The organism is Streptomyces sp. BA2, from assembly GCF_009769735.1.
Lineage (GTDB): Bacteria > Actinomycetota > Actinomycetes > Streptomycetales > Streptomycetaceae > Streptomyces.
The window spans coordinates 2,484,832-2,541,651 of the sequence record NZ_WSRO01000002.1 but is presented as its reverse complement, the minus strand read 5'-3'; the positions used below and the strand labels follow the sequence as shown (position 1 = coordinate 2,541,651).

51 protein-coding genes, 1 pseudogene and 1 riboswitch (1 of these 53 only partly in view) are annotated in these 56,820 nt (G+C 71.7%); of the genes and pseudogenes, 21 read left to right on the top strand and 31 right to left on the bottom strand.

Annotation, left to right across the window (positions count from 1 at the left end):
- Positions 1-56: 56 nt before the first annotated feature.
- Positions 57-1,400, top strand: coding sequence for a S28 family serine protease (locus E5671_RS14115; protein WP_160504314.1), 1,344 nt, complete (start codon positions 57-59; stop codon positions 1,398-1,400).
- Between the two features lie 15 nt (positions 1,401-1,415).
- Positions 1,416-1,871 carry a hypothetical protein gene (locus E5671_RS14110; protein ID WP_160510179.1) on the top strand — a complete coding sequence of 152 codons (456 nt, stop codon included), beginning with the start codon at positions 1,416-1,418 and terminating at the stop codon, positions 1,869-1,871.
- Here the strand turns inward: E5671_RS14110 and E5671_RS14105 are convergent.
- The gene (locus E5671_RS14105; RefSeq protein WP_160504313.1) at positions 1,846-3,078 is read right to left on the bottom strand and encodes an MFS transporter; all 1,233 of its coding nucleotides are present in this window, start codon (positions 3,076-3,078) and stop codon (positions 1,846-1,848) included. The genes E5671_RS14110 and E5671_RS14105 overlap by 26 nt on opposite strands.
- A gap of 156 nt (positions 3,079-3,234) precedes the next feature.
- Here E5671_RS14105 and E5671_RS14100 point away from each other — a divergent pair, with 156 nt between their 5' ends.
- Both E5671_RS14100 and E5671_RS14095 read left to right on the top strand, forming a co-directional pair.
- Complete coding sequence (locus E5671_RS14100; RefSeq protein ID WP_160504312.1) at positions 3,235-3,825, top strand: TIGR03086 family metal-binding protein; 591 nt, start codon at positions 3,235-3,237, stop codon at positions 3,823-3,825.
- A gap of 141 nt (positions 3,826-3,966) precedes the next feature.
- A complete protein-coding gene (locus tag E5671_RS14095; protein ID WP_160504311.1) occupies positions 3,967-4,785 on the top strand; it encodes an HAD family acid phosphatase in 819 nt (272 codons plus the stop codon).
- 64 nt (positions 4,786-4,849) lie between these two features.
- On the opposite strand, the gene E5671_RS14090 is transcribed toward E5671_RS14095, so the two are convergent.
- The 6 genes from E5671_RS14090 to E5671_RS14065 all read right to left on the bottom strand — a co-directional run bounded on the left by E5671_RS14090 (position 4,850) and on the right by E5671_RS14065 (position 10,886).
- Complete coding sequence (locus E5671_RS14090) at positions 4,850-6,298, bottom strand: peptidoglycan D,D-transpeptidase FtsI family protein (RefSeq protein WP_160504310.1); 1,449 nt, start codon at positions 6,296-6,298, stop codon at positions 4,850-4,852.
- A gap of 103 nt (positions 6,299-6,401) precedes the next feature.
- A complete protein-coding gene (locus tag E5671_RS14085) occupies positions 6,402-7,070 on the bottom strand; it encodes a response regulator transcription factor (RefSeq protein ID WP_160510178.1) in 669 nt (222 codons plus the stop codon).
- Positions 7,071-7,102: 32 nt separating this feature from the next.
- Positions 7,103-8,392 carry a sensor histidine kinase gene (locus E5671_RS14080; RefSeq protein ID WP_336605751.1) on the bottom strand — a complete coding sequence of 430 codons (1,290 nt, stop codon included), beginning with the start codon at positions 8,390-8,392 and terminating at the stop codon, positions 7,103-7,105.
- Positions 8,389-9,378, bottom strand: a complete 990-nt coding sequence (locus E5671_RS14075) for a hypothetical protein (protein WP_160504309.1) — start codon at positions 9,376-9,378, stop codon at positions 8,389-8,391. Before E5671_RS14075 ends, E5671_RS14080 begins: the two co-directional genes overlap by 4 nt.
- Positions 9,379-9,630: 252 nt before the next feature.
- The gene (locus E5671_RS14070; protein WP_160510176.1) at positions 9,631-10,104 is read right to left on the bottom strand and encodes a GNAT family N-acetyltransferase; all 474 of its coding nucleotides are present in this window, start codon (positions 10,102-10,104) and stop codon (positions 9,631-9,633) included.
- A gap of 11 nt (positions 10,105-10,115) precedes the next feature.
- Complete coding sequence (locus tag E5671_RS14065) at positions 10,116-10,886, bottom strand: IclR family transcriptional regulator (RefSeq protein ID WP_160504308.1); 771 nt, start codon at positions 10,884-10,886, stop codon at positions 10,116-10,118.
- Between the two features lie 136 nt (positions 10,887-11,022).
- Between E5671_RS14065 and E5671_RS14060 the strand changes: the two genes are divergently transcribed.
- The gene (locus E5671_RS14060; RefSeq protein WP_160504307.1) at positions 11,023-12,552 is read left to right on the top strand and encodes an aldehyde dehydrogenase family protein; all 1,530 of its coding nucleotides are present in this window, start codon (positions 11,023-11,025) and stop codon (positions 12,550-12,552) included.
- 5 nt (positions 12,553-12,557) lie between these two features.
- A complete protein-coding gene (locus E5671_RS14055; protein ID WP_160504306.1) occupies positions 12,558-13,166 on the top strand; it encodes a DUF1349 domain-containing protein in 609 nt (202 codons plus the stop codon).
- Between the two features lie 117 nt (positions 13,167-13,283).
- On the opposite strand, the gene E5671_RS14050 is transcribed toward E5671_RS14055, so the two are convergent.
- Positions 13,284-14,696 (bottom strand): MFS transporter, encoded by a 1,413-nt coding sequence (locus E5671_RS14050; protein ID WP_160504305.1) that lies wholly within the window; start codon positions 14,694-14,696, stop codon positions 13,284-13,286.
- 71 nt (positions 14,697-14,767) lie between these two features.
- Here E5671_RS14050 and E5671_RS14045 point away from each other — a divergent pair, with 71 nt between their 5' ends.
- From E5671_RS14045 to E5671_RS14020, 6 genes are all read left to right on the top strand, one after another.
- Positions 14,768-15,793, top strand: coding sequence for a GlxA family transcriptional regulator (locus E5671_RS14045; protein WP_160504304.1), 1,026 nt, complete (start codon positions 14,768-14,770; stop codon positions 15,791-15,793).
- Positions 15,794-15,828: 35 nt separating this feature from the next.
- On the top strand, positions 15,829-16,317 hold the full coding sequence (locus E5671_RS14040; RefSeq protein WP_237330577.1) for a GNAT family N-acetyltransferase: 489 nt from the start codon (positions 15,829-15,831) through the stop codon (positions 16,315-16,317).
- A 77-nt stretch (positions 16,318-16,394) separates the two neighbouring features.
- On the top strand, positions 16,395-17,102 hold the full coding sequence (locus E5671_RS14035; protein WP_160504303.1) for a DsbA family oxidoreductase: 708 nt from the start codon (positions 16,395-16,397) through the stop codon (positions 17,100-17,102).
- Positions 17,103-17,187: 85 nt separating this feature from the next.
- On the top strand, positions 17,188-18,234 hold the full coding sequence (locus tag E5671_RS14030; protein ID WP_160504302.1) for an aminotransferase class V-fold PLP-dependent enzyme: 1,047 nt from the start codon (positions 17,188-17,190) through the stop codon (positions 18,232-18,234).
- 36 nt (positions 18,235-18,270) lie between these two features.
- Positions 18,271-18,915: a sigma-70 family RNA polymerase sigma factor gene (locus tag E5671_RS14025; protein WP_160504301.1), complete on the top strand. Its 645-nt coding sequence runs from the start codon at positions 18,271-18,273 to the stop codon at positions 18,913-18,915.
- Complete coding sequence (locus E5671_RS14020; RefSeq protein WP_160504300.1) at positions 18,915-19,934, top strand: maleylpyruvate isomerase family mycothiol-dependent enzyme; 1,020 nt, start codon at positions 18,915-18,917, stop codon at positions 19,932-19,934. Before E5671_RS14025 ends, E5671_RS14020 begins: the two co-directional genes overlap by 1 nt.
- 244 nt (positions 19,935-20,178) lie before the next feature.
- On the opposite strand, the gene E5671_RS14015 is transcribed toward E5671_RS14020, so the two are convergent.
- Complete coding sequence (locus E5671_RS14015; RefSeq protein ID WP_160504299.1) at positions 20,179-20,691, bottom strand: MarR family winged helix-turn-helix transcriptional regulator; 513 nt, start codon at positions 20,689-20,691, stop codon at positions 20,179-20,181.
- A gap of 123 nt (positions 20,692-20,814) precedes the next feature.
- On the opposite strand from E5671_RS14015, the gene E5671_RS14010 reads away from it, so the two are divergent.
- Positions 20,815-21,882 carry an alkene reductase gene (locus E5671_RS14010; protein ID WP_160504298.1) on the top strand — a complete coding sequence of 356 codons (1,068 nt, stop codon included), beginning with the start codon at positions 20,815-20,817 and terminating at the stop codon, positions 21,880-21,882.
- A 118-nt stretch (positions 21,883-22,000) separates the two neighbouring features.
- Here the strand turns inward: E5671_RS14010 and thpD are convergent, their stop codons facing one another.
- From thpD to E5671_RS13980, 6 genes and pseudogenes are all read right to left on the bottom strand, one after another.
- Entirely contained in the window at positions 22,001-22,900 is a 900-nt protein-coding gene (gene thpD, locus E5671_RS14005) for an ectoine hydroxylase (protein WP_160504297.1), read from the bottom strand.
- Between the two features lie 101 nt (positions 22,901-23,001).
- Positions 23,002-23,406, bottom strand: a complete 405-nt coding sequence (locus tag E5671_RS14000; protein ID WP_160504296.1) for an ectoine synthase — start codon at positions 23,404-23,406, stop codon at positions 23,002-23,004.
- A gap of 84 nt (positions 23,407-23,490) precedes the next feature.
- On the bottom strand, positions 23,491-24,762 hold the full coding sequence (ectB, locus tag E5671_RS13995; RefSeq protein WP_160504295.1) for a diaminobutyrate--2-oxoglutarate transaminase: 1,272 nt from the start codon (positions 24,760-24,762) through the stop codon (positions 23,491-23,493).
- 78 nt (positions 24,763-24,840) lie between these two features.
- Positions 24,841-25,434, bottom strand: coding sequence for a diaminobutyrate acetyltransferase (gene ectA / locus E5671_RS13990; RefSeq protein ID WP_202121116.1), 594 nt, complete (start codon positions 25,432-25,434; stop codon positions 24,841-24,843).
- Positions 25,435-25,766: 332 nt separating this feature from the next.
- Positions 25,767-26,047, bottom strand: a pseudogene (locus E5671_RS13985) (mycothiol transferase); the annotation flags it as partial.
- A gap of 56 nt (positions 26,048-26,103) precedes the next feature.
- Complete coding sequence (locus E5671_RS13980; RefSeq protein ID WP_160504294.1) at positions 26,104-27,207, bottom strand: aminotransferase class V-fold PLP-dependent enzyme; 1,104 nt, start codon at positions 27,205-27,207, stop codon at positions 26,104-26,106.
- A gap of 100 nt (positions 27,208-27,307) precedes the next feature.
- Between E5671_RS13980 and E5671_RS13975 the strand changes: the two genes are divergently transcribed.
- Positions 27,308-28,399 (top strand): amidohydrolase family protein, encoded by a 1,092-nt coding sequence (locus tag E5671_RS13975; RefSeq protein ID WP_160504293.1) that lies wholly within the window; start codon positions 27,308-27,310, stop codon positions 28,397-28,399.
- A 511-nt stretch (positions 28,400-28,910) separates the two neighbouring features.
- Positions 28,911-29,810 (top strand): SCO1860 family LAETG-anchored protein, encoded by a 900-nt coding sequence (locus tag E5671_RS13970; RefSeq protein ID WP_160504292.1) that lies wholly within the window; start codon positions 28,911-28,913, stop codon positions 29,808-29,810.
- Between the two features lie 265 nt (positions 29,811-30,075).
- On the opposite strand, the gene cobC is transcribed toward E5671_RS13970, so the two are convergent.
- The 6 genes from cobC to cobM are packed head-to-tail and all read right to left on the bottom strand — an operon-like array spanning position 30,076 to position 36,525.
- The gene (cobC, locus tag E5671_RS13965; protein WP_160510173.1) at positions 30,076-31,167 is read right to left on the bottom strand and encodes an Rv2231c family pyridoxal phosphate-dependent protein CobC; all 1,092 of its coding nucleotides are present in this window, start codon (positions 31,165-31,167) and stop codon (positions 30,076-30,078) included.
- A complete protein-coding gene (locus tag E5671_RS13960; protein WP_160504291.1) occupies positions 31,142-32,080 on the bottom strand; it encodes a CbiX/SirB N-terminal domain-containing protein in 939 nt (312 codons plus the stop codon). Before E5671_RS13960 ends, cobC begins: the two co-directional genes overlap by 26 nt.
- Positions 32,077-32,703: a precorrin-8X methylmutase gene (locus E5671_RS13955; protein WP_160504290.1), complete on the bottom strand. Its 627-nt coding sequence runs from the start codon at positions 32,701-32,703 to the stop codon at positions 32,077-32,079. Before E5671_RS13955 ends, E5671_RS13960 begins: the two co-directional genes overlap by 4 nt.
- Positions 32,700-34,436 carry a precorrin-3B C(17)-methyltransferase gene (cobJ, locus tag E5671_RS13950; protein ID WP_160504289.1) on the bottom strand — a complete coding sequence of 579 codons (1,737 nt, stop codon included), beginning with the start codon at positions 34,434-34,436 and terminating at the stop codon, positions 32,700-32,702. Before cobJ ends, E5671_RS13955 begins: the two co-directional genes overlap by 4 nt.
- On the bottom strand, positions 34,433-35,704 hold the full coding sequence (cbiE, locus tag E5671_RS13945) for a precorrin-6y C5,15-methyltransferase (decarboxylating) subunit CbiE (RefSeq protein ID WP_160504288.1): 1,272 nt from the start codon (positions 35,702-35,704) through the stop codon (positions 34,433-34,435). The genes cobJ and cbiE overlap by 4 nt, the downstream gene beginning before the upstream one ends.
- Positions 35,701-36,525: a precorrin-4 C(11)-methyltransferase gene (gene cobM, locus E5671_RS13940; RefSeq protein WP_160504287.1), complete on the bottom strand. Its 825-nt coding sequence runs from the start codon at positions 36,523-36,525 to the stop codon at positions 35,701-35,703. The genes cbiE and cobM overlap by 4 nt, the downstream gene beginning before the upstream one ends.
- A 92-nt stretch (positions 36,526-36,617) precedes the next feature.
- On the opposite strand from cobM, the gene E5671_RS13935 reads away from it, so the two are divergent.
- Complete coding sequence (locus E5671_RS13935) at positions 36,618-37,349, top strand: ZIP family metal transporter (RefSeq protein WP_160504286.1); 732 nt, start codon at positions 36,618-36,620, stop codon at positions 37,347-37,349.
- Positions 37,350-37,366: 17 nt separating this feature from the next.
- Here E5671_RS13935 and cobI read toward each other — a convergent pair whose 3' ends face one another.
- The 9 genes from cobI to E5671_RS13890 all read right to left on the bottom strand — a co-directional run bounded on the left by cobI (position 37,367) and on the right by E5671_RS13890 (position 50,166).
- The gene (gene cobI / locus E5671_RS13930) at positions 37,367-38,116 is read right to left on the bottom strand and encodes a precorrin-2 C(20)-methyltransferase (RefSeq protein ID WP_160504285.1); all 750 of its coding nucleotides are present in this window, start codon (positions 38,114-38,116) and stop codon (positions 37,367-37,369) included.
- Complete coding sequence (locus tag E5671_RS13925; RefSeq protein ID WP_160504284.1) at positions 38,113-39,486, bottom strand: cobyrinate a,c-diamide synthase; 1,374 nt, start codon at positions 39,484-39,486, stop codon at positions 38,113-38,115. The genes cobI and E5671_RS13925 overlap by 4 nt, the downstream gene beginning before the upstream one ends.
- Entirely contained in the window at positions 39,480-40,088 is a 609-nt protein-coding gene (gene cobO / locus E5671_RS13920; protein WP_160504283.1) for a cob(I)yrinic acid a,c-diamide adenosyltransferase, read from the bottom strand. The genes E5671_RS13925 and cobO overlap by 7 nt, the downstream gene beginning before the upstream one ends.
- The gene (locus E5671_RS13915; protein WP_160504282.1) at positions 40,088-42,106 is read right to left on the bottom strand and encodes a putative cobaltochelatase; all 2,019 of its coding nucleotides are present in this window, start codon (positions 42,104-42,106) and stop codon (positions 40,088-40,090) included. The genes cobO and E5671_RS13915 overlap by 1 nt, the downstream gene beginning before the upstream one ends.
- 46 nt (positions 42,107-42,152) lie before the next feature.
- A complete protein-coding gene (gene cobN, locus E5671_RS13910) occupies positions 42,153-45,827 on the bottom strand; it encodes a cobaltochelatase subunit CobN (RefSeq protein WP_160504281.1) in 3,675 nt (1,224 codons plus the stop codon).
- Positions 45,824-47,332 carry a cobyric acid synthase gene (locus tag E5671_RS13905; RefSeq protein ID WP_160504280.1) on the bottom strand — a complete coding sequence of 503 codons (1,509 nt, stop codon included), beginning with the start codon at positions 47,330-47,332 and terminating at the stop codon, positions 45,824-45,826. The genes cobN and E5671_RS13905 overlap by 4 nt, the downstream gene beginning before the upstream one ends.
- Complete coding sequence (locus E5671_RS13900) at positions 47,329-48,270, bottom strand: cobalamin biosynthesis protein (protein WP_160504279.1); 942 nt, start codon at positions 48,268-48,270, stop codon at positions 47,329-47,331. The genes E5671_RS13905 and E5671_RS13900 overlap by 4 nt, the downstream gene beginning before the upstream one ends.
- A gap of 107 nt (positions 48,271-48,377) precedes the next feature.
- A riboswitch (cobalamin riboswitch) is annotated at positions 48,378-48,523 on the bottom strand.
- Positions 48,524-48,627: 104 nt separating this feature from the next.
- A complete protein-coding gene (locus E5671_RS13895) occupies positions 48,628-48,879 on the bottom strand; it encodes a hypothetical protein (protein ID WP_160504278.1) in 252 nt (83 codons plus the stop codon).
- Positions 48,880-48,891: 12 nt separating this feature from the next.
- Positions 48,892-50,166 (bottom strand): inorganic phosphate transporter, encoded by a 1,275-nt coding sequence (locus E5671_RS13890; protein ID WP_160504277.1) that lies wholly within the window; start codon positions 50,164-50,166, stop codon positions 48,892-48,894.
- Positions 50,167-50,520: 354 nt separating this feature from the next.
- Between E5671_RS13890 and E5671_RS13885 the strand changes: the two genes are divergently transcribed.
- The 3 genes from E5671_RS13885 (at position 50,521) to E5671_RS13875 (ending at position 53,981) form a co-directional block, all read left to right on the top strand.
- Positions 50,521-51,195: a class II aldolase/adducin family protein gene (locus tag E5671_RS13885; protein WP_160504276.1), complete on the top strand. Its 675-nt coding sequence runs from the start codon at positions 50,521-50,523 to the stop codon at positions 51,193-51,195.
- 85 nt (positions 51,196-51,280) lie between these two features.
- Complete coding sequence (locus E5671_RS13880; protein ID WP_160504275.1) at positions 51,281-52,417, top strand: hypothetical protein; 1,137 nt, start codon at positions 51,281-51,283, stop codon at positions 52,415-52,417.
- A gap of 88 nt (positions 52,418-52,505) precedes the next feature.
- Positions 52,506-53,981, top strand: coding sequence for a hypothetical protein (locus tag E5671_RS13875; protein ID WP_160504274.1), 1,476 nt, complete (start codon positions 52,506-52,508; stop codon positions 53,979-53,981).
- 4 nt (positions 53,982-53,985) lie between these two features.
- Here E5671_RS13875 and ypfJ read toward each other — a convergent pair whose 3' ends face one another.
- The gene (ypfJ, locus tag E5671_RS13870; protein ID WP_160504273.1) at positions 53,986-54,876 is read right to left on the bottom strand and encodes a KPN_02809 family neutral zinc metallopeptidase; all 891 of its coding nucleotides are present in this window, start codon (positions 54,874-54,876) and stop codon (positions 53,986-53,988) included.
- A gap of 261 nt (positions 54,877-55,137) precedes the next feature.
- On the opposite strand from ypfJ, the gene E5671_RS13865 reads away from it, so the two are divergent.
- Positions 55,138-55,926 carry a hypothetical protein gene (locus tag E5671_RS13865; RefSeq protein WP_336605750.1) on the top strand — a complete coding sequence of 263 codons (789 nt, stop codon included), beginning with the start codon at positions 55,138-55,140 and terminating at the stop codon, positions 55,924-55,926.
- A gap of 95 nt (positions 55,927-56,021) precedes the next feature.
- On the top strand, positions 56,022-56,820 hold the 5' end (the start) of the coding sequence (gene abc-f / locus E5671_RS13860) for a ribosomal protection-like ABC-F family protein (protein ID WP_160504272.1). 800 nt of this gene lie beyond the right edge of the window; 799 of the gene's 1,599 nt are visible here — the first part of the coding sequence; its start codon is at positions 56,022-56,024; its stop codon lies beyond the right edge, outside the window.

Here is a 56,820-nt window from a genome sequence, read left to right as displayed (position 1 = left end):
CGAAGTGAAGACGGTTACCATCCGCGCAACCATTCGCTCCAGTACGAGGAGACAAGGTGCGCAACAAGGGGATATCGGCGCTGGTCTGTGCCGGGTTCATGGCAGGCGCGGCGGTACTGGGCGGGGCCGTGCCCGCCGCCGCGCAGACGGATGGGAGACAGGCTGCCGCGCCCGACATCAGGGAGCGCTTGGAGAAGATCCCCGGCATGAAGGTCGTCTCCGTGGCCGACAGGGAGGGCTACCCCTTCTACACGCTCACGTACGCCCAGCCCGTCGACCACGGCAACCCGCGCGCCGGCACGTTCACGCAGCGCGCCACCCTCTGGCACAAGGCCACGGACAAGCCGACCGTGCTCTACACCGGCGGCTACACCCTGGCGTCCAACACCACAGCCCTCACCAAGCTGATCGACGCCAACCAAGTCAGCGTCGAGCACCGCTACTTCGAGCGGTCCCGCCCCTCGGGCGCGGCCGGCTCCGACTGGTCCAAGCTCACCGTCCAGCAGGAGGCCGCCGACGAGCACCGCCTCACGCAGGCGCTGCGCGGCATCGAGAAGGGCAAGTGGCTCGGCACGGGCGCCAGCAAGGGCGGCATGACGGCGACGTACCACGAGCGCTTCTACCCCGAAGACCTTGACGCGGTCGTCGCCTTCGTAGCACCGAACGACGCCAACAACAGGGACGACAGCGGCTACGAGCGGTTCTTCAGGACGGTCGGCACGGCCGAATGCCGGACCGCGCTCAACGCCGTGCAGCGGGAGATGCTCGTACGCCGCGAGGCGCTGCTCCCCAAGTTCGAGGCGGACGCCAAGGCGAACGGCGACACCTTCGAGGAGACGCTCGGTACCACCGACCGCGCCTACGAGTTCGCGGTCCTCGACCAGGTGTGGAACTTCTGGCAGAGCGGCACCGTCGACAACTGCCCGACCGTGCCCGACGCCAAGAAGGCAGGCGACGACGAGCTCTACGACTGGTCGAAGAAGCACGGCCTCAGCGTCTACCAGGACGAGACCCTCGGCACGAACGGCACGGGCCCCTACTACCGCCAGGCCGCCACCCAACTCGGCTGGGCCGACCTGAAGTTCAGCCACCTCAAGGACGTCCGCCACTACCCGGACATCTACCAGCCCAACTCCGTGCTGCCCGAGGCCATGCGCGGCTCGTACAACAACAGGACCATCGCCGACGTCGACCGCTGGGTGAAGACCCGCGGTCAGCGGATGATGTTCATCTACGGCGAGAACGACCCGTGGAGCGCGGAAAAATTTACCCCGAGCCACCGCGACTCCTACCGCTACGAGGCCCCTGCCTCCAACCACGGCGCTTCCATCGCCAAGCTCCCGGCAGCCGAACAGGCCGAGGCCATCGCGACGATCAAGCGCTGGGCGGATGTGAAGTGACGCACATTTAGGGGCATTTGGGGCTCTTGTGCTTGTCGCGACAGTAGTGATCAAGGTTACGATCCGTACACCGGTGATCATCAAGCTGGGGTGCGAGGCGGCCCCCATGATCGGCAGGCGGCCACGCAACTCGGGTGGGCCAACCTGGAGTTCGACCACCTCGACGGCCTCCGCCGTTACCCGGGCCTGCGGCACCCCGACTCCTTGCTCCCCCCTGCCATGCGCGGCGGCACCTACGATGGCGGGACCGTCGCCGACGTCGATCGCTGGGTGAGGACCAAGGGCGAGCGGATGCTCTTCATCTACGCGGAGAACGACCCCTGGAGCGCCGAGAAGTTCATGCCCAGCAAGCGAGACTCGTACCGGTACCTCGCACCCGGCGCCAACCACGTGAACGCCATCGAGAAGCTGCCGCCCGCCGAGCTGGCGCAGGCCGTCGCGCACGTCAAGCGCTGGGCCGATGTGAAGTAGTGCGCGTTGAACGGGACTTGAGGAGGGGCGCGGCGATCAGTAGTCGCGCTCCCGCGAGTGCCGGCAGCAGGATGCTGTAGTCGATGGTCTCGACCAGGGCCGCGCCCAGAGCTATGCCCAGTGCCGTCGGTGCGAACATCAGGGTGTTCGCGGTTGCCGCCGCCCGGCCGATGAGCGCCTGCGGTGTCTCGCGCTGCACCGCCGTCATGCCCGCGATCAGTACGCAGGGCAGCCCGAGGCCGTTGGCGAGGCTGCCCGCCAGGGCCGTCGCGTTGTACGGCAGCGCCTGCAGGGCCGCGGCGAGTGCGGTGAGCGCGATGCCGGCCCCGCCGAAACGGCGCCCTCCGAAGCGCCGCATCAGCGCCCCCGAAGCGACGCCGATCGCGACCGAACCCGCGCCCTGCACCACGTACAACACGCCTGTGTACGCGGGGGAGTGGCCGAGGCCCTCCACGACCGCGTAGACGGCTGCCCCGCTGATTCCCGACGTCAGCATCGTCAGGCCGCCCGCTGTGACGAGGGGGCGTAGCTGCGGGGTGCTCCACAAGTGGCTTGCGCCTGCCGCTGTTTGGGCGCGCCAGTGCAGAGCGGTGCGGGCGGGTGCGTGCTCGCGTATCCGCAGCAGCGTGAACATTCCGGCCGCGAGGACGAAGGTGGCGGCGTCCAGGAGTGCCACCTCGGCGCCTCCGCAGGCCGCGAAGAGGCCCGCTCCCGCGAGTGGCGCGATCAGCTTCACGCCCTCGTTCGCGGACATCCGCAGGCCGTTGAAGTCACCCGTCAGATCCCTGCCGACCGCCGCCGTCACCAGGGCCGCCTCCGCCGCGTCGGTGACGGCGCCGCAGGCCCCGTACAGGAAGAGCACCGCGTAGAGGATCCACAGGGTGCCCGTGGAGTCGACGAACAGGAGGGAGGTCAGCAGGGCGCCCAGGGCCAGGTTCGTGCCGATGAGCAGGGGTCTGCGGCGGGTGCGGTCGGCGACCGTGCCCAGGAGGGGGCCGATCAGGGCCGGGGCCCAGAGGGCGAAGGTGCAGAGCGCGGCAAGGCCGTCCGATCCGGTCAGCTCCTTCACCCAGATCCCGGAGACCAGCCACATCGCGGAGCTCCCGAAACCGGAGACCACCACCGCGCCCAGACAGAGGCTCGCGTCGCGGTTGCGCAGGACCCGCGTGATCGTGGATGTCGCGGCAGGTGTCATGGCAGGTGTCATGGCAGGCGATCGTGGTTCTAAGGGCCTCGGTTCGGCATAAGGCAGGTGCGGTAGATCGGCCTCTCGGCTTCGGCGATGAGTTCCGGGGGCGGGGCCGGTCTACAGGGCAGGACCGCGGTCCACTGTGTGCTGGGCCGCCGGGAATCGGGAGGATTCATGACAGAGGCGATCGACTTCGCGCCGCAGGCCCGGCTTGTGGCGGCCGTCGCGGAAGGCGTGACCGACGAGCAGCTCGCGGGGCCCACGCCCTGCCCGGAGTACCAGGTTCGCCATCTGCTCGGTCATCTGGTCGGTCTGACCGGTGCGTTCCGGGACGCCGCGCGCAAGGATTTCGGGCCCCACCTCGACCAGGACCCGGGCAGCGCCGTGCCGGACGTCGGCCCCGAGTGGCGTGCCGCCCTGCCGAAGCTGCTCGACGAGCTGGTGGAGGCGTGGCGCGACCCGGCCGCGTACGAGGGCATGACCCGGGCGGGCGGCATCGATCTGCCGGGTGCCGTCGCGGGGGCCGTGGCCATGGACGAACTCGTGGTCCATGGCTGGGACTTGGCCCGCGCGACGGGGCAGGCCTACGCACCTGACGAGGCGAGCCTCCGCGTGGCCCAGGGGCTGCTCACGCCCCAGGAGGGCGACGACTCCGGGAACAGCCTGTTCGGGGCCGCGGTTCCGGTGCCGGACACCGCCCCGCTCCTCGACCGCGTGATCGGTCTCAGCGGCCGGGACCCGGGGTGGGCGCGGCCCGGGGCGTAGTCCGGGGCGTAGTCCCCAGGCTTTCTCCGGATCAGGTATTGATCGGGTAAAGGGTCTCGCGGGGCAGCGTGTGATGCGCGTAGACAGTGCGCGTAGACAAGCATTGACCTGCCCTGACTCTGATCCGGAGAGAACGAACCCATGCGCAAGTCCCTACGGATGGCGGGCATCGCCACCGCCTGCACCGTCGCCGGCGCCGCGCTGTACGGCACCGGCGCCGCCACCGCCGACAACGCAGCGGCGCGGCACACCGCCGAACCCCAGAACATCGGCCTGCTCGTCGGCGAGATCGACGACTACTACGGCGCGTACCAGGACGCCGACGGCGTCTGGCGGTCCTCGCCCGACAGTCCGTACGCCAAGGATCTGGCACGCATCCAGGCGAAGGCGAAGAAGGACATCAGGAAGGCTGCCGCCGCGCACGGCGGCGGCCACGGTGCGAAGAGGGGCGGCCACGGCAAGAAGCCCGCGATCGTCCTCGACGTGGACGACACCTCGCTGCTCAGCTTCGACTACGAGAAGACCACCAACTACACGTACGACAACGCCACATGGGACGCGTACGTGAAGGCGGCCGAGCGCCCCGCCGTCTTCGGCATGCCCGAACTCGTCAAGTACGCCAAGAGCAAGGGCGTCGAGGTCTTCTTCCTGACCGGCCTGAGCGAGTCGCAGCGCGAGGGCGCCGTCACCAACCTCGCCGGGGCCGGATACGACACGCAGCTCGACACCACGCACGTCTTCACCAAGAACAAGACGGCCCCGCCCGCCTACCTGAGCGACTGCGCCACGCCCGCCAAGTGGGAGTGCAGCACCGTGCAGTTCAAGGAAGGCACCCGCAAGCACATCGAGTCGACCGGTTACAACATCGTCGGCAGCTTCGGCGACCAGGTCTCCGACCTCGCGGGCGGGTACGCCGACAAGACGTACAAGCTGCCGAACCCGACGTACTTCGTCGATTAGACAAGCGCCGAGCTCCGCGGGGTGCCGTACCGTTCACCGGCACCCCGCGACCGCTCACCGGCGGTCACGACGTGAGCGCCGCTGACATCATCGCCTTCGCGATCGGCGCCGCCAGGCCGTTGCCGCTCACCTCCGACCTCGCCGCGTCCGAGGACTCGACGATGACCGCCACCGCGACCTCCTTGCCGTCGCTGCCCTTGGCGTACGAGGTGAACCAGGCGTACGGCGTCTTGCTGTTGTTCTCGCCGTGCTGGGCCGTGCCCGTCTTTCCGCCCACGTCCGCGCCGCTGATCTGCGCGTTCGTGCCCGTGCCCTTCTCGACGACCGTCTCCATCGCCGACTGCAGCTGGCTCGCCGTGTCCTCGCTCATCACACGCTCGGAGTCCGCGTCGTCGAACGATTCGAGCGCATCGCCGTTCGAGTCGGTGATCTGGGACACCATGTGCGGCGAGACCAGTTCACCGCCGTTGGCGATCGCCCCGGTGACCATCGACATCTGCAACGGCGTCGCCGTCACGTCGAACTGGCCGATGCCGGTCAGCGCCGTCTGGGCCTTGTCCATGTCCGACGGGTACACGCTCTCGGACGCCCGCACCGGCACGTCCAGCTTCTCCGTGTTGAAGCCCATCTTCTCGGCCATCGCCTTGACCTTGTCCTGGCCCAGGTCGACGGCCAGCTTCGCGAAGACGTTGTTGCACGAGTACTGCAGCGCCGTACGGATCGAGGCGTCCTCGCAGGGAGCGCTCGCGCTCTCGTTCTTCAGGACCGTCCTCGTGCCGGGCAGCGTGTACGGGTTCGGGCTGTCGGTCCTGGTGTCCGCCGAGCCGTAGAGCCCGTCCTCCAGGGCCGCCGCCGCGACGACCAGCTTGAACGTCGAACCCGGCGGCAGCGGCTGCCGCAGCGCGCGGTTGACCATCGGCTTCTCCTTGTCCTTCAGGAGCGCCTGCCACTCCTTGGAGTCCGTGGAACCGCTGATGTCGGAGGGGTCGTACGAAGGAGTCGACACCATGCCGAGGATCTTGCCCGTCTTCGGGTCGACGGCGACCGCCGCGCCCTTCTTGTCGCCGAGCGACTTGTACGCGGCCTTCTGCACCGCCGGGTCGATCGTCGTGATCACGTCACCCGGATCGGCTCGCTTGTTGGTGACCGTGTCCAGCGGGTTCTTCAGCCGGTTGTCGGTGCCGTCGAGGACGTCCTTGTAGATGCCCTCCAGCTGCGTGGCTCCGTACACCTGCGAGCTGTAGCCCGTGACGGACGAGTACAGGTCGCCGTCCTTGTAGGTGCGCTTGTACTTGAGGTCGCCGCCCTTCGTCCGCTCGGAGCCGGTGACGGCGTCACCGCCCACGATGATGTCGCCCAGCGGGTTCGCGTACTGCTCGATCGCGTTGCGCCGGTTCAGCTTGTCGTCCGCGAGAGCCTTCGAGTCGTAGAACTGCACCCACGTCGCCCGCACCAGGAGGGCGACCACGAGCAGCAGCGTGAAGACCGAGGCTTGCCTGATCGTCTTGTTCATCCCGTAAAAGGACGAGCGGTGCGGAGGTATTCGTTCCGTTCTGCCGGGTTTCTTAGAGATTCCTCATACTGCGAGCGACTGCACAGACGCCGCGACCGTGGGGTCAGTCGGTGTTCATGAAGCCCGCCTCGTACGCCGCGATCACCGCCTGCGTGCGGTCCCGCGCCCCCGTCTTGGCGAGCACCCCGGCCACGTGCGTCTTCACCGTCGCCGGGCCCACGCCCATCCGGCCCGCGATCTCCGCGTTGGTCAGGCCCGCCGCCATCAGCCGCAGCACCTCGCTCTCGCGCCCCGTCAGCCTCGCCACCCAGGCCGGCGGGGCGGGCTTCGCGCGCGCGTGCTCGGCGGCCAGGGCGCGCACCGCCGCGGGGAAGAGCAGCGAGTCGCTCCGCGCCACGAGCCGCACCGCCTGCACGAGCGAGTCCGCGTCGGCCCGCTTGAGCAGGAACCCGGAGGCCCCGGCGCGCAGCGCCTCGTACACGTAGGAGTCGTTCTCGAAGGTCGTCACGACCACGATGCGCGGCGGGTCGGCCTGCGTCCGCAGGATCTGCTCCGTGGCCCGGATGCCGTCGATCTCCGGCATGCGTACGTCCATGAGCACCACGTCCGGCTTCGTCTCGCGCACGACGGACACCGCCTCCGCGCCGCTCGCCGCCTCGCCGACGACCTCCAGGTCGGGCTCGGCGGAGAGGATCACGCGCAGGGCGGTGCGCACCATGCGCTCGTCGTCGGCGAGCACGATGCGGACGGGGGCCTCGGCTGTCCCGGTCATGTGTGCGGGGGGTCCCTTCGGGAGGTCGGTCGTCATGCGGGCCCCTTCAGGGGGAGTCGTACGTCCACGCGCCACACCCCGTCGGCGGGGCCTGCCCGCACGGTGCCGCCGAGGAGCCTGGCCCGGTCGGTGATGCCGCGCAGGCCGTGGCCGCCGCCGGGGCGGGACGCGGGGGCGCCGTCGGGCAGCGGGTTCTCCGCGATGATCTCCAGGTCGATGTCGTCCACGGCGATCCTCAGGGTCACCGGGGCGTCGGGGCCCGCGTGCCGCAGCGCGTTGCTCAGGCTCTCCTGGACGATGCGGTAGGCCTCGCGGGACACCATCGGGGGCAGGGCGTCCGGGCCCTCGGGGCCGAGCTCGACCGTGGCCCGCACCCGCAGGCCGCCCGCGCGGGTGCGCTTGAGGAGCCCGTCGAGGTCGGCGGCGAGGGTGGGGGCGGGAGCGGTCGGACCTGCCTGGTCGCCGCCGCCCTCCCGCAACACCCCGAGGACCGCGTCGAGTTCGCCCACCGTGCGCCGGGTCGTCTCCTCGATGGCGGCAAGGGCATCGCGGACGAACTCCGGGTCGTGGTCGAGGACCCTGCGGGCGGCGCTCGCCTGGAGGGTGACCGCGCTCAACGCGTGGCCCACCGAGTCGTGCAGCTCCCGCGCGAGGCGGTTGCGTACGGCGAGGTCCGCGGCGCGCTGCTCGGCCGCCGCGAGCCGGTCGGCGGGCGACGGCCCGAGGAGTTCGGGCGCCCAGCGCGCGAGCAGGCCGCCGGCCGCCGCCGCGCACCCCGCGAGCGCGACGAGGGAGAGGATCCCGATGACCGGGGAGAGCGCCAGCATCCAGCCCTCGCCGAAGACTTCGGGCATGCCCATCCGGCTGTCCCACAGCACCGCCGCGAACGGCACCGCGACAAGCACCGCGGCGAACGGCGGTAGCGCGAGGGACATTCCGCTGATGATCCCGCCGAACCCGAGGTGCAGTGTGAACCACCCGACGGTGCGTCCGCGCGCCTGCCGGGACCGCGCGGGCCCGTCGGCGAGCGCGTCACCCGGCACGTCGCACAGCGCGCGCACGGCGGCCACCGACATGGGCCGCGTGAGCGGGAACAGCGCGGTGATCGCGGCGAGCGGCAACCCCACGACGAACGCGCCGAGTTGAGCGGTCAGCGAGCCGAGGAGGATGTCGTCGCCGAGCAGCGGCCCGACGATGACCGAGCCCACGAAGACGTACGGCATGGCGAGGGCGCCGCCGAGGATCAGATGGATCCACCGACGCCGCGCCCGCCGCCCGAACAGGACCGACAGAGCCGTCAGGGCTGCCGTGGAAGCCTTCACGCGGAGACCCGCGGTTCCGAAGTGGCCGCGCCCGCCCGCTCCTTGAAGAACCGCACGCCGAGAATGACCACAAGGGTCCCGATGATCACCCGCACAGCGTAAGTCAGGATCATGGGCGTCGTCGGCTGCTCGGCGATGTCGTCGACGCCGCCGAGCGAGGCGAACAGCAGCCAGCCGCCCCAGCAGGCGACCGCGCCCGAGCCGAGCCAGGCGAGGGCGAGCGGCACCTTGACGGGCAGCTTGACGGTCAGTGCGGACCCTTGTCGGAACGCGAGGAGGAGGCCGCCGTTCACGGCGGCGCAGAGGTAGAGGAGGTCGAGACCCTCCAGGACGTAGAAGTCGGTCGTACGCTCGTCGATCCGCGCCTCGTTGAGGGCGAAGGTGGAGCCGGTGGCCCAGAGGATGTTGAGGGTGGCGGGGGCGAGGGCGAGAAGCGCGGCGGCGAGGGCGAGGCGGCGGGTGCCGTTCGGGACGGTGCGGGGGAGATCCTGGACACGGCCCCGCCACACATGGCCCCAGCGATCCCGTGTGTAGAGGACGAACAGGGCGCCGAGGGTGAGGCCTTGGAGGATGAAGCCGCCGTAGACGACGCCGAAGACCCACTCGTCGAGAAAAGCGCGGTTGCCGCCGCTGTCCGCAGAGGGGCGGTAGACGCTGCCGCCGAGTGCCTTGACCAGGAGCTGGAGGGGGAAGCCGGCCATGATCGGCGTGAGGAGACCGGTGGCGGCCCACATGGGGAACGCGAGCAGCCAGGCGGGGGTGCGCAGGCCCCAGGGGCGGGTCAGGAGGAGGGCGAGGAGGATGACGCTCGCGTCCATCAGCAGGGTGAGGGTGTTGGCGAAGATCATGGTGGTGCGGTGCTCGAGGAGGCTGCTGCCCTCGGGGATGCCGATGTGGCTTCCTGCGATCCAGGCGATCTTGAGGGTGAGGTAGGGGAGGGCGGCGAGGATGGCGATGGTGCGGAGGGTGCGGCGGGTCGGGCTCATGGTCCCTACGCTCCCGGGGCGAGGCCCGGGGGGCGTCCTGCGTGACGATGATCTGGGTCCGCCGTGCGGGGGAGGGGGTTTGTTCTTTCCCCCACCCCCGCCCCTTCCCGAAACCATGGGGCTCCGCCCCCTGGACCCCCGACAAGATGTCCTCAATCGCCGGACGGGCTGAAATTCAGCCCGTCCGGCGATTGAGGACGAACTCGGCGGAGCCGGTGATGACGGCAAGCAAGGCCCCCGCGCCAGAGCAATTCAGCCCTCCAGCACAAGCACGTCCTCGGCGATCTCCGCCCCCCGCGCATGCGCGAACCCACTGGCCCGGGCCGTGACCCGGAAGCCGCACTTCTCAAGCACCCGCAGGGACCCCGCATTGTCCGCCGCCGCCCGCGCGTACAGCGGACGCTCCGGCACCTCCGCAAGGAGCGCACGCAAGGCGGCCGTGGCGAGGCCCCGGCCCCAGTAGTAGCGGTCGATCCAGTACGTGACCTCCCGCTCGCCGGGCTCTCCGTACACCGCCGCGCTCCCCACCACGTCACTGTCCGCGAGGACCGTGCGCGCGACGACGTCGGCCGACTCCCGAAGCCCCTTCCAGTGGGCTTCAAAGAGCGTCCAGTCCGCCGTCTTCGGCGAGGTGAACGCGGCGACGTGGTTCGACTCGGGATCGTTCATCTGCCGGTAGAAGACCGGGAGATCGCTGTCGTGGACCGGGCGCAGAGTGACATCCATACTGACCATGGTCAGAGCCTACGAGTTGCCAGTGTCAGTCGGTCCCGCGCGTCGAACAACGCGTCCTTCACCATCTGTTCGTGCGCGGGCGTCAGCCGTGCCACCGGTACGGAGCAGCTGATCGCGTCCCGCGCCGGCGTGCGGTACGGGATCGCGACGCCGAAGCAGCGCAGGCCGAGCGTGTTCTCCTCGCGGTCCACGGCGAAGCCCTGCTCGCGGACCGTGCGCAGCTCCTCGATCAGCTTCTCGCGGTCGGTGATCGTGTGCTCGGTCAGCGCGGGCAGCGTCTCCGGAAGCATCTTGCGGACCTGCTCGTCGGTGTGGGTGGCGAGCAGCGCCTTGCCCAGGGACGTCGAGTGGGCGGGAAGGCGGCGGCCCACCCGAGTGAAGGGCCGCAGGTAGTGCTGCGACTGGCGCGTGGCCAGGTAGACGACGTTCGTGCCGTCGAGGCGCGCCAGGTGGATCGTCTCCGTGGTGTCGTCCGAGAGGCGGTCGAGCGTCGGCCGCGCCGCCGCCACCACCTCGTCACCGTCGATGTACGAGGTGCCGACCAGCAGGGCCCGCACCCCGATCCCGTACCGCGTGCCCGTCGCGTCCGTCTCGACCCAGCCCAGCTCCACCAGCGTACGAAGGAGCATGTAGAGGCTGGACTTGGGATACCCGACGGCTTCCTGGACGGCGGCCAAAGAGTGCATTCCGGGACGTCCCGCGAAATATTCGAGCAACTCCACCGTCCGCACAGCGGACTTGACCTGTGCCCCGCCAGTCTCGCCAGCCGACATCGCCCTTGACCCCTTAGTTCGACGAGAAATAGTCTCCGAAGCCTCCGCTATTCATCATCGGAGACAGTGTTCAGCATATCGAACAGCCCAGGTGGGTGGCAGCACATCTGAGGCATCACCTCTGGAGGAGCCCGCGGTGGCAGCAACACCAGTCTGGAGTGTCGACCCCCGAACCGGGAAGCAGCGCGAACAGGTTGCGGTCGAGGCCACAGCCCAAGAGGTGGACGAGACGGTACGCGCCGCCCTCGCCGCCCAGGACGCCCTCGCCGACCGCACCGTACGCGCCGCCTTCCTGCGCTCCGCGGCCGAACTGCTCGACGCGGCCAAGGACCACCTGGTGGAGGCCGCGGACGCGGAGACCGCGCTCGGTCCCGTCCGGCTCACCGGTGAACTCGCCCGCACCTGCTTCCAGTTGCGGGCCTTCGCCGATGTCGTCGACGAGGGCGGGTTCCTCGGCGTCGTCATCGACCACCCCGACAGCAGCGCTACGCCGCCCATCCCGGACCTGCGGCGCTACAAGATCCCGCTGGGCGTCGTGGCCGTCTACTCCGCGTCCAACTTCCCCTTCGCCTTCTCCGTCCCCGGCGGCGACACCGCGAGCGCGCTCGCCGCGGGCTGCCCCGTGGTCGTCAAGGCGCACCCGGACCACCCGGCCACCTCCGAGCTGGTGGCCGCGACGCTGCGGCGGGCCGCGGCCAGGCACGACATCCCCGAGGGCGTCGTCGGCCTCGTGCACGGCTTCGACGCGGGAGTCGAGCTCGTCAAGCACCCGCTCGTGTCCGGCGCGGGCTTCACGGGCTCGATCCGCGGCGGCCGCGCCCTCTTCGACGCGGCGGCGGCGCGCCCCGTGCCGATCCCCTTCCACGGTGAGCTCGGCTCCCTCAACCCGGTCGTCGTGACCGAGGCCGCCGCGGTCGAGCGCGCGGAGGAGATCGGAGCGGGCCTCGCGGGCTCGATGACGCTCGGCGTGGGCCAGTTCTGCGTCAAGCCCGGCCTGGTCTTCGCGCCGGCGGGCGCGGGCGGCGACCGGCTCCTGAAGTCCCTGACGGAGGCCGTCAGTGACACCGAGGCCGGGGTGCTCCTCGACCACCGGATGCGGGACAACTTCGTGGCGGGCGTGCGCGAGCGCGGCGAACTGCCGGACGTGGACGCGCCGGTGACGCCGGGCGCGGGCAGCGAGCACACGGTGAGCGCGGGCTTCCTGACGGTCCCCGCGGCGAAGCTCGCCGCCGAGGGCGAGCACGATCTGCTCCTGGAGGAGTGCTTCGGCCCGGTGACGGTCGTCGCGCGCTACGAGGACGACGCGGAGATCACCGCCGCCCTCGCCCGGCTCTCCGGCAACCTCACGGCCACGGTGCAGCTGTCCGCCGAGGAGGCCGCGGGCGAGGGGCGTGGGGCCGCGCTGCTCGCCGAACTGACGCCGCTGGCCGGGCGCGTGCTGGTCAACGGCTGGCCGACCGGGGTCGCGGTGGCGCCCGCGCAGCACCACGGCGGGCCGTACCCCGCGACGACGTCCACCTCAACCTCCGTGGGCGGTACGGCGATCGAGCGCTGGCTGCGCCCTGTCGCGTACCAGAACACGCCTGCCGCACTGCTGCCGCCCGAGCTGCGGGACGACAACCCGCTGGGGCTGCCGCGGCGCTACGACGGGCGCCTGGAACACTGACGCCCATGGACGTCAACATCCCCGAACTGCCCTTCTCCCTGCGCACGTACGGCCCCGACGGCAACTGGTCCTACGAGGACGGTGTGCTCACCGGCTGGGCGGGCTGCCGGCAGGACCGCTTCGTGCCGCCGACGGGCGAGGCGCTCGACCCCGCGTCGGACGCGCCTCGCCTCCTCGGCGCGCCCGAGGGCGACTTCCAGCTGATCGCGCGGGTGACGGTCGGTTTCGCGGCGGCGTTCGACGCGGGCGTGCTGTACCTGCACGTGGGCGACCGGGAGTGGGCCAAGCTCTGCCTGGAGCGGTCGCCGGACGAGGCGACGGTCTGCACGGTCGTCACCCGCGGCCGCTCCGACGACGCGAATGCGTTCGTGGTGGACGGCAGCAGCGTCTGGCTCCGCATCAGCCGCACGGGCTCGGCGTTCGCGTTCCACGCGTCACTGGACGGCAAGCGGTGGACGTTCGTCAGGATCTTCTCCCTCGGCGAGGAGAAGACGGCGGGCGCGGCGCTGGTGGGGTTCATGGCGCAGTCGCCGGTGGGGGAGGGGTGCGTGGTGACGTACGACGGAATCGAGTTCCGTCCGAACTGGCCCCAGGGCCTCAGGGACGGGTCGTAAGGTCCGGAAACTTCCAGCCCGTCCGGCGTTTGAGGACGAACTCGGCGAAGCCGGTGATGAGGGCAACCAAGGCCCCCGCGCCAGCGGGTTTTCGGGAAGGGGCGGGGTTGGGGAAAATCAGCGTCCGCGCCGCAAGCCCAGCGTCGCCACCCCCGTCACCGCCAGCAGCCCCGCCGCGATCAGCAGACTCACCCGCATCCCCGAGACGAAGTCCCCCGCCACCAAGCCCCCGAAGGCCGCGATTCCCAGGCCGCCCGACACCTGGCGGGCCGAGTTGAGGACCCCCGCGGCCAGGCCTGCCCGGTCAGCGGGCACCGCCTCCATCATCGCCGCGGTGAGCGGCGGAATGGTCAGCGCGCACCCCAGGGCCAGCGGCACCATGAGGAACGCGAGGCCGAGCGCAGGCGTCGATGCGTCGGCGAACAAGAGCGCCAGCAGGCCCAGTACGGCGACCGCCTGCCCCGCCAGCATCGGCGTCCGCGGACCGACCCGCGCCGCCAGCTTCCCCGCCACGACGTTCGTGACCGCGATGAGCCCGGTCATCGGCAGGAACATCAGTCCGGCCCACAGCGCCGAACGCCCCTGCACCTCCTGGAAGAAGAGGCTGAAGACGAAGACGAGACCGTAGAAGGCGACGCTGCACGCGGCCCCTGCCGCGACGGTGATAGCGACCGTGCGGTCACGGAAGAGACCCAGCGGCACCACCGGGTGCGCCTGCCGCGCCTCCGTCCGCAGGAACGCCACGCCCGCCGCCACCGCGACGACCAGGGCGAACAGACCCGTCGTACCGCCCTCGATGACGGCGAAGGTCAGGGCCGTCAGCGTCAGGACCGCGAGCAGCTGCCCCGGCACGTCCAGGGGCGCGGGCCGCCGCTCCGAGCGCGGGGCCCGCAGCAGCAGGACCAGCGCCACCGCGCCCAGCGGTACGTTGATGAAGAAGATGCCGCTCCAGTCCCACGCCGTGGTCAACGCACCGCCCGCGACCGGGCCGAGGGCCACCGCGACCGAACCGCCCGCCGCCCAGAGGGCCACCGCGCGCGCCCGCTTGGCCGCGTCGGAGTAGGCCTGGCGCACGAGGGAGAGCGAGGCGGGCAGCACCACCGCGGCCGCCACGCCCTGCACCACCCGCGCGCCGATCAGGACGGGCAGCGACGGTGCGAGCCCGCACGCCACCGAGGCGGCCGTGAACACCGTGATGCCGATCGCGTACGCCCGGGTCGCGCCGATCCGGTCGGAGAGCGCGCCGGTGGAGAGCATCAGGGCGGCGAAGGCGAGGGTGTAGGCGTCCACGACCCACTGGAGCCCGGACATGCCGCCGCCCAGCGAGTCGCCGATCGCGGGCAGCGCCACGTTCACCACGGAGGCGTCGAGCGTGATCAGGGCGAAGCCGAGCATGGCGGCCGTGAGAGTGAGGCCGGGGGACGTCCGGCGCTTGTCGTCGCGGCCGGGCACGGGGTGGGGTGCCTGCTGCGCCTGCTGCGTCAACCGCCCTGTGGGGCGGGAGCCTTCGGTGAGGTCGTTCGTTGCCATGCCCATGAGTCTGCGGACGGCGGCGTGACTACAGTAGTGGCCTGAATGCCATACCTCCGGAGGTTCTGGCCATGCGCCGCCCGAAGCCCGCCCACCGGTCGAAGCCCGCCCAGCGGCCGCCCCACCGCGTCGCCGTCATCGCGCCCTCGCCCGTATCGATGTTCAACCTCGCGATCCCCGAGATGCTCTTCGAGAAGGTCGAGGTGGACGGTGGACCCGGGTACGAGGTGGTCGTCTGCACCCCGCAGCCCGGCACCATCGCCACCACCGGCGGGCTCAGCCTCCAGGTGGAGCACGGGCTCGACGCAGTGCGCGACGCCGACACCCTCCTCGTCGCGGGCACCGGACACCGCTACGAGCCCGACCCGCGGACCGTCGCCGCCGTCCGCGAGGCCGCCGAAGCGGGCCGGCGCATCGCGTCCATCTGCAGCGGTGCCTTCGTGCTCGCGGAGGCGGGACTGCTCGACGGGCGCAGCGCCACCACGTACTGGCAGCTCGCCGAGGAGCTGCGCAGCCGCTACCCCGCGCTCGACCTCAAGGGAGACGTCCTCTACGTGGAGGACGGGCAGGTCATGACGTCCTCCGGGTACGCGGCGGGGATCGACCTGTGCCTGCACATCATCCGCACCGACTACGGGGCTGCCGTCGCCAACCAGGTGGCAAGGGCCGCGCTCGTCGCCCCCGTACGGCCCGGCGGCCAGACCCAGTTCACCCAGACCCCGCTCCCTCCCGAGCGCGGCGAGGCCTGCGCCGACACCCGGGGCTGGGCCATGCGCCACCTCGACGAGCCGCTCACGCTCGCCGACCTCGCACGGCAGGCGGGCGTCAGCGTGCGCACCCTCACCCGGCGCTTCCACGCGGAGAGCGGGGTGAGCCCGCTGCAGTGGCTGCTCCACCAGCGCATCGAGCGGGCCAAGGAGCTCCTGGAGACGACCTCGCTCTCCATGGACCAGGTGGCGCGGGCCTGCGGGCTCGGCACCGCCGACTCGCTCCGCGGCCACCTGGTGCGCCGCACCGGGCTCACGCCGAGCGCCTACCGCGCCCAGTTCAGCCGCCTCGGAACTCAAAGCGTCCGGAACACGTCTATCGCAGCGTGATCCACTCAGCACTCCCCACGACGATGCGGACCGTGATGCCGACCGTCATACGCAGCGCCGTCACCGCCGACGCCCCGGCCCTCGCGGCCCTGCACGCCCGCGCCCGGGCCACGTACTACCCCGAGGGGCTGCCGGACGAAGCCGTCGACGGGACGGCGATGTGGCAGGCGGGCATCGAGCGCCGCGGCGGGCATGTGCTGTGCGCGGTCCGCGAGGGCCTGATCGTGGGCCTCGCGTCGTTCCGTACGCCGGAAGGCGAGGCCGCGGACACGGTGGTGCTGTTTCAGTTCCACGTCGATCCTGACCACTGGAGGGCGGGCGTCGGCGCGGACCTGCACGCCGCGTGCGTGGAGGAGTGGCGGGCCGACGGCATCCGGGAGGCCTCCCTGGACGTCCACCGCGAGAACCGCCGGGCCCAGGCCTTCTACGTACGCCACGGCTGGCGGCCCGAGGACCCGGGCGAGGGCGCGAGCACTCACCTGCGGATGCGGCTGTGCCTGACGGACCTGCCCGCCGGGGAATGAGCGGGGCAGGTCGTACGTTCTTCAACTGACCGGAGGGACCCTCCGTACTACCGTTCGACCTGAAGAGAGCTAGTCACATGCGCGTCGAGATCTGGAGCGACATCGCCTGCCCCTGGTGCTACGTGGGCAAGGCCCGCTTCGAGAAGGCACTCGCCGCCTTCCCGCACCGCGACGACGTCGAGGTGGTGCACCGCTCCTTCGAGCTCGACTCCTCGCGCGCCAAGGGCGACAGCGGGCTCGTGATCCCGATGCTCGCCAAGAAGTACGGCATGAGCGAGGAGCAGGCCCAGGAGGCCGAGCGGAACCTCGGCGTGAACGCCTCATCCGAAGGCCTCGACTACCTCACCGAGGGCCGCGACCACGGCAGCACCTTCGACATGCACCGCCTCCTGCACTTCGCCAAGGAACAGGGCAGGCAGGACGAGCTGCTCGGGCTCCTCTACCGGGCCAACTTCGCCGAGGAGCGCTCCGTCTTCGACGACGACGAGCGCCTCGTGGAGCTCGCCGTCGCGGCCGGTCTCGACGCGGACGCGTCCCGCGCGGTGCTCGCCGACCCGTCCCGCTACGCCGACGACGTACGCACCGACGAGCGCGAGGCCGCCGAGCTCGGCGCGAACGGCGTGCCGTTCTTCGTCCTCGACCGCAAGTACGGCGTCTCCGGAGCCCAGCCCGCCGACGTCTTCACGCAGGCTCTGGAGCAGGCGTGGGACAGCCGCTCACCGCTCACCACGCTCGCGGACGGCGACGCCTGCGGCCCCGACGGCTGCGCCGTCCCGCAGGCCTGAAGCGACGACGCGTAAGCGGTACTCACCGGTCGCCTTCACACATCGGTGATGGACGTGGGCGCGGACGGGCGCGAGAGTTGATCCCATGGGGATCACGCATGGCGCCGAGTTCGCGCCCACGTCGACGTATCTGAACACGGCGAGCTGCGGTCTGCTGCCCGCCAGGGCCGTCGAGGCGATCCAGCGCCTCGCGGCCGAGAACGGCGCGGGCAGACGGGGCGGCTCGGGCGACTTCGAGATAGTGCAGGCCGCCCGTGAGTCCTTCGCGCGGCTCGTCGGCGTGCCGCACGCGCGCGTGGCCAACGGCGGATCGGTCGCCGTCCACGCCGGGCTGATCGCCGCGTCACAGCGGCCCGGCTCCGAAGTCCTCTTCCCCGAGGGCGACTTCAGCTCGATCATCAACCCCTTCGTGGTCCGCGGCGACCTCAAGCTCCGTTACGCGCCCCTTGAGGACCTCGCCGACGCGATCCGCCCCACCACTGCCCTCGTCGTGTACTCCGGCGTGCAGTCGGCCGACGGCTGTCTCGCCGACGACACGGCGGTGCGCGAGGCCGCCGCCGCCCACGGGGCCCGCACGCTCAACGACGCGACGCAGGCGGCGGGTTGGCTGCCCTTCGACGCGAGTCTGTACGACTACACCGTCACCGGCGCCTTCAAGTGGCTGCTCTGCCCGCGCGGCACGTCGTTCCTGACGGTGAGCGAGGAGGCGCAGGAGACCCTCGTCCCGCTGCACGGCGGCTGGCTCGCGGCGGCGGACACCTGGAACTCCACGTACGGCCCGCTGTCGGAACTGGCCCCCGACGCACACCGTTTCGACGAACCTCCCGCCTTCCTCGCGTACCACGGAGCGGCGGCGGCCCTGGCGTACCTGGAGGAGACCGGCGTCGAAGCGGTGCACGCCCACGACACCGCGCTGGCGGCCCGCTACCGCGCCGGGCTCGCGGAGCTCGGCCACGTGCCGGTGCCCGGCGCGTCCCCCATCGTCTCCGTCCCCGGACTCGCCGACAGGGAGCCCGAGTTGAGCCGGGCCGGGATCATCACGGCCGCGCGGGCGGGGCACCTGCGAGCCTCGTTCCATCTGTACAACACAGAGGCGGACGTGGACCGGATCCTCGACGTGCTCTCCGGCTGAACCCTGGCGCGCCGGGCGGCGGGGCGCTAGGAAGGCATGACGGGGTGGCCTCACGAGGCGGTGGTGTCAGTGGCTCAGCAGCCCCATCGGGACGCCGACCTGCACCAGCGCCTGGTGTACGGCGACGAGACGGCGCTAGCCGAGGCCTATGACGCGTACGGCGCCCTCGTCCACCGCGTCGCGGGGCGCGTCACCCGCAGTCCGGCCGCGGCGGAGGACGTCGCCCAGGAGGTCTTCGCCCATCTCTGGTCGAGGCCCTACGCGTTCGACGCACGGCGGGGCAGCCTGCGCACCTGGCTGTGCATGCTGGCGCATCGGAGGGCGGTGGACTGGGTACGCGGCGAGGAGCGCCACCGCAAGGCGGCCCACGCCGACGACGCGACCCTGCACACCATCCCCGCCCCGGACCCGCCCCCGGAAGACGTGGTCATGGCACGAGAACGCTCCCTGCTCCTCCACTCCGCACTGGCGAGACTTCCGCTCCCGCAGCGTCAGGTGGTCCACCTCGCGTACTTCGCGGGCTGCACGTACCGCCAGGCGGCGGTGGAGCTCGGCATTCCGGAGGGCACGGCGAAGACCCGCTTACGGGCCGCCCTGCGCAGACTGGCCGAGGCCCTGGCCGACCCACCGGACCAACCCGGCTCGGCACTTGCCGACGCTCCAGGCGAAAGAGGCGCGTGATGACCACGGATCACGAAGCCGTACGTGAACTTCTCGGGGCCTGGGCCGTCGGCGCGCTCATGCCGGGTGACGAGCGGACGGTCGCCCCGCATCTGGCCGACTGCGAGCCGTGCGCGGCGGAGGCGACGCGGCTGCGGGCGACGGTGCGGCACCTGGACGGCCCGCCTCCGGCCGACAGCGGGCCCGCCCCGGCGGACCGGGGCCTGGCCCTCGCCCTGCGCACCCGCCCGGCGGCGTCCCGTACGGCTCCGCACGCCGCTCCGTACGCTGCCGCCGTGGCCGGACTCCAGGCTCTGCTTGGGGAGTTGGAGGAGAGCGGCGCCTGGGGAACCCCTGTCGTGCACGACTGGAACGTCCACGACACCATGGCGCATCTGCTGGCCGCGGACGAGCCGTTGGCCGTGCGGCTCGGTCTGCGCGGGCCCGGGCCGTGCGACGGGGCGGACGGGACGCCGTGGCGTGTGGCGTGGGCCGCGCGTACGGAGTCGGTCCTGGCCCGGGAGCGGGCCCGCACTCCCGCGCAGACCGTGGCGTCCTGGGAGAGTCAGGCCGCCGCGCTGCTCTCCTGTCCCGAGGCGTACGACCCCGAACTGGCGGGGCGGGCCACGATGTTGATGGGGGCGCGGCTGCCGGTGGCGGACCACTTCCTCGTCCGGGCTTTCGAGGCATGGGTGCACTCGGACGACATCGGCAGGGCTCTGGACATACCGGTCCCGGCGCCCCGCACTCCCCATCTCTGGCAGCTGGTGCGTCTGGCCGTACGGATCCTGGATCTGGCCCTGGGCTCCAAGGCGCCGGCCGTCGCGCTGACCCTCGCCGGGGAGGGGGGCGAGGTTTCCTGGATCCTGGGCGGTGGCGGGGCGGAGCCGGTGAGGGCGGAGCTGGTGCTCGACCCGGTGGACTTCTGCCTGCTCATGGGCGGCCGGGTCTCCCCTGCGGGGGTGGCGAAGGGAATCTCCGGCAGCGAGGCCGCCGCGCAACAGATCCTGACCCGAGCAGCGTCCCTGGCCTGGCTCTGACCCCGCAGCGCCCCCTGAACGAACAAGCTCTCCCGCCCACCCGCCCGATTGCCCCGCAGTGACCAGCGATTACTCGCAGTCGGCAGCGCTCGTGAGGGGACGTGCCGGTATGTCTGCCCGGAGCACGGCTCCCGAAGGCTCCGGAGCCGAAGCAGCCCCACGGCCACCGGACGATAGCGAGGACGGACATACCGGCGCGGCCCCGCCCCACAACCGGACCGGCACCGCCCCCCCCCGCGGAGGCCTAGGCCCCGCCCCCCGCGCTCCTCGCCTCCAGGGGGCAGTCAGCCGTTTCCGTGCACAGGTTCGCTTCCACCCGGCCGAGGAGCCGTGCCAGTTCCGCCCGTTCGTCCTCGTCCAGCCCCTCCAGCGTGTGCGTCTCCAGTTCGCCCCACGCCCGCTCCACCTCCGCCAGGAGCCCGCAGCTCGCGTCCGTGGCCTCGACGAGTACCGCGCGGCGGTCGGCCGGGTCGGGGCGGCGCAGTACGTGTCCTGCCTGCTCCAGGCGTTGCAGCATCTTCGTGACCGTCGACGGGTCCAGGTCGACCGCCTTGATCAGCTCCGACTGCCGCACAGGCCCCGCGTCCCAGAGGCACATCATCACGAATTCCTGGCCGGGGTAGAGCCCGAGCCCCCTCAGCGCCTTGCCCGCCGCGATCCGGTGCAGCCGGGCCACCCGGCTCACGGTGTGGCTGACGGGCCCCCGCCGCGCCGCGGTGGGGAGCTCGGTACAGGCGGGGTCGGCCGAAGCCTTCATCGGGGCTCCTGAGGGGGAGAGGGGGTGTGCTCCTCCAGATTAGCTTGGCCGGCCAAGGAATGCGCTACAGTGACATCCGGTTCGATTACTTGGCCGACCAATAACTTTCCCTGGGGGCACCAGATGACCACCGCGTTCGACTCCCTCGACCTCGCGGGCACCCCGCTCGCCAACCGCATCGCCATGGCTCCGATGACCCGAAGCCGTGCGGGCCAGGGCGCCACCGCCACTGACCTCACCGCCGAGTACTACGCCCAGCGCGCCTCGGCCGGCCTGATCATCACGGAGGGTATTCAGCCCTCCGTCGTCGGCCAGGGCTATCCGGACACCCCGGGCCTGCACTCCGCCGAGCAGATCGCGTCCTGGCGCAAGGTCACCGCCGCCGTCCACGCCGCGGGCGGCAAGATCTTCGCCCAGATCATGCACACCGGCCGCATCGGCCACCCCGTACTGCTCCCCGACGGCCTGGTGAACGTGGCACCCTCGGCCGTCGCGGCCGAGGGGCAGGTCTACACGGCCGAGGGTCCCAAGGACTTCGTCACGCCCCGCGAGCTGACCGGCGACGAGATCCGCGCCACCATCGCCGACTTCGTGGCCGCGGCCCGCAACGCCATCGACGCGGGCTTCGACGGCGTCGAACTGCACGGCGCCAACGGCTACTTGATCCACCAGTTCCTGGCGCCGGGCTCCAACCGGCGCACCGACGAATGGGGTGGCACCCCGGAGAACCGCATCCGCTTCGCGGTCGAGACCGCGAGGGCGGTCTCCGCCGAGATCGGCGCCGCCCGCACCGGCATCCGTCTGTCTCCCGGCAACCCCTTCAACGACATCTCCGAGCCCGCGGACGAGCTCGAGGCCACGTACACCTCCCTGGTCAAGGAGCTGAGCGCGCTGGACCTGGCGTACCTGCACGTCATGGAGGTGGGGCCGATCCGCGACCTGGTGACCACCCTGCGCGGGAGCTTCAACGGACCCTTCATCCTGAACCCCGCGACCGAGGGCCCCACGGGGCGCGACGCGCTCGCCCTGGTCGAGGACGGCACCGCGGACGTCGTCGCGTTCGGTGCGCTGTTCCTCGCCAACCCCGACCTGCCGGCCCGCCTCAAGGCCGAAGGCCCGTACAACACGCCTGACCCGGCGACGTTCTACGGCGGCACGGAGAAGGGCTACACGGACTACCCGGCGCTGTAACCCCGTACCACCCACAGCACAAGCACCCCGAACCAAGTGTGGCCCGGCACCCCCAGGTGCCGGGCCAACTCTCGTACGAGACCGCTTACTTCAGAGACTGCTTAATTTCAGAGACTGCCTACTTCACCGGAGTGAAGTCCCGAGCCCCAATGTATTCCGGCCGCCGGACCGGTGCCGCGAACGGCTCCACCGCCGTGTTCTCCACACTGTTGAACACGATGAAGACGTTGCTGCGCGGGAACGGCGTGATGTTGTCCCCCGAACCGTGCATGGCATTGCAGTCGAACCAGGTCGCGGAGCCCGCCTCACCGGTGAAGAGCCGGATGCCGTAGTCCGATGCGAGGCTGGTCAGCGTCCCGTCCGAGGGAATGCCCGCGTCCTGCATCTGCAGGGACCGCTTGTAGTTGTCCTTCGGCGTCGCGCCTTCACAGCCGAGGAACGTCTTGTGCGACCCCGGCATGATCATGAGGCCGCCGTTGGTGTCGTGATTCTTCGTGAGCGCGATCGAGACGGAGACGGTCCGCATGTTCGCGAGCCCGTCCTCGGCGTGCCAGGTCTCGAAGTCCGAGTGCCAGTAGAACCCGGAGGCTCCGAAGCCGGGCTTCACGTTGATCCGGGACTGGTGGACATACACGTCGGAGCCCAGGATCTGCCGGGCCCGACCCACCACTCGCGGGTCGGCTGCGAGCTTCTTGAACAGCTCGCTGATCTTGTGCACCTCAAAGATGGTGCGGATCTCCTGGGAGCGCGGCTCCACGATGGAGCGCTCGTCCGCCCGCATCGTGGGGTCGTCGATCAACCGCGTGAGCTCGGCGTGGTAGACGCTCACCTCGTCCGGGGTGATGAGCTGGTCGATCGCCAGGAAACCGTCCCGTTCGAACCCCGCCAGATCATCGGCCGCGATGGGCCCCGGCGTACCCGGCTCGGACCACACGACGGGGTCCTTGCGCTCGATGAGGACCTCTTCGGTGCCTCGGGTCGGGTACAGGTCGGCGGTGCGTTCGGGTGCGGTGGTCATGGTGTTGCCTGCCTCTCCTCTCGTACGGCCCTTTCCGGGATGTACACCCCCGCCGCCCAGAGGAAGAGGGCGGCGAGGGAGATTCAGGGGGCGTGCTCCGGCTAGGCCGGCTCCGGCTCCGTGAGCAGCGGGTACACGCCGTTCTCGTCGTGGTCCTCACGACCCGTGACGGGCGGGTTGAAGACACAGATGCAGTGGAAGTCCTCCTTGATCCGCATCGTGTGCTTCTCGTGCCCGTCGAGCAGGTACATCGTGCCCGGCGTGATCGTGTACTTCTCGCCGGTCGTGTCGTCGGTCAGCTCGGCCTCGCCCTTGGTGCACACGACGGCCTCGATGTGGTTGGCGTACCACATCGACGTCTCCGTACCCGCGTACAGGATGGTCTCGTGGACCGAGAAGCCCACCCGCTCCTTGGCGAGGACGATGCGCTTGCTCTCCCAGGTGCCCGAAGCGGCCTTCACATGCCGGTCGGTGCCTTCAATGTCCTTGAACGAACGGACGATCACGGTGAGTTGGTTCCTTTTCTCTTACGGGGGTGAGGAGGCGGGCGGCCGGGCCGCCGCCGACGCGGCGGCGGCCCGGCGCACCGCTCAGGCGGTCTCGCGCACCGCGCGGGCGAGCGTGCGAAGTCCTTCGTCCAGCTCGTCGGCGGTGATCGTCAGCGCCGGAAGGAGCTTGACGACCTCGCTCTCGGGCCCCGAGGTCTCGATGAGCAGGCCGAGTTCGAAGGCGCGCTTGGCGATGGCGCCCGCGCGTGCCTTGTCGATGAACTCCATGCCCCAGACGAGACCGCGGCCGCGGTACTCCTTGATGGCGCCGGGGTTCTCGTCGACGATCGCCTTGAACGCCTCCTCGACCTGCTCGCCGCGGGCACGGGTCTGCTTCTCCATGGCCGGGCCGTCGGACCAGTAGGTCTCCAGGGCGGCGGCGGCCGTGACGAAGGCCGGGTTGTTGCCGCGGAAGGTGCCGTTGTGCTCGCCCGGCTCCCAGATGTCCAGCTCGGGCTTGAACAGCGTCAGCGCCATCGGCATGCCGTAGCCGCTGATGGACTTGGACACCGTCACGATGTCCGGCGTGATGCCCGCCTCCTCGAAGGAGAAGAACGCGCCGGTGCGGCCGCAGCCCATCTGGATGTCGTCGACGATGAGCAGCATGTCCCAGCGCTTGCACACGTCGGCGAGCTTGCGGAGCCACTCGGCGCGGGCGACGTTGATGCCGCCCTCGCCCTGCACCGTCTCGACGATCACGGCGGCGGGCTGGTTGAGGCCGGAGCCCTGGTCCTCGAGCAGACGCTCGAACCAGACGAAGTCGGGGGTCGTGCCTTCGAGGTAGCGGTCGAAGGGCATCGGCGTGCCGTGCACCAGCGGAATGCCGGCGCCGGCGCGCTTGAAGGCGTTGCCGGTCACCGCGAGCGAGCCGAGCGACATGCCGTGGAAGGCGTTCGTGAACGACACGATCGACTCGCGGCCCTTGACCTTGCGGGCCAGCTTCAGCGCGGACTCGACGGCGTTGGTGCCCGTCGGGCCCGGGAACATGACCTTGTACGGAAGGTCACGCGGGCGCAGGATGATGTTCTGGAACGACTCGAGGAACGCGCGCTTGGCGGTCGTCGACATGTCGAGTCCATGGACGACGCTGTCGCGCTCCAGGTAGTCGATCAGGGCGCGTTTGAGGACCGGGTTGTTGTGGCCGTAGTTGAGCGAGCCGGCCCCGGCGAAGAAGTCGAGGTACGAGTGGCCGTCTTCGTCGAACATGCGGCTGCCCTGCGCACGGTCGAAGACAGTGGGCCAACCGCGGCAGTAGCTGCGCACCTCCGACTCCAGGGTCTCGAAGACGCTCAGGTCGGGCTGGGTGATGGTCACAGCAGATCTCCTGGGAGATGGAAAGACGTGGGAGGTGGGGGGAGTGACAGGTGGTTCGTGGGGGGGAAAGGGCGGAACTCAGCCGACTGGCTCGACCGGTTCGATCTGCGCGGCTTTCCCGGTCTGTGCGATCGGCTCGATCAGGAACAGGACCTCGGGCTCGTGCCCCTCGTCGGGGAAGAGTCCGGCGTCGAAGAGCACCGTGCGCTCGACGGACGCTCCGTGGCGCTGTGCGTACGAGGTGAAGAGCCGCTGGGACGGTGCGTTGTCCGGCGTGATGGTCGTCTCGACCGAGACCAGCTCCCGGTCGGCGGCCACCTTGGCGGTGAGGCCGTCGAGCAGCGCACCGGCAAGGCCGCGGCCGCGGTGCGCCTGGTCGACGGCCACCTGCCAGACCACCAGGGTGCGGGGCCGCTCGGGCCGGATGTAGCCGGTGATGAACCCGGCGGGCTCACCGTTCGAGTCCCTGGCCACCACGGAGGTCGCCGCGAAGTCGCGGCACCACAGCAGGTAGCTGTACGAGGAGTTGAGGTCCAACACCTTCGAGTCGCGTGCGATGCGCCAGATCGCGGCGCCGTCGGCGACGTCGGGGGTGTCGAGTCGCAACCCCTCGGGCATTTCCAGGGAATTCGCTAGCAGGTCGGTCGGTAGATCGGCTTGTGCAGCGGTCATGCGGATTGAATTTACCGAGCAATTTCTTTAATTGCATCGCCGGGAGGGGTTACGTCAGAGCGCCCGATGTGTTATCACGCGGGGGTGCGCGCCCGCAGGAATCCCCGGCGGTATGGCCTGATTTGATGGGGTCATACGGTGCATAGCGGGCGCGTTGTGGAGTACGTCACAGAACCGTAACTCCCTCGAAGCATGTCCGAATTGTGAGACTTCGCCCTGTCGAAATCTTAGTGTTTAGGTCTCCGGAAAGCGGGCAGAAGAATACGGGAAGCTGTGCTCATAAAGTGGATAAAGAAGCGGTGAGAATTCGTCCGTGAATTTACGTAGAGTATTTACGGCCCCGTCACCCCGTCGATCCCCTCCCTGAGAAGATCGACGTGACCGCCCCGCCGCGCGTACTCCTCGATGAGGTGGACCAGGATCCAGCGCAGGCTGACCTCGGCGCTGCCCGTCACGGCCGCTTCCCGCTCGCTGAGCCGCCCGACGTCGTCCAGCGAGCGTCCCTCGCAGATCTCCCGGCCCCCGCCCCGCCCCCGTACACCGACGGCACGCCCCGCCCGGCTAGCACCCGCTGGAACCAGTTCCGCTCCACCTCGGCCAGATGCTGCACGAGAGCGGCCGTCCGGGAGCGTGGGCGCGGCGGTCACGCCGCCACGCGTGCTCAGACGCCTACTGCCAGGCGGCCGTCACCGCGCGCCGTGCCGCTTCGAGGTCGACCGCGAGGCCGGTCTCGCCCATCGCGGCGCCCAGCGCGGCGAGCGAGGCGTGCACCACTCCTCGGGTCGCGTCCGGACCGTAGTGGTTCACCCGGATCATCTCCGTGGCAAGGGCTCCGCCGCCGGCGACCAGCGGAAGCACCGGGTCCGCGGAGAGGGCCTTGGCGACGAGCTCCGAGGCGTCGACTCCGTCCGGGGCCCGCAGCGTCGTGGCGACCGGAGCGGCGTCCCTCGCCTCGTGGACGTACGGCGTGAGGCCGCCGCCCAGGGCGATCGCGCCCGCACGCGTCGCCGCGGCGGCGGTGGCGTGCCGCGCCATCAGCGCGTCGAGCCCCTCCGCCTCGATGCGCTCCACGCACGCTTCGAGCGCGAGCATCTCCAGCTGGGCGGGCGCGTGCAGGAGCGCCTTCCTGCCGCCGTCGATCCAGCGCTCCTTCCAGTCCAGGAGGGAGAGGTAGGAGCGGCGCGGCGCCCGCGGGTTGGCGGCGAGGCGCGTCCAGGCCCGCTCGCTCACGGAGACGGCCGAGACGCCTGCCGGGCCGCCCATCGCCTTCTGCGCGCCGATCACGCACAGGTCCACGCCCCACGCGTCCGGGAGCAGCGGCTCGGCGGCCACCGAGGCGACGGCGTCGAGCATGAAGAGGGCGCCGTGCTCGCGTACGGCCTCACCGATCTCGGCGACCGGATTGGTGTTGCCGGTCGCGGCCTCGGCATGGACGAGCGAGACGAAGTCGATCTCAGGGTGCTCGGCGAGGGCCTGGCGCACCTGCTCGGCGGTGACGGCCGTGTGGAAGGGGACGGCGAGGTCGACGACCGTCGCACCGCAGTCCCGCAGCCAGTTCCCGAAGGTCTGCCCGTAAGGACCGGTGATGACGTTCAGCGCGGTCGTGCCGGGCTGTGCCGCGCCCCGGATACACCCCTCCAGGGGGAGCAGCGCCTCGCCCTGCATGATCACGACGTCCTGCGAGGTGGAGAGCAGCCCGGCGACGCGCTCCTCGATGGAGGCGAAGTGCTGGGCGCTCAGGGGGGCCAGGTCAAGGAATGGATGCGTCGTCACGTGTGTCGTCACGGTGCTGCTCACTTCGCTGCTCACTTCGCTCACGAGTTCGTTCGGGCTGCCGGACCGAGCGTACCGACAGGCTCCTAAGCTGCTGTACATGAGCGATCACACGGTGCTGCACGTGAAGGGGCGGGTGCTCGTCGGCCCGGACGAGGTCCGGGACGAATTGTGGGTGGTCGGGGGCAGGGTGACGTACGACCGCCCGGCGCGGGCGGCGGACGTCACGACGATCGAGGGCTGGACGCTCCCGGGCCTGGTCGACGCGCACTGCCACGTGGGCCTGGACGCGCACGGCCCGGTGGACGCGGCCACGGCCGAGAAGCAGGCGCTGACCGACCGCGAGATCGGCGCACTCCTCATCCGCGACGCGGGCTCCCCGTCCGACACCCGCTGGATCGACGACCGCGAGGACCTCCCCAACATCATCCGGGCGGGCCGCCACATCGCGCGTACGCGCCGCTACATCCGCAACTACGCCCACGAGATCGAGCCCTCCGACCTCGTCGCGTACGTCGCCCAGGAGGCGCGGCGCGGCGACGGCTGGGTCAAGCTGGTCGGCGACTGGATCGACCGCGACGCCGGGGACCTGACGGCGTGCTGGCCCCGGGCCGAGGTGGAGGCGGCGATCGCCGAGGCGCACCGCCTGGGCGCGCGCGTGACGGCGCACTGCTTCGCCGAGGACTCCCTGCGGGACCTGGTGGAGGCGGGCATCGACTGCATCGAGCACGCGACGGGTCTGACCGAGGAGACGATCCCGCTGTTCGCGGAGAGGGGCGTCGCGATCGTCCCCACGCTGGTGAACATCGCGACGTTCCCGCAGCTCGCGGACGGCGGTGAATCGAAGTTCCCCAAGTGGTCGCGGCACATGCGGCGGCTGTACGAGCGCCGATACGACACGGTGCGGGCCGCGTACGACGCGGGAGTGCCGGTGTACGCGGGCACGGACGCGGGCGGCTCACTGGCCCACGGCCTGGTCGCCGCCGAGGTGGCCGAGCTGCGGCTCGCCGGAATCCCGGCGGTGGACGCCCTGTCGGCGACGACATGGGGAGCGAGGTCCTGGCTGGGACGCCCCGGCCTGGTGGAGGGAGCACCGGCGGACCTGGTGGTGTACGGGGCCGATCCCCGGGAGGACGTGGGGGTGCTGGCGGCGCCGCGGAGGATCGTGCTGAACGGGAGGGTGGTGGGGTAGGCGGATTCAGCCCGTTGTGGGGGTCCCGGTCCCGGCGGAGCCGGGTTCTCGGGAAGGATCGGGATCGGGGAACGAAAAGGCATGGCCACCCGCCGTGAGCCGCCGGGCTCCCTCGGGCCCCCATTCGAACCTGACCCCGTACGCGCCCTGCGCGCACCACTCCTCGCCACTCGTGCGCCGCGTCTGTCCCATGTGACTCATATTGACGGAGCGTTACGCAATCGGGCCTCGGTTCGTTACACATCATTCGGCCACGGCGTCGGCGTCAACCGACGTGTTCGAGCCAGGGAGTTGCTCGGGTGGTTCGGGGGAACGTCCGTGCCTGAAGAATCGAAAGCAAGGGCGGAAACCTCCCTTTGGAGTGAACTCACGCTCGGTCGCTGGCTATTCACTCTCAGTGCGTAAAGATTCCCCCTGTCGATGTTGCCGGTGTCGTGCTCAAGCGATGTCCCCATCCAGCGAAGCGCGAGGCTTCCGGCGACTCCGTATCTCCTGTGGGGGTTCCACCACCTTGAACAGCAACACCTTCCGCATGCCCGCGCGCCGCATCGGCGTGATCGCCACCGCCACGGTTCTCGCCGCGGGCCCCGCGGCGCTCGCCACCGCGGGCCCCGCGTCGGCGACGGGCGGCGACAAGGGCCGCGCGAACGCCGTCGTGCTGCGCACCGGGCTCGACGTGTCCCTGCTCAACAAGACCCTGAACGTCCCGCTCAAGGTCTCGCTCAACGAAGTACAGGCACCGGCCAGCGCCGGGAAGACCGCGCTCACCGCCGAGCTTGACGGGGTCAACGGCGGACAGCCGTTCAGCGTGCTGCGGGCGGACGTCGCCACCGCGAAGGCGAACGTCGAGGACGGGAAGGCGGAGGGCTACAGCAACATCGCGCGGGCGAAGGTGCATGTGCCGGGCCTGCCGCTGCTGTCCCTGATCGAGGTCGAGCAGGTGACGTCCAAGGCGGTCTGCGCGGCGGGCGAGCGGCCTGTCGCCGAGGCGAATCTCCTTGGCGGCGTCACGGTGCTCGGCAAGAAGGTCACGCTGTCGGCGGGGGGAACGACGCAGGTGAAGGTGCCGGGGGTCGGTGAGGTGCGGCTCGACCTGTCGAAGACGCATACGACGTCGCGTACGGCGGCGGCGTCCGCGCTGGAGCTGAAGGTGTCCGTGAACCCCCTGAAGCTGAATGTCGCGGAGGTGGAGGGGACGGTGACGCTGGCCGGGGCCTCCTGCGAGGCGCCCGCTGCGGTGAAGCCGCAGGGGGGTGTGGAGGAGAAGCCGGTGGCGACGAAGCCGCAGGAGGCGAACCTCGCCGAGACCGGGGGGAACTCGGCCACGCCGTACCTGGTGGGGGGTGCGGTTGCGCTGCTCGCTGCGGGGGGCGGGGCGGTGGCGATGACTCGCCGGGGGCGTAAGGGCTGAGGCGGGGCGGACCCTGCGGGGCTTTCCCCACTGCGCCTGTTAGCGCGCTCCGCGCGCGGGCACCCCTTCCCGAAACTGGGGCTCCGCCCCAGACCCCGCTCCTCAAACGCCGGAGGGGCTGATTCCCCGCTCACCCACCCGATTGCCCCGCGGCTGAATTTTTAGCCCGTCCGGCGGTTGAGGACGAGCTCGGCGCAGCCGGCGATGACGGTCACCAAGGCCCCCGCGCCAGCGGGTTTTCGGGAAGGGGCGGGGTTGGGGAAAATCAACCCCCCAACACCCCCCGCACCGCCCCCACCAACCGTTCCGTCGTCCCCCGGTCCCGCACCGCCACCCGAAGCCAATCAGCCCCCAGCCCCGGAAACGTATCCCCCCGCCGCAAGGCGAACCCCCGCTCCCGGAGGCGGTCGCGGAGGGACGCGGCCCCGGGGGTCCGGAGCAGGACGAAGGGGCCCTCCGCGGACTCGACGGCCCGGAGCCCGAAGGGGGCGAATTCCCGCAGCCCGCCCAGGAGATAGGCCCGGTCATCAGCCACCCGCAGAGCCGCCGCCGACGCCTCAGCCAGCGCCGCAGGCGCCACACACGCCTCCGCCGCCGCGAGGGCAGGTGAGGAAACCGGCCACAAGGGCTGCGCCCGCGACAGGCGGGCGATCGTCTCCGGGTCGGAGAGGACGTAACCGATCCGCAACCCCGCAAGGCCCCACGTCTTGGTGAGGCTCCGCAGAACGACGAGGCCAGGCACGTCCGTGCGACCCGCCAGCGCCTCCCGCTCACCCGGCACCGCGTCCATGAACGCCTCGTCCACCACCAACACCCGCCCGGGACGGGCGAGTTCGGTGATCGAGGCGCCGGGATGAAGGACCGACGTCGGATTCGTCGGGTTGCCGATCACGACCAGGTCGGCGTCCTCGGGAACCTTCGCCCCCGAGAGGCGGAAGCCGTCCTCCTCCCGGAGCAGCACCCGCCCCACCACATGCCCCGCGTCCCGCAGCGCCGCCTCCGGCTCGGTGAACTGCGGGTGCACCACCACGGGCTGACGCACCTTCAAGGCTCGGGCGAGCAGCACGAACGCCTCCGCCGCGCCCGACGTGAGCAGCACCTGGTCCGGCGTCACACCGTGCCGCTCCGCCACCGCCGCCCGCGCCGCCCGGCCGTCCGGGTAGGCGGCAAGGCCGTCGAGCGAGGCGGCGATGTGCCGCTTCAGCCAGGCGGGCGGGGTGTCCGCGCGGACGTTCACCGCGAGATCGGTGAGGCCGACGGCGCCCCGGACCTCGGCGTCCCCGTGATGCCGCAGGTCCGGTTCGCCGTCGTACTCAGCCCCGGCCTCGCTCTCAGTGGGCGTGAACATGGGACCCATGGTGGTGCCCGTGCCCGTGCCCATGGCCGTGTGCGTGGTCCCCGTCGTCGTCCGGGTGGAAGTGCGGCTGCTGCGGAAGCCCCACCTTGTCCTCGAAGCCGGGCAGCGCGATGCGGTACACGCAGGAGTCGCAGTTCATCCGGATGTCGCCCTTGACGGCCTCGCGGTAGCGCTCCATGACCAGGTCGAGCAGCTCCTCCTCGGGGCCGATCACGTCCGCCGAGCGCACCTCGATGCCGGGGTGCGCCGCCGCCCAGCCGTCCGTCTGCTGGCGGACCCGGTCCGGCAGGATGCCGGTGAACAGGAAGTAGGGCAGGACCACGATCCGCTTCGCGCCGAGGCGTACGCAGCGGTCGAGGCCCGACGGCACGTCCGGCGCCGCGAGCGACACGAACGCCGTCTCCACGCCCGCGTAACCGCGCCCCTCCCACAGCAGCCGCGCCGCCTTGTGCACCTCGGCGTTGGCGTCCGGGTCGGTCGAGCCGCGGCCCACGAGCAGCACCGTGACGTCCGCGCGGTCCTCGGGCGTGCGGGCCGAGCCGCCGAGCGCCTCGTCCAGGCGGCGCTCCAGGACCTTCAGGAGCGAGGGGTGCGGGCCGAGCGGGCGGCCGTAGGTGTACGAGATGCCGGGGTGGCGCTCCTTCTCGCGGGTGAGCGCCGCGGGGATGTCACCCTTGGCGTGCCCGGCGGACACCAGCATCAGCGGCACCGCCGCGAAACGTTTCACGCCCCGGTCCACGAGGTCGGTGACCGCGTCGCCCAGCGGCGGCGGCGACAGTTCGATGAAGCCACCGGCGACCGGGAGTTCGGGGTTGCGGCGGGCGAGCTCCTGCACGAAGTCCCGGAAGGCGGCCGCCCCGGCGTCGTCACGGGTGCCGTGTCCGGCGATGAGCAGTGCGGGCGGGGTGGTCACTGGGACTCCTTGATTGCTTCGGTTGTTTCATTCGTACGGGGCGACGGCCGCCCTGGAGCGGGGTGGTACAGCAGTGCGTTCAGCGCCGCCGCCGCCACCGCCGAACCGCCCTTCTCCGACACGTTGCTGACGGCGGGAAGCCCGCTCTCGCGCAGTGCCGCCTTGGACTCCGCGGCCCCCACGAAGCCGACCGGCAGGCCGATCACCAGCGCGGGCGCCGCGTCGAGTACGAGCAGTTCCTCCAGGGCGGTCGGCGCGCAGCCGATCACCCAGAGCGCGCCGGGGCCCACTTCCTCGTACGCGAGACGGATCGCGTGAGCCGAACGGGTGAGCCCCGCATGTGACTTGGCGTCCTTGAGTCGGCAGACCGTCTCGCGCTTGGTGATGCCCGCGGCGACCATCTCCACGTCGGCGACCACGGGAGCACCCGCGTGCAGCGCCGTGTGGGCGGCCACCAGCGCGTCCTCGTCGGTGACGAGGTCCGTCGCGTACTCCAGGTCGGCGGCGGAATGGATGACGCGCTCCACGACCGCGCGGGTCAGCGGCGCGAAGTGCGACGTGTCAAGGCGGGCACGTAGCCGCCGGAACGACTCCTGCTCGATGGGGTGGACGACACGGGTCACTTGGTCACCTCCGAAGGGGCCCCCGAAGGAGCCTCCGAAGGCTCCGCGTGCTGCCAGCGGTAGCCGCGCGGGGTCACCATGCGGCCCGCGATCTCGCGGGTCGCTGTGTTGCCGACGGTCACGACCGTCATCATGTCGACCACTCCCGGGTCGAGTTCGCCGATCGTGCTCAGCCGCGCCGACTCGTCCGGACGCGAGGCGTTGCGCACGACACCCACGGGGGTCGTGGGCTCGCGGTGCTCGGCGAGGATCGACAGGGCCTTCGGCAGCTGCCAGTCGCGGCCCCGGCTGCGCGGGTTGTAGAAGGTGACGATGATGTCCGCCTCCGCCGCCGCGCGCACCCGGCGCTCGATGACCTCCCACGGAGTGTGCAGGTCGGACAGGCTGATGGACACGTGGTCGTGGCCGAGCGGCGCGCCGAGGATCGCGGCGGCGGCGAGCGCGGCCGTCACGCCGGGCACACCGATGACGTCGATGTCGTCGCTCGCCTCGGCGAGCGCGGGCGATGCCATCGCGTACACACCCGCGTCCCCGGAGCCGATCAGCGCGACCGCCTGCCCCTTCTGGGCCTCGGCGACCGCGGTACGGGCCCGTTCCTCCTCGGCGCCGAGCCCCGACTCGATGACCTTCGTGCCGGGCCTGAGCAGGTCGCGGATCTGGTCGACGTACTGGTCGAGGCCGACAAGGACCGATGCCCTGCGCAGCTCGTCACGGGCGCGCGGCGTCAGCAGATCACGCGCGCCGGGGCCGAGCCCGACCACGGCGAGCCGGCCGCGCGGCGCGCGGCGCACCACCGCGCAGGTCGCCATGGGCGCACGGCCGTCGGGCGCCGACTTCCGCTTCGGTACGAGGAGTTCACCGCCGCCGCGCAGTGCGGCGGCCTCAGCCACGGAGGGCGTACCGACGGCGGCGAGCGGCGCGTCGGAGGGGTTCGGCACGTCGACACCGGCCAGCTCGTCGGCCGCGTACGTCACCACCGGCACCCCGAGCCGCGTAGCCGCCTCGACGATGCCGGGCTCCTCGGCCTTCGCGTCGACGGTCGCGAGCGCGGCCACGGAGGCAGCGGAGAGCCCCGCGTCCCGGAGGGTGTCCTCGATGAGCCCGAGCACCTCTTCGGTGGGCGCACCCTTGCTCGCGCCCACGCCCACGGTGAGCGAGCCGGGCCTCAACGCGACCTCGCCAGGCCCCAGTTCGAGCACGCGGTCCGTCACCCACACGGCCGACTGCCCTTGGCCCGGCGTGACGTTGGGTGGCAGGGCGGGCAGCGGGCAGGCCAACTCCGCGTGCAGGGCGACCGGTTCGCCGTCGAGGATCGCGCGGGTGACCCCGGCGACGTCCCCCTCCACCGGAAGGCCGAGCGTGTCGAGCCCCGGCACGTCCACGGAGTCGGTCGCCGTCGTCACGACAGGCGTGGCCCCCAGGAGATCTCCCACCTCCTGAGCCAGGGCGTTGGCGCCCCCCTCGTGGCCGCCCAGCAGAGCGACCGCGAAACGTCCGGCCTCGTCGACGCACACGACCCCGGGATCGACGTCCTTGCCCCGCAGGAGCGGCGCGGCAAGGCGCACCACCGCGCCGGTGGCGAGGAAGCACACCACCTGCTCGCACTCGGCGAAGGCCCGCTCCAGGGCCTCCCGCACGGGACCCTCGTACACCCGCGTCCGCGAGGGCCACGACGCGGCGACGCGGTCGCGTGCCGCGCCGCCCGCCGCCGTGGCGGAGATCAGGCCGATCACTCAACTACTCCTTCAGGCAAGGAAGATGTGGGGCGGGTGCCCCACACCAGAAAGACCGGATTGGCCGCGGCGAGCCGCGACACCTCACCGGGCAGCGGCGCGAGCCGCGACGACTGCAGCAGTACGCCGTCGCAGTCGTACCCGGCACCGCTCAGCGCGGCCCGGACCGCGGGCACCCGGTCGATCGCCGCCATGGCGACCACGACGGTCCGCCGTGCACGCCGTGCACATGCGGTCACGATGGCGGGCAGCTCACGGCCGCCGCCGCCGATGAACACGGCGTCCGGGTCCGAGAGATCGGAGAGTACGGTGGGCGCCGCCCCGTGCACGGCGCGTATGTCGACGCCGTGCGCCGCGGCGTTGGCACGGACGCGCTCGACGCCGTCGGCGGTCTTCTCCACGGCGACGACGGCCGCCCCGAACCGCGCGCACTCCACGGCGACCGATCCCGACCCCGCGCCGATGTCCCACACGAGGTCGCCCGTGCGCGGCCCGAGCCGGGCCAGGGCGAGCGCCCGCACCTCGAACTTGGTGATCATCGAGTCGCGGTGCGTGAACTCGGCCTCGTCCAGGGCCCATTGGCTGGGGGAGAGGCGCGGTCCGGCGACGGTGCGCACGGGCGCAAGGGCCCGCTCCTCGTCCAGGCACAGGACGACGCTCACCCCGGCACCCCAGTCGCGGCCCGCTGCCTCGGCCGGTGTGACCCGCTCGACGCGTTCGTGCTCCGGGTCTCCCAGGGCGGACGCGACGACGAGGACGCGGGTGTCGGTGCGGCGCATCAGCTCGCCGCCGAGCTCGGCGGGCCCGCTGCCGGGGCCGGTCAGGACGGCCACCTTGGGATGGGTGCGGCAGATGTTCACGGCGGTGCGCAGATCGCGGCCGTGCGCGCTCACCACCACCGCGTCGTCCCACGGAAGCCCGACCCGCGCGAAGGCGGTGGCGACGGACGAGACGCCGGGCCGGACGTCCAGCGCCGCGGGCCCGAACCGCTCCGCGAGCGCCCGCACGATGCCGAAGAACCCGGGGTCCCCGGAGGCCAGCACGACAACACCGCCGCCGTCCGTCACCCCCTCCGCCTTGACCAGCCGCTCCTCGATGGCGTCGAGCGCGGGAGCGAGCGGCCCCATCACCACGCGGGCCGTGTCCGGCGGCAGCTGGGCGGCGTCGATGTGCCGCCGGGCTCCCACCACGAGCCCCGCGGCGCGCACCGCGTCCAGGGCCGCCGCGTCGAGCGGCGCCCCCGTCCCCGTACCGACGACGGTGATCATGAGGTGGCCTTCTCGGCGCGTAGCGCGGCCCGTGCCTGCGGGTCGGCCTTGCGGAAGCCGTGGAAGTGGCCCGGGTGGTACAGGTGCGAGCGGGTGCCGTGCGCGGAGAGGGCGGGGCCGACCAGGAAGAGGGTGTGCTTCCAGAGCTTGTGCTCCTTGACCGTCTCTTCGAGCGTCTCGATGGTGCAGTGCAGGACGAGCTCCTCGGGCCACGTCACCTGGTACGCGATGACGACGGGCGTGGTCGTCGGGTAGCCGCCCTCCAGGAGCTCCCGCACCAGCTGCCCGCTGCGCGCGGTCGAGAGGAACAGCGCCATCGTCGTGCCGTGCCGCGCGAACTCCCGCACCTCCTCGCCGGGCGGCATCGGCGTCTTGCCGCCGCCGAGCCGGGTGAGGATCACGGACTGCGCGACCTCGGGGATCGTCAGCTCGCGCTGCGCGATCGCCGCCACCGCCGAGAACGACGAGACGCCGGGCACGATCTCCGTCTCCACGCCGATGTCGGCGCACCGGTCGACCTGCTCCTGCGTGCCGCCCCACAGGGCGGGGTCGCCGGAGTGGATCCGGGCCACTTTCAGGCCGTCGGCGGCGGCCCGCTCGTAGACGGCGACCACCTCTTCGAGGGACATCGTCGCCGAGTCGAGGATCTCTGCGCCTTCACGCGCGTGTTCGAGGACTTCCGCCTGTACGAGGCTGGCCGCCCAGATGACGACATCGGCGTCGGCGATCGCTCGCGCGGCACGGAAGGTGAGCAGGTCGGCGGCGCCGGGCCCTGCCCCGACAAAGGTCACCTTGCCGGTGGTGGCTTCGGCGTCGGCCATGGGTGGGTTCCTCTCGTACGAAACAGAAAAACAGTGGGTGTTGCCCCGCGCCGGATGTGCGGGGCGGGGGGTCAATCGGCTAGCAAGGGCGCATGGCGGTGTTCGTGGCGCTCGGCGCTTTCGTGATGACCCTGGTGGGCGGCTGGACGGCCCAGCGGGTCACTGACCGGCGCCACCTCGTCCTGGGGCTCGCGGGCGGTCTGATGCTCGGCGTGGTCGGCCTCGACCTGCTGCCGGAGGCGATGGAAGCCGCCGGCACCCCGGTCCTCGGCGTACCGGCGGCGCTGCTCCTGTTCGTCGCGGGCTTCCTCGCCGCGCACCTCGTGGAGCATCTCCTGGCGGGCCGGCACGCCGGGCACGGGGCGGACGACCACGACAAGGGACGGGTCCCGCAGGTGGGCCTGACGGCGGCCGGCGCGATGGTCGGCCACAGCGCCATGGACGGCATCGCGATCGGCGCCGCCTTCCAGGTGGGCGGCGGCATGGGCGCGGCGGTGGCCCTCGCGGTCATCGCCCATGACTTCGCGGACGGTTTCAACACGTACACACTCACCAGCCTGTACGGGAACGCGCGCAGCAAGGCCATCGCGATGCTGTTCGCGGACGCGGTGGCTCCGGTGGTGGGCGCCGCGTCGACGCTCCTGTTCACCATTCCGGAGCAACTGCTCGGCGGCTATCTCGGGTTCTTCGGCGGAGCGCTGCTCTACCTGGCCGCCGCGGAGATCCTGCCCGAGGCGCATCACGAGCACCCGGCCCGCTCGACGCTGCTGTGCACGGTGGCGGGAGCGGCGTTCATCTGGCTGGTGGTGGGCATCGCGGAGTGAGGCGGCCGCGGAGGGCGTCACAGTTTTCCGCCCCGGCCGCCCTCGCGCCGCGCGGGAGCGATGAGGGTGGACAGATAGGGCAACGGGGCATCGCCGAGATCGGCGGCACCCTGGATGGACTCCTCGGGCAGCCCGAGCGCGGAGCCCCACACCGCGTCGTCGGTCCGCCCGGTCTCGCGCAGCGCGGCGGCCACCTCATGGGCGAGCCGCCCGAACTTGTACGCGACGACCGTGCCGGGCCCGGCGAGGGCGTCCTTGAGCGCGGCGGCCCCCGCGGTCACCGGCACAAGCGTCAGCGGCTCGGTGCCCTCGGTGAGAACGGCGCCGCTGCGCGCGGCGAGGTCCTGCATGGCGGTGATCCCGGGCACGGTCTCCACCACGACGCCGGGCACGAGCTCCGAGATGGTCTGCGCGAGGTAGGTGAACGTGGAGTACACATTGGGGTCGCCGATGGTCGCGAAGGCCACCGAGCCCTGCTCGCGCAGCAGTTGGGCGACCCGCTCACCGGCGGCGTCCCACGCGGCCTCGCGGCGCTGCCGGTCACTGCGCTCGTTGAGCGCGAACACGACGCGTACGACCTTGTCCTCGGGGACGTAGTGCAGCACGGTCGCCTCGGCCCGCCCCCGCTCGCCGCCGTCCGTCCCGTCGGCCGCGGCCATGACGGGTACGACGACGACGGCGGCGGCACGCAGCGCGTTGACGCCCTTGACGGTGACGAGCTCGGGATCTCCGGGCCCGACGCCAACCCCGACCAGCTTGCTGCTCATGCTCTGCACCTCTCTACGAACCGACGGGCGATACCGGGTTCGGCGGCCCAATGCGTGTGCAGGTAACTCGCGTGCACACCCTGTTGTACGAAGCCTTCGACGCGCCGTTCAGGGGCGTGCAGACCCCAGGCGGGAGCCGCCCCGGCGCCCGGTTCGACGACGGTGCGGTGGAACTCGTGCCCGCGCATCCGGGTGCCGACCGCCGCGAGCGGGCTGTCGGACACGGCGACGGCTTCGCGGTAGCCGAGCGTGAGCCGCTCGGACATCCGCGCGTGCGCGTCCAGCACGCCGCACATCGGCTTGCCGTCCAACTCCCTGGTCAGGTAAAGCAGTCCGGCACATTCGGCGGCGACGGGCGCACCGCTGAGCGCGAGCTCGGCGACGGCTTTGCGCAGCGGCTCGTTGGCGGAGAGCTCGGGCGCGTACACCTCGGGGAAGCCGCCCCCGATGACGAGCCCGGCGGTGCCGGGCGGCAGCTCTTCATCGTGCAGAGGATCGAAGGTGACGACGTCGGCACCGGCGGAGGTGAGCAGCTCGGCATGCTCCGCATAGGAGAAGGAGAAGGCGGGCCCACCGGCGACGGCGACTACGGGCCGACTGTTCAGCCCGTCCCGTACACCTTCCAGCCCGTCCGGCGTTTGAGGACCCGCACCCGGATCCCACGCGTCACCCGCCAACACAGGCGCACTGCGCGCCAGCGCGAGAACGGCCTCCAGGTCGCACCCTTCCCGCACCCGCGAGGCCAACGCCGCAACGGACTCCACAGCCTCGGCCCGCCGCTCGGCCACGGGAACGAGCCCCAGATGCCGCGAGGGTGCCTGGACCTGCGCCGCTCGCCCCAGCGCCCCGAGCACCGGCACCCCGGACTCATCGAGCGCCTCCCGCAGCAACGCCTCATGCCGCGCCGACCCCACCTTGTTGAGGATCACGCCCCCGATCCGCACCTCCGGATCCCAGGACGCGAAACCGTGCACAAGGGCGGCCACGGACCGCGACTGCGACGACGCGTCGACGACGAGGACGACAGGCGCCCGGAGCAGCTTCGACACCTGCGCGGTGGAAGCGAGTTCACCCTGCCCCGAGGCACCGTCGTACAGCCCCATGACGCCCTCGACCACGGCAAGATCGCAGCCGCGGGACCCATGGGCGAACAGGGGAGCCACCATGTCGGGCCCGCACAGATACGCGTCGAGATTCCGCCCGGGGCGACCCGTGGCCAGCGCGTGATACCCGGGATCGATGTAGTCGGGCCCCACCTTGTGCGGGGACACGGCGAGCCCGGCCGCGGCGAACGCGGCCATCAGCCCCGTGGCGACGGTCGTCTTCCCGCTTCCGGAAGACGGCGCGCCGACGACAAGCCGAGCTACCACTCGATGCCCCTCTGGCCCTTCTGCCCTGCGTCCATCGGATGCTTGACCTTGGACATGTCGGTGACGAGATCGGCGAACTCGACCAGCTCAGCAGGCGCATTGCGCCCCGTGATGACGACATGCTGATTCCCCGGCCGCCCCCGGAGCGTCTCGATCACCTCGTCCGTGTCGATCCACCCCCAGTGCATGGGGTAGGCGAACTCGTCGAGGACGTACAGCTGGTACGTCTCGGCGGCGAGGTCACGCTTGACCTGCTCCCAGCCCTCGCGGGCCTTCTCCTCGTTGCTCTGCTCGCCGTCTGCGGGCGCGCGCTGGATCCACGACCAGCCCTCGCCCATCTTGTGCCAGTCGACGGAGCCGCCCTCGCCGGAGGCCCCGAGTACCTTCAGGGCGTTCTCCTCGCCGACCTTCCACTTCGCCGACTTCACGAACTGGAAGACCCCGATGGGCCACCCCTGATTCCAGGCCCGCAGCGCGAGCCCGAAAGCGGCGGTCGACTTCCCCTTGCCGATCCCGGTGTGCACGACGACCAGCGGACGGTTGCGCCGCTGACGCGTGGTGAGCCCGTCGTCCGGCACCACACTCGGCTGCCCCTGCGGCATCAGGCCACGCTCCTCATACGAGTTCCCTGTACGTCCTTGACGAGCCCGGCGATGGACTCGGCCCGCAGTTCGTCGAGCGTCACGGCGGTCCCGCCGAGCTCACCCGCGAGCTGCCCCGCGAGCCCGAGCCGCACGGGCCCCGACTCGCAGTCGACGACCACCGAAGCGATCCCCGCAGCCCCGAAGAGCCGTGCCGCGCGCCCCGCCTGGGCCACCGGCTCCACGCCACCCGTGGCCCTGCCGTCCGTCACGACCACGACCAGCGGCCGCCGCGCCGGATCCCGCAGCCGCTCCACCCGCAGCACTTCGTGCGCCTTGAGCAGCCCGGCCGCGACCGGAGTACGTCCGCCCGTGGGCAGCGATTCGAGTCGCGCGGCGGCGGCGTCCACGGACGACGTGGGCGGCAGCGCCACCTCGGCATCGGCTCCCCGGAAGGTGACGAGCCCGACCTTGTCCCGCCGCTGGTAGGCGTCAAGGAGCAGCGAGAGGACCGCCCCCTTCACGGCGCTCATCCGCTGCCGCGCGGCCATGGACCCGGAGGCGTCCACGACGAAGAGCACGAGGTTGCCCTCACGCCCCTCCCGCGTCGCCTGCCGCAGATCGTCACGCCGTACGACGAGTCCCCGCCCCGAGCGCCCGCGGGCCCGCTGATGCGGGGCCGCGGCCTGCACGGTGGCCGCCAAGTGCAGCTTGGTGAGCGCCCCTTGGGGCCGCCGGGCCCCGGTAGTACGCCCGTGCTCGGTGCGCGCCCGGGAGCGCCGCCCCGCGGCACCCTCGCCGAGGCCGGGCACGCTCAGCATCTTGGTGCGGAACGGCTCCGCGGCCCGCACGGGCTGCTGCTCACCGCCGCCGGCGGCCGGGGCCTGCGCGGGCGACGCCTCGTCCTCCTGGCCCGCGTCGCTCTGCGACTCCGGCGAGCCGGGCGTGTCGGGCCCGCTCTCCGGGGGCTTGCCACCGCCGCCACCGCCGGGCCCGTCGGGGTCCGGGTCGTCGTCGCCCTGGTCGCCATCGGAGGCCTGCTCCAGCGTGTCGTCGAGCTTGTCCTCGTCGAGCCCCGGAGCGTCGAAGGGGTTGCGACGGCGCCGGTGCGGCAGCGCGAGGAGCGCGGCCTGCCGCACATCCTCCGCGAGCACGTCCTCGCGTCCGGCCCAGGCGGCAAGCGCCGTCGCCGTACGCGCCATCACGATGTCGGCCCGCATCCCGTCGACCTCGAAGGCCGCGCAGGTGGCGGCGATCTGCCGCAATGCCCCGTCGCCGAGCCGTACGTGGGGGAGCAGCGCGCGGGCGGCGACGATCCGGGCCCGCACCGCGGACTCCTCGTCGTGCCACCGCGCGGCGAACCCGTCCGCGTCGTCGTCGTACGCGAGCCGCCGCCGCACCACCTCGACGCGCTGATCGGTCTCGCGCGACGCCGCGACCTCGACGGTGAGCCCGAAGCGGTCGAGCAACTGCGGGCGCAGTTCGCCCTCTTCGGGGTTCATGGTGCCCACGAGCAGGAACCGCGCGGCATGCCGCACGGAGACGCCCTCACGCTCGACGTACGAGGCGCCCATGGCAGCGGCGTCGAGCAGCAGGTCGACCAAGTGGTCGTGCAGCAGGTTGACTTCGTCGACGTAGAGGATGCCGCGGTGGGCGTCGGCGAGCAGGCCGGGCTCGAAGGCCTTGACGCCCTCGGCGAGCGCCCGCTCGATGTCGAGCGCCCCGACCAGGCGATCCTCGGAGGCGCCGACGGGCAGTTCGACCATCCGCGCATCCCGCACGGAGGCCCCACCGGCGTCGTGCGGACCGTCCGGGCAGGCGGGGTCGGGCGCGGCCGGGTCACAGGAGAACCGGCATCCGGCGACGACGGGCACCTGCGGCAGCAGCGCCGAAAGCGCCCGCACGGCGGTGGACTTGGCGGTGCCCTTCTCGCCGCGGACGAGCACGCCGCCCACGGCGGGCGACACGGCGTTGAGCAGCAGGGCGAGCCGCAGGTCGTCCTGTCCGACGAGAGCGGTGAACGGATAGGGGGTGGTCACAAGGCCTCCATTGCGTGATCCAGGGCGGGGCAGGGGACGGCGGGCCTCATCCGTCCCCCTCCAACTCGCCCTCAAGCTCCAGGTAGGTGGCCCGAAGCCGCTCCAGCGTCCCCGCCTCCGGCTCGGCCCAAAGGCCACGCTCGGCCGCTTCGAGCAGCCGCTCCGAAATCCCGCGCAGAGCCCAGGGGTTGGACTTCTGCATGAACTCCCGGTTCTCGGGGTCGAAGACGTACTCGGCGGAGAGCTTCTCGTACATCCAGTCGTCGACCACGCCCGCGGTCGCGTCGTACCCGAAGAGGTAGTCCACGGTGGCGGCCATCTCGAAGGCCCCCTTGTAGCCGTGGCGCCGCATGGCCGCCATCCAGCGGGGGTTGACCACACGGGCCCGGAAGACGCGGTGGGTCTCCTCGCCCAGGGTCCGCGTCTTGACCTGGTCGGGCGTGGCCGAGTCGCCGACGTACGCCTCGGGGGACTCGCCCGTCAGATGGCGCACCATGGCGACCATGCCGCCGTGGTACTGGAAGTAGTCGTCGGCGTCGACCAGGTCGTGCTCCCTGGTGTCCACGTTCTTGGCCGCGACGTTGATCCGCCGGAACGCGGTCTCCATGTCCCCGCGCGCGGCCTTCCCGTCGAGCCCGCGCCCGTACGCGTAGCCGCCCCACACCGCGTACACCTCGGCGAGGTCGGCGTCGCTGCGCCAGTTCCGCGCGTCGATCAGCGGAAGCAGGCCCGCGCCGTAGGCCCCGGGCTTGGAGCCGAAGATCCGGGAGGTGGCCCGGCGCCGGTCGCCGTGCTCGGCGGTGTCCTCGTCGGAGTGCGCGCGCACGTAGTTGGACTCCGGAGCCTCGTCCAGTTCCGCGACGGCCCGCACCGCGTCGTCGATCAGGCCGATGACATGCGGGAACGCGTCACGGAAGAAGCCGGAGATCCGCACCGTCACGTCGACGCGCGGCCGTCCCAGCTCCTCCACCGGCACGATCTCGAACCCGGTCACGCGCCGCGACGCGTCGTCCCACACGGGGCGGCAGCCGAGGAGCGCCAGGATCTCCGCGATGTCGTCGCCCTGCGTGCGCATGGCCGACGTGCCCCACACGGTCAGGCCGACCGACTTCGGGTACTCGCCCGTGTCCGTCAGGTACCGCGCGATGAGCGAGTCGGCGAGCGACTGGCCGACCTCCCAGGAGAGCCGGGAGGGAATCGCCTTGGGGTCGACGGAGTAGAAGTTGCGGCCGGTCGGCAGCACGTTCACGAGCCCGCGCGTGGGTGACCCGGAGGGCCCGGCGGGGACGTAACCGCCGTCGAGCGCCCGCAGGATGTGCCCGATCTCGTCGGTCGTCCGCGCGAGCCGCGGCACGACTTCCTCGCAGGCGAAGCCCAACACGGCCACCGCGGGCGGCAGTTCGACGCCTACGACATCACGTACGAGCTCCCGCACGGCGGAGAGCTCCCAGCCGCGCTCCTCCATGCCCTCCGCGAGGCGGCGGCACAGCTGCTCCAGGAGGTCCACCGCGTCCGCGCCGGTCCGCGCGGGGCCGTCGACCAGGGCCGTCAGACCGTCGGCGACCTTCACCGCCGCGCCCGGCTCGGCGAGCAGCTCCTTCTCGCTGAGCCCGAAGTGCTCGGCGAGGCAGGCCCGCAGACCGGGCAGGGCGTTCGCCTGACCGCCCCACACCTGCGAGGCACGCAGGACGGCGAGCACCAGGTTGACGCGGGCCTCGCCCTCGGGGCCCCCGCCGAGGATGTGCAGACCGTCGCGGATCTGCACGTCCTTGATCTCGCACAGATAACCGTCGATGTGCATGACGAACTCGTCGAAGGCGGTGTCGTCGGGCTGCTCGTCGACATGCAGGTCGTGGTGGAGCTCGGCGGCCTTCACGAGCGTCCAGATCTGCGCCCGCACAGTAGGGGCCTTGGTCGGATCCAGGTCGCTGACCAGCGCGTACTCGTCGAGGAGCTGCTCCAGCTTCGCCAGATCACCGTACGTGTCCGCGCGCGCCATCGGCGGCACCAGGTGGTCCACCACCGTCGCGTGCCCGCGCCGCTTGGCCTGGGTGCCCTCGCCGGGGTCGTTCACGATGAACGGATAGATCAGCGGCAGCTCGCCGAGCACCGCGTCCGGGGCGCAACTCCCGCTCAGGCCGAGGCCCTTGCCCGGCAGCCACTCCATCGTGCCGTGCTTGCCCATGTGGACGATCGCGTCGGCGCCGAAGGACAGCTCCAGCCAGCGGTAGGCCGCCATGTAGTGGTGCGAGGGCGGCATGTCGGGGTCGTGGTAGATCGCGATCGGGTTCTCGCCGAAGCCGCGCGGCGGCTGGATCATCACGACGACGTTCCCGAACTGCAGGGAGGCGAGCACGATGTCGTCGCCGTCCACGTAGAGGTTGCCGGGCGGCTCGCCCCACGCCTCCAGCATGCCGTCGCGCAGCTCCGGGTCAAGCTTGTCGAACCACGCCCGGTAGTCGGCGAGCGGCACGCGCGCGGGGGCCGCGGCCAGCTGCTCCTCGGTGAGCCACTCGACGTCGTGGCCACCGGCGTTGATGAGGCGGTGGATCAGCTCGTCGCCGTTGTCGGGGTGGCCCTCGACGGCATACCCGGCGTCGCGCAGGGAGTCGAGCACACGCACCGCCGATGCGGGGGTGTCCAGGCCGACCGCGTTGCCGACGCGCGAGTGCTTCGTCGGGTACGCGGTGAAGACGAGGGCGAGCTTCTTCTCCGCGTTCGGCTTGTGCTTCAACTGGGCGTGGCGCAGGGCGATTCCGGCCACGCGGGCGGCGCGCTCGGGGTCGGCGACGTACACCGGTACGTCGTCGGGGCCCTGCTCCTTGAAGGAGAACGGGACGGTGATGACGCGGCCGTCGAACTCGGGGATCGCGACCTGCATGGCGGCGTCCATGGGGGAGAGCGCGGCGTCCGACGCGTCCCACGTGGCGCGCGACGAGGTGAGGCAAAGTCCTTGCAGGACAGGGATGTTGAGGTCGGCGAGGGCGCCGATGTCCCAGGCTTCCTCGTCGCCGCCCGCGCTCGCGCCCGACGCGTGTGTACCGCCCGCCGCGAGGACGGTGGCCACCAGGGCGTCCGCCCGCCCGAGGATCTCGTACAGGCCCGCGTCCGCGCCGCGCAGCGAACCGCAGTACACGGCAAGGGCGTTGGCGCCCCGCGCCTCGATCGCGTCGCACAGCGTGTCGACGAAGCCGGTGTTCCCGGAGAGCTGGTGAGCCCGGTAGAAGAGCACACCGACGGTCGGCCTGCCCTCGACGTAGGCGCGCGTGCCGTGCACCCCGTACTCGGGCATCTTCCGCGGCTCGGCGCTCTGCCGCTCGTGCGCGTCGCCCGAGCGTGCGTGTCCCGCCGCGAGCACGTCCTCCTTGAGGAACCGCGCGAGCTCGCGCAGATTCTCCGTGCCGCCCTCGACGAGATACCGCAGCGCCTCCGCCACGGACCCCGCGTGCACGGTCGACTCGGCCATCAGCTCCGCGTCCGGCACGGCCTCGCCACCGAGCAGCACCGTCGGGATGCCGGCGGCCTTCAGCGCCGCGAGCCCGTCCTCCCAGGCCCGCTTGCCGCCGAGCAGGCGTACGACGGCGATGTCCGCGCCCTCGATCAGTGCGGGCAGCTCGTCCTGGACGTCGACCCGGGTCGGGTTGCCGATGCGGTAGGGGGCGCCGGAGGCACGGGCGGCAAGGAGGTCCGTGTCGGCGGTGGACAGAAGCAGGACGGTCATGAGGGTGCCCCCGGTGCGATGAAGGGGAGACCGGCGGGTGCGCCGGTCTCGATCAGGCTGAGCAGCGCGTCCGTGTCCGCGTGTTCTTCGATCAGGTCGCCGAGCAGGTCGAGCTGCTCCTCGCGCAGTGCGCCGAAGCTGGTGTCGGGCGCGGGCACGAACCGGCGCCCGGCGGCGCGGGCGACCTCGGTGAGGAAGCGGCGCCGGAACGCGTCGGACTCCAGCGAGCCGTGCCAGTGCGTGCCCCACACCTCGCCGACGCGGCAGCCGTCCAGGAAGGCTTCCCCGCCCAGGACTTCGGCGACGCCGTGGTGGATCTCGTACCCCTCGACGGGTTCGCCGAGGGCCTCGCCGACCGGCCGCGCGAGGGTCTTCTCGCGCGCGAACCGCACGCGCACGGGCAGCAGCCCGAGCCCGTCCACGGCACCGGCCCGCGACTCGACGTCGTCCTCGATGTGCTCGCCGAGCACCTGGAAGCCGCCGCAGATCCCGAGCACGGGACGGCCTTCGGCGGCGCGCCGCGCGATGGCGTCGGCGAGGCCGCGCTCGCGCAGCCACTCCAGGGCGCGGACCGTGCCGCGCGTCCCCGGCACGATCACGAGATCGGCGTCGACAAGTTCCTCGGCCCGGTCCACGAACCGCACGACGACGCCGGGTTCGGCGGCCAGGGCGTCCACGTCGGTGAAGTTCGACATGAGCGGAATGGCGCACACGGCGACCCGCAGCACGTCCTCACCGACCGGCGGAGCGACGACGGACTCCCGCACGGCACCCCGCAGCGACACCCGGAGCCCGTCCTCTTCGTCGATGCCGAGGCCGTGCTGGAACGGCAGCACTCCGAACGTGCGCCGCCCGGTGAGCTGTTGGAGCATGTCGAGCCCGGGTTCGAGCAACGAGACGTCGCCCCGGAACTTGTTGACGAGATAACCGGCTATCAGCTCCTGGTCCTCGGCGCTCAGCAGCGCGGTGGTCCCGAAGAAGGAGGCGAAGACGCCTCCGCGGTCGATGTCTCCCACCACGACCACGGGGAAGCGGGCGGCCCGCGCGATCCCCATGTTCACGATGTCCGTACGTCGCAGATTGATCTCGGCGGGACTGCCCGCACCTTCGCAGATCACGGCGTCATAGCTGCCCCGAAGTTCCTCAAGGCATCCCACGACGGTGGAGAGCAGCGCTTCCTGCCGCCCTCCGTGGTAGCCGCGCGCGCTCATCTCGCCCACCGGCTTGCCCATGAGGACGACCTGGCTGCTGCGGTCGCTGCCCGGCTTGAGCAGCACGGGGTTCATCAGCGCGGTCGGCTCGACCATGGCGGCCTGCGCCTGCATGGCCTGGGCCCGCCCGATCTCGGCACCTTCGCGCGTGACAAAGGAGTTGAGGGACATGTTCTGCGCCTTGAAGGGCGCGACGGAGACCCCTTTGCGGGCCAGCCACCGGCAGATCCCGGCGGTGACGACGCTCTTCCCCGCGTCGGAGGTGGTTCCGGCGACGAGCAGTCCACCACTCATGAGGCCCTGCCTTTCCGTAGAGCGCTCACGGCCGCCGCAACGCCCAGGGCGAGGAGACCCACCCGTCGCGACAGCTTCACGGCCCGTTCGATGTCGGAGACTTCGACGCCCCGCCCGTCCCCGTTCAGGACGGGCCGGTGCTCGACACGCCCCGCGTACGAGAGAGTCCCCCCGAGCCGTACGCCCAACGCCCCGGCGAAGGCGGCCTCGACGGGGCCGGCGTTGGGGCTCGGATGCTTGGCGGCGTCCGCACGCCAGGCCAGCACCGCACCGCGCGGCGAGTCCCCGGCAACGGCCGCGAGTACGGCGGTGAGCCGGGCGCCCGGCCACCCCAGTACGTCGTCGAGCCGCGCGGAAGCCCACCCGTAGCGCCGGTACTTCACGGACTTGTGCCCGACCATGGCGTCGAGCGTGTTGACGGCACGGAAGCCCACGAGCCCGGGGATCCCGCCGACGGCCCCCCACACCAGGGCCCCGACCACGGCGTCGGACGTGTTCTCGGCGACGGACTCGACCACGGCCCGCGCGATGCCGTCGGCGTCGAGGGCCTGCGGATCCCGGCCGCACAGATGCGGCAGCCGCTCCCGGGCCACCTCGATGTCCCCGGCGGTGAGCGCCCCGCCGATGGCCCGCGCCTCACGCCCCAGCGAGGTGCCGCCGACCACGGCCCAGGTGGTGGCGGCGGTCAGCGCGACGGATGCGGCGCGCGAGTCACGTACAAGAGAAGAGGCCAGGACGGCGGCACCGGCCGCGCCTCCGGCGCACACCACGGCATGCAGGGCGCCCCACCCGCGGTGGTCACGCCACAGCACACGCTCGACGGCGCCCGCGGCCCGACCGAACGCGGCGACCGGATGCCCGCGGCGAGGATCGCCGAGGAACAGATCACCGAGGAGGCCGGCGGCGGCGCCGTACGCGAAGTCGCGATCGGCACGCATGGCGTCAGCCGGTCGTCGTGCCGAGAAGGGAGCTCACGCTCGGGAACTGGTCCGGCAACGGGCGGCCGCGCATGGCGATATGTCCTCACTCAGGGTGTCCGCGCCCTGGTTCGACGTGATCGGCGGCGAGAGTTCCTGGCTTCCGAGGAGTCAGCTCCTCGATGACAGTGGCGGGACCGCGCCGGATTCGCACCGGCTTCCTCTCCTGCTGCCGTATTGGCTCCGGCAGTCCACCACGGCCCGCGAAGGCCCGTCAACTCGCTGTTGACCTGCGACGGGAGAGTGTGCGGAGGCCCACATACGAAGGTGGGGTGCGGGACGCCGAAGCGTCCCGCACCCCACTCGAAACTCCGGTCGTCAGGCGACGATCAGATAGATCCCGTACGCCACGGCCGCCGCGCAGAGCGCGAAGCACACGTACGCGCCCGTGCGGGCCGCGGTGGCGGTGCCGCCACCCGCGGTGGAGGTACCTGCGGTGGAGGCGCCGGACGTGGCCGCCTCGCCCTTGGAGAGGCCGACGATGCCGAGGGTGAACAGGCCCACCAGGGCCACTGTCACCGCGAGGCTGACTCCGAAGACGGAGCCGAGAGCTGCCCAGTCGATGTCCATGCTGACTTTTCCTTACACCGTGGCGGGCCGGGCGGGGTCCGCCGCGGTGCCGGTCGGGGCCGGGATGGTGGCCTTGACGAAATCGACGTCCGCGCTCGCCACGGCCGACCCGGTGGGCGGCGGTGTGACGGCGGCCATCGCGGTGGTCACGACGCCTGCGGGCTCGGCGGCGGGGGAGCCGCCGATCTCGTCGTCGGCGACGTTCGTGTGGTCGACGGCGTTGCGGCGGGACAGCGACCAGATGACGGCGGAGCCGCCGATCAGGAGCGCGGCGGTCGCCGCGATGCCCCAGGGGCCCTGCTTGGTGAGGAACTCGGCCCCCGCGCCGACCAGACCGGCGGCCGGGAGGGTCAGACCCCAGGCGATGAACATGCGGGTCGCCGTGGACCAGCGGACCACACCGCCCTTGCGGCCGAGGCCCGCGCCCATCACGGCGCCGGAGCAGGACTGCGTGGTGGAGAGCGAGAAGCCGATGTGCGAGGAGGCCAGGATGACCGTCGCGGCGCTGGTCTGGGCGGCGAAGCCCTGCTGCGGCTGGAGGTCGGTGAGGCCCTTGCCCATGGTGCGGATGATGCGCCAGCCGCCGAGGTAGGTGCCGAGCGCGATGGCGACACCGGCCGAGACGATGACCCACATCGGGGGGTTGGCGCCCGGGTTCAGGACGCCGCCGGTGACCAGGGCGAGCGTGATGATGCCCATGGTCTTCTGCGCGTCGTTCGTGCCGTGGGCCAGCGAGACGAGGCCCGCGGAGGCGATCTGTCCGGCGCGGTAACCCTTGGCCGTGGCCTTGGTATCGGTGTTGCGGCCGATCCTGTACGTCAGACGCGTGGCCACCATCGCGGCGAGACCCGCCACGAGAGGGGCGGCCAGGGCCGGGATCAGGATCTTGGTGACGACGGTGCCGCCGTCGATCGACGACCAGCCCATCGACATGACAGCGGCGCCGATGAGGCCACCGAAGAGTGCGTGGGAAGAACTGGAAGGCAGGCCCACCAGCCAGGTCAGCAGATTCCAGAGGATCGCGCCGACCAGGGCCGCGAAGATCACCTCTGTCTTCAGTCCGTCCTCGTTGACGATGCCGCCAGAGATCGTCTTGGCGACTTCGACGGAGAGGAAAGCTCCGACGAGGTTCAGCACGGCGGACATGGCCACCGCCGTCTTGGGCTTGAGAGCGCCAGTCGAGATGGTGGTAGCCATCGCGTTGGCTGTGTCGTGGAAACCGTTCGTGAAGTCGAACACGAGAGCGGTGACGATCACGATCCCGAGGAGAAGCGTGATGTGTTCCATTTACCCAGGCTTCTGTTGGACGTCAGTGGCAAGTGGAACGTAGGCAACCTGAGTGAACGGAAAGTGAACTGGGACGGGCCGTGCGGTGACCCAATGCGGGGCGCCGCCACTCCGCTTCCGCCGGGGCCCTGCCGGTCATCCGCCGGAGGGGCGGTGGGAGGCCATGGGGGACCCGGAATCCCGGCTTCCCAGGGTGCCCCACTACCCCCGGGCGAAGCACTTCAACTGGCTCAGGGAACCGTCGAAGAGATTCTGATCACCCGGCGGCCCGGGGGCCGGGCGCGCCTCGCCGACGGGGAGCCTGTGATACACGAGCCGGCCCCGCGTCCCCGCTGCTCCTGGCAAGATCACGGCATGACGGAGCAGCGGGACGAAGGCCGGGGCCGGCAGGACGCGATCGAGCAGGCGTGGGACGAGCTGGTGGCGGCGGCCCGCAGAACGGTGACGGACGGCCTGGTGGTCGGCACGTCGGGCAACGTGTCGGTGCGCGTCGGCGGCACGATCCTGGTCACCCCGAGCGGGGTGCCGTACGACCGCCTGAGGCCGCAGGACGCGGTCGGTGTCGACGCTGACGGCAACCAGCTCTTCGGCGACCTCGCCCCGACCAGCGAACTGCCCATGCACCTGGCGGTCTACCGCACCACGTACGCCGGGGCCGTGGTCCACACCCACGCGGTGCACGCCACCGCCGTCTCCACCCTGGTCCCGGAGCTCCCGCCCATCCACTACATGGCGGCCGCCCTCGGCGGTCCTGTCCGGGTGGCCCGGTACGCGCCGTACGGCTCGGAGGAGTTGGCCGAGAACATGCTCCGGGCCCTCAGGGAGCGCACAGGCTGCCTGCTGCAGAACCACGGAACCATCACATACGGAGACACTCTGGACCAGGCCTACGACCGCACGGCACAACTGGAGTGGATGTCCCGCCTCTGGCTGACGGCCAGCTCCGTCCCGGGCCACGCCCCGACCCTCCTGTCCGCGGGACAGCTGAGGGAAGCGGAGGACAGACTGAGGGGCTACGGCCAACGGTGAAGCCGGGCGGGCCGCGGACGAAGCGACATCACCCCGCGAGCCCCGCCCACTGGCCCGAGACCGGCCAGGGCCCGACACTGGGCAGGTGCGCCCAGCCAAAGCGACGGCAACGGCCGTCACCGCCGTCACCACCGCCCTCCTGGGCGGCGCAGCCGCCGTCGCCGCGGGCCGGTTCGCCAGCAACGCGGCCCTGAAGGCGCCGGCGGGCCGCCCGCTGCCGACCGAGCCCCGCCTCACGGTCCACTCCACGGCCGCGGGCCAGATCTCCCTGACCCGCGCCCTCGCGAGCCTGCGCCCCGGGACGTACGGCCTCAGCGGCCACGGAAGCCATGCCGTGATCGGGCCCGTCCTGGACGCCGCGCCGCACGCGGCGGACACCGTCGTACGCCGCCTGGAGCGCGTCACGCACGGCTCGCTGGAACCCGGCGCGAAGGTCTGGCTCACCCCGCAGGTCCACATCGGCGACCCGCACGCCGCCCTGGGCATCGACCACGCGGACGTCGACATCCCCGGCGAACTCGGCGGTCTGCCCGCCTGGTTCGTGCCGGGCGTCCGCGACACCTGGGTGATCACCGTGCACGGCCTCGGCACCACCCGCGAGCACCCCATGGTCGTCATGGACTTCCTGCACCACCAGCAGCTCCCGGTGCTCGACCTCGCCTACCGCGGCGACCTCGGCGCCCCCCGCTCCCCGGACGGCCTCGGCCACCTCGGCGAGACCGAATGGCGCGACCTGGACGCGGCCATCCGCTACGCCGTGCGCTACGGCGCTCAGAACGTGATCCTGCACGGCTGGTCCACCGGTGCCGCCATGGCCCTGCACGCCGCCGCGTACTCGGCCCTGCGCGAGAGGATCAGCGGACTCGTCCTGGACTCCCCGGTGCTCAACTGGGAGACGACCCTGCGCGCGCTCGCCGCGGCCCGCCGCACACCGGGCCCCCTCCTGCCGCTCGCCGTGCGTGCCGCCCAGGGGCGCACGGGCCTGCGCGGCGACCGCATCCTGGAGGCCGCCGACCCCGAGGTGCTCAAGGTCCCGACGCTCCTCTTCCACGGCCCCGACGACGTCATCGCCCCCTGGGCCCTTTCCCGTCAACTGGCCGAACAGCGCCCGGAACTGGTCACTCTCCACACTGTTCCGGATGCGCCCCACGGCGCCATGTGGAACGCCGACCCCGCGGGCTACGAAGAGGCGCTGCGGCGCTTCCTCACGCCCCTCATGTAGCGCGCGAAAGCCCCCTGACAGAGCGCTACGGAGCCTTGCGCAGGCATTCCGTTTGGGTTTTCGGACCGTCAACAGGAAGACTGCTCCCGTGACGTCCCGTATCCCGCGCGACTCAAGGCTCCGACTCGTCCGCGCTCAGTCCCCCAGGGCCGAGAGGCGAGCGGGGGCGGAGCGCGGCACAGCGCGACCCCTGACCGCCCCCGGCGCAGTGACGCAGCAGCGTGCGCGCCGTCCCGCGCCCCGGCCGCCCGAGGGCACACCCGCCCCCGGAGAGCTGGCCCGGATGGCGCGGGTGCGCCTCGCCGACGCCGTTCGGGTCGCGCGCTGGGCCGACGCGTCCCTGCGGCCGGGACGCGGCCGCGCGGGAGCAGCACCCGACGCCACAGCGGGAGCGCCCGAAGCCAAAGGGGGCAGAGGCACCCTCTCCGCCGCCACCGCCGAACGGGCCGCCGCGGGACTCGCGCTGACCCCGGATCAGGTCCGCACCGACTGGGACACCGCACGGCTCGCCGGCCTCATCGAGGTGCACGGCGACAGCGCGCGCCCCGGCTGGCGGCTGCGCGCCTGGGACCGTGACGACGCCGCCGTACTGCGCGGCTGGGTCGCCCTCTTCGACGCCTGGTCGCTCGCGCACCCGGCGTCGCGCGAACTGCCGCCCGCCACCGTGGCCGAGACCGTCGAGGCCATGCCCCAGCTCCTCACCCTGCTGCAGCTCTCCGCGGGCCCCGTCCCCGTGCCGCAGCTCCTGGACCTCCTCGACCAGCGCGTCACGGAACTGCGCACGGAACGCTGCGAGATCCCCTACGGCCCGCAGCCCGAGCCGGTGGACCCGGCCGAGACCCCGCCCCTCGCCACCCTCCTGGACTGGGCGCTGCGCGGCCTCGCCGCCGTCGGCGCGCTGACGTACGCCGAAGGACAGGCCACCCTCACGCCGCTCGGCAGCTGGGCGGTCTGGGTCAAGCTGGAGCAGATCTGCGTGGCCGCGCAGAGCCCCGCGGGCAACATCGAGCAGTCCGCCGATGACATGCTCCGCGGCTGCGCACGGCTGCGCCCGAACGCGGCCCGCTCCGAGTACCGCGCCTGGCTCGCCGCCCGCCCCGTCGGCAGCGCCGTCGCCGAGCTCCTGGACGCGGCCCGCGGCGAGGACGCCCTCCTGCGCGGCCTCGCCTTCGAAGCCCTGCGGGTGGTCGGCGCCCCGGCCGAGGCGGAGGTGCGGGCTGTCGTGGACGAGACCCCGCTGCGGCCCTACGCCCTCATCTGGCTCGCCGAGCAGGAGGGCGCCGACCCCGAGGACGTCCACCTCGTCCTGACGCGGGACGAGTCGACGTGGCTGTGGGTCGACACCGCCGCGGCCGTCGCCGACCACGGGGAGACCCACCTCCTCGTACGCCACCTGGAGTCCGCCGTGCAGCCCACGGTGCCCGCCCTCCTTGACGAGGTCCGCCGCATCGGCCACCCCCGCACGGTCCAGGTCCTCGTCGCCCTCGCCGCGGCCCACCCCGACCCGGCGCTCGCCAAGGCCGTGCGCCGCGCGGCCTTCCAGGTGCACACCGGCGGGGTGTAGCGGCTCACCGGAAGGTGTTGCACTGCGCCATGTCGCCGGTGCGGTAGCCCTGGTAGAACCACTGCTGCCGCTGTTCGGCCGAGCCGTGCGTCCAGGATTCCGGGGTGACCCGGCCCTGGAACTTCTCCTGGATGCGGTCGTCGCCGACCGCGGCCGCCGCGTCCAGGCCCTCGCGGATGTCCGCGTCGTCGAGGCTGGTGATCAGCGGCTTGCCCGTCCTGTCGTCGGGCGTACGGGTCGCGTGCCGCGCCCAGACGCCCGCGTAGCAGTCGGCCTGCAGCTCGACCTTCACGGCGTTGCTGCTGCGTCCCGTACGTCCGTCCTGGGAGCGCTGCAGCGTCCCCATCAGGTTCTGCACGTGGTGCCCGTACTCGTGCGCCACGACGTACGCCTGCGCGAAGGGGCCGCCGCTGGAGCCGAACTTGGTCCGCAGCTCATCGAAGAAGCCGAGGTCCAGATAGACCTTCCGGTCACCGGGGCAGTAGAACGGGCCGACCGCCGACGACGCGGCGCCGCAGGCCGTGCCCACCCGGCTGGTGTACAGGACGGTCGGCGCGGGGGAGTAGGTCCCCTTCCTGCGCTGGAACTCGGGGCGCCAGTAGTCCTGGACGCTGTTGACCACGGCGACCATGCGGCAGTCGTCCTTGGTGTTCGCGTCCTCCCCGGTACGGCAGCTCTGCTGGACCTGCGCGAGGGACGAGGACGTGGCGTCGGGCTCCTCGTTGCCGGAGGAGAGACCGAGCTGATCGGGGCCGACCCCGAAGAACAGCCCCAGGAGCAGCGCGATCAGGCCCGCGATGCCGCCGCCGACCGTCGCCTTGCCGCCGGGGATCCGGCTGCCCCGCACGTCCTGTACCTCGGACGTGTCCAGATCGGCGTCGTCGTCGAACTGCATGGGCGCACCACCCTCTGCCTCGCATCCGGGGCGGCGTCGCGCCGCCCTGTGCCGAGATGTCGGCGCCTTCATCCTGATATGCCCCACTCCGTGCGGCGCCGGACGGAGGTCCGAACGGGGGACCCTCGCCGATCGGAGCGCCGTGTCGCGGCCGCCGCCCGGGGCCGTACGCGGGCGCCGCCGCTACGCTCTGCGCCTGTTCCGTGGGCAGACCGGCACAGGCGCCGGAGGTACCGGCAGAGATGCCGAAGAGGGGGCGTCGTGTCCGTAGTGCCGTTCGGGGTGGCCAAAGCCGGGCCCGTGAGGCCGGTGCCCGCCCGCCGCGGCTCCCGGCTCGCTCTTCCGGTGGTCCTCGGCCTGCTCGCCCTGCCGCTCATCACCGCTGCCCACCACTCGCGACCCGCCCCCTACGGAGACCACGTCACAGTCCACGCGCGCGTGGACGACGGCACAGCCGCCCCCGAGCTCCGCACCAAGGGCCGCGCGGTCGAGGCGTACGACCCGGCGACCGGGCGCGTCCGGTGGACGTACAGCCGCGAGGGAGCCCGCCCGCTCGCGCTGCTGCCCGCCCCCGGGCACGCCGTCGCACTCTGGAGCGACGGTCTGGTCACCGACACCGCACCCCGCGCCGACGGCAGCGCGGTCCGCTGGCACCGCGCCATCCCCGCCAGCGCCCCCTGGCTGGGCTCTCCCGCCGCCCGCGGCGCCGCCGGAGTCCTCCAGTCGCTCGACCCCCGCGGCCGCATGCTCGCCGTCGTCACCCCGCAGCGCATCGCCGCCTACCGCAGCGCCGACGGCGACCTGCGCTGGGTGCTGCCCGCCCGCCGCGGCTGCGCCTTCGAGCCCGCACGCTCCGTGCGGCACAGGGAGGCCCTGATGGTCGCCCAGCCCTGCGGGGACGCCGCGACGCCGTGGACCTCGCAGCTGATCGCGGTGGACGACCTCGGCCGCATCGTGCCCCGCCGCAAACCCCTGGGCAACGAGCTGCCGGGCGGCGCCCCCGACGACGTACGAACCCGGGCAGAAAAAGCGGTTGCACCGCCCCGTTAGAATTGGCCGCATGGCCATTCTCCTCGTGCATTAGACGGCGTGATCGCCTTCAGCCCTTCCGCCGTCCATACCCACCCCTGCCCAGGAGTCTGTCCGTGATCACCGCTTCCGGCATCGAGCTGCGCGCCGGCGCCCGCATCCTCATCGAGAACGCTTCCTTCCGTATCGCCAAGGGCGACCGCATCGGCCTGGTGGGCCGCAATGGAGCGGGCAAGACCACGCTCACCAAGTGCCTCGCCGGTGAGGGCATCCCCGCCGGCGGCACGATCAGCCGCTCCGGGGACGTCGGCTACCTCCCGCAGGACCCCCGCACCGGCGACCTGGACGTCCTCGCCCGCGACCGCATCCTCTCCGCCCGCGGACTCGACACCCTCATCCGCAAGATGCGCGAGAACGAACAGCGCATCGCCAACGGCTCGGGCGCCACCCGCGACAAGGCGATGAAGCAGTACGAGCGCCAGGAGACGGAGTTCCTCACCAAGGGCGGGTACGCCGCCGAGGCCGAGGCCTCCACCATCGCCGCCGCGCTCAGCCTCCCCGACCGCGTGCTCGGCCAGCCCCTCCATACGCTCTCCGGTGGCCAGCGCCGCCGCGTCGAGCTGGCCCGCATCCTCTTCTCGGACGCCGACACCCTGCTCCTCGACGAGCCGACGAACCACCTCGACGCCGACTCCATCGTCTGGCTCAGGGACTACCTCAAGTCCTACCGCGGCGGCTTCATCGTGATCTCCCACGACGTCGAACTGGTCGAGACGGTCGTGAACAAGGTCTTCTATCTGGACGCCAACCGCGCCCAGATCGACGTCTACAACATGGGCTGGAAGCTCTACCAGCAGCAGCGCGAGTCCGACGAGAAGCGCCGCAAGCGCGAGCGCCAGAACGCCGAGAAGAAGG

Coding starts and splice junctions, on each gene's coding strand:
- E5671_RS14050 (WP_160504305.1), bottom strand. CDS start 14,696: ATGGCAACGAACGACCTCACCGAAGGCTCCCGCCCCACAGGGCGGTTG.
- cbiE (WP_160504288.1), bottom strand. CDS start 35,704: ATGATCACCGTCGTCGGTACGGGGACGGGGGCGCCGCTCGACGCGGCG.
- E5671_RS14010 (WP_160504298.1), top strand. CDS start 20,815: ATGACCACCGCGTTCGACTCCCTCGACCTCGCGGGCACCCCGCTCGCC.
- cobN (WP_160504281.1), bottom strand. CDS start 45,827: ATGACCGTCCTGCTTCTGTCCACCGCCGACACGGACCTCCTTGCCGCC.
- E5671_RS13895 (WP_160504278.1), bottom strand. CDS start 48,879: ATGGACATCGACTGGGCAGCTCTCGGCTCCGTCTTCGGAGTCAGCCTC.
- E5671_RS13885 (WP_160504276.1), top strand. CDS start 50,521: ATGACGGAGCAGCGGGACGAAGGCCGGGGCCGGCAGGACGCGATCGAG.
- cobC (WP_160510173.1), bottom strand. CDS start 31,167: ATGGGTCCCATGTTCACGCCCACTGAGAGCGAGGCCGGGGCTGAGTAC.
- E5671_RS14070 (WP_160510176.1), bottom strand. CDS start 10,104: ATGGATGTCACTCTGCGCCCGGTCCACGACAGCGATCTCCCGGTCTTC.
- E5671_RS14090 (WP_160504310.1), bottom strand. CDS start 6,298: ATGAACAAGACGATCAGGCAAGCCTCGGTCTTCACGCTGCTGCTCGTG.
- ectA (WP_202121116.1), bottom strand. CDS start 25,434: ATGACCGCTGCACAAGCCGATCTACCGACCGACCTGCTAGCGAATTCC.
- E5671_RS14025 (WP_160504301.1), top strand. CDS start 18,271: ATGACGGGGTGGCCTCACGAGGCGGTGGTGTCAGTGGCTCAGCAGCCC.
- thpD (WP_160504297.1), bottom strand. CDS start 22,900: ATGACCACCGCACCCGAACGCACCGCCGACCTGTACCCGACCCGAGGC.
- ypfJ (WP_160504273.1), bottom strand. CDS start 54,876: ATGCAGTTCGACGACGACGCCGATCTGGACACGTCCGAGGTACAGGAC.
- E5671_RS13905 (WP_160504280.1), bottom strand. CDS start 47,332: ATGAGTGGTGGACTGCTCGTCGCCGGAACCACCTCCGACGCGGGGAAG.
- E5671_RS14020 (WP_160504300.1), top strand. CDS start 18,915: ATGACCACGGATCACGAAGCCGTACGTGAACTTCTCGGGGCCTGGGCC.
- E5671_RS14105 (WP_160504313.1), bottom strand. CDS start 3,078: ATGACACCTGCCATGACACCTGCCGCGACATCCACGATCACGCGGGTC.
- E5671_RS14055 (WP_160504306.1), top strand. CDS start 12,558: ATGGACGTCAACATCCCCGAACTGCCCTTCTCCCTGCGCACGTACGGC.
- E5671_RS14045 (WP_160504304.1), top strand. CDS start 14,768: ATGCGCCGCCCGAAGCCCGCCCACCGGTCGAAGCCCGCCCAGCGGCCG.
- E5671_RS14100 (WP_160504312.1), top strand. CDS start 3,235: ATGACAGAGGCGATCGACTTCGCGCCGCAGGCCCGGCTTGTGGCGGCC.
- E5671_RS14035 (WP_160504303.1), top strand. CDS start 16,395: ATGCGCGTCGAGATCTGGAGCGACATCGCCTGCCCCTGGTGCTACGTG.
- E5671_RS14075 (WP_160504309.1), bottom strand. CDS start 9,378: ATGAGCCCGACCCGCCGCACCCTCCGCACCATCGCCATCCTCGCCGCC.
- E5671_RS14030 (WP_160504302.1), top strand. CDS start 17,188: ATGGGGATCACGCATGGCGCCGAGTTCGCGCCCACGTCGACGTATCTG.
- E5671_RS14040 (WP_237330577.1), top strand. CDS start 15,829: ATGCCGACCGTCATACGCAGCGCCGTCACCGCCGACGCCCCGGCCCTC.
- E5671_RS13900 (WP_160504279.1), bottom strand. CDS start 48,270: ATGCGTGCCGATCGCGACTTCGCGTACGGCGCCGCCGCCGGCCTCCTC.
- E5671_RS14065 (WP_160504308.1), bottom strand. CDS start 10,886: ATGTCGGCTGGCGAGACTGGCGGGGCACAGGTCAAGTCCGCTGTGCGG.
- E5671_RS13975 (WP_160504293.1), top strand. CDS start 27,308: ATGAGCGATCACACGGTGCTGCACGTGAAGGGGCGGGTGCTCGTCGGC.
- E5671_RS14085 (WP_160510178.1), bottom strand. CDS start 7,070: ATGACCGGGACAGCCGAGGCCCCCGTCCGCATCGTGCTCGCCGACGAC.
- cobO (WP_160504283.1), bottom strand. CDS start 40,088: ATGCCGCAGGGGCAGCCGAGTGTGGTGCCGGACGACGGGCTCACCACG.
- E5671_RS14015 (WP_160504299.1), bottom strand. CDS start 20,691: ATGAAGGCTTCGGCCGACCCCGCCTGTACCGAGCTCCCCACCGCGGCG.
- cobM (WP_160504287.1), bottom strand. CDS start 36,525: ATGGCCGACGCCGAAGCCACCACCGGCAAGGTGACCTTTGTCGGGGCA.
- cobI (WP_160504285.1), bottom strand. CDS start 38,116: ATGAGCAGCAAGCTGGTCGGGGTTGGCGTCGGGCCCGGAGATCCCGAG.
- E5671_RS13935 (WP_160504286.1), top strand. CDS start 36,618: ATGGCGGTGTTCGTGGCGCTCGGCGCTTTCGTGATGACCCTGGTGGGC.
- E5671_RS13890 (WP_160504277.1), bottom strand. CDS start 50,166: ATGGAACACATCACGCTTCTCCTCGGGATCGTGATCGTCACCGCTCTC.
- E5671_RS14095 (WP_160504311.1), top strand. CDS start 3,967: ATGCGCAAGTCCCTACGGATGGCGGGCATCGCCACCGCCTGCACCGTC.